Annotated in this window: 45 protein-coding genes; 23 read left to right on the forward strand and 22 right to left on the reverse strand. The window is 31.4% G+C overall.

Annotation, left to right across the window (positions count from 1 at the left end):
- The first annotated feature begins 396 nt into the window (after positions 1-396).
- Together DG508_RS10910 and DG508_RS10915 are read left to right on the forward strand one after the other, a co-directional pair.
- Positions 397-798, forward strand: a complete 402-nt coding sequence (locus DG508_RS10910) for a hypothetical protein (protein ID WP_108868171.1) — start codon at positions 397-399, stop codon at positions 796-798.
- Positions 799-803: 5 nt separating this feature from the next.
- Positions 804-4304 carry a T9SS type A sorting domain-containing protein gene (locus DG508_RS10915; RefSeq protein WP_108868172.1) on the forward strand — a complete coding sequence of 1167 codons (3501 nt, stop codon included), beginning with the start codon at positions 804-806 and terminating at the stop codon, positions 4302-4304.
- A 219-nt stretch (positions 4305-4523) separates the two neighbouring features.
- On the opposite strand, the gene DG508_RS10920 is transcribed toward DG508_RS10915, so the two are convergent.
- Positions 4524-5141: a TetR/AcrR family transcriptional regulator gene (locus tag DG508_RS10920; protein ID WP_108868173.1), complete on the reverse strand. Its 618-nt coding sequence runs from the start codon at positions 5139-5141 to the stop codon at positions 4524-4526.
- 197 nt (positions 5142-5338) lie between these two features.
- Positions 5339-6214, reverse strand: coding sequence for an AraC family transcriptional regulator (locus tag DG508_RS10925; protein ID WP_108868174.1), 876 nt, complete (start codon positions 6212-6214; stop codon positions 5339-5341).
- 246 nt (positions 6215-6460) lie between these two features.
- Between DG508_RS10925 and DG508_RS10930 the strand changes: the two genes are divergently transcribed.
- The 3 genes from DG508_RS10930 to DG508_RS10940 all read left to right on the forward strand — a co-directional run bounded on the left by DG508_RS10930 (position 6461) and on the right by DG508_RS10940 (position 8516).
- A complete protein-coding gene (locus tag DG508_RS10930; RefSeq protein ID WP_108868175.1) occupies positions 6461-6856 on the forward strand; it encodes a DUF983 domain-containing protein in 396 nt (131 codons plus the stop codon).
- Positions 6853-7695 carry a helix-turn-helix domain-containing protein gene (locus tag DG508_RS10935; protein ID WP_108868176.1) on the forward strand — a complete coding sequence of 281 codons (843 nt, stop codon included), beginning with the start codon at positions 6853-6855 and terminating at the stop codon, positions 7693-7695. The genes DG508_RS10930 and DG508_RS10935 overlap by 4 nt, the downstream gene beginning before the upstream one ends.
- Before the next feature lie 98 nt (positions 7696-7793).
- Complete coding sequence (locus tag DG508_RS10940) at positions 7794-8516, forward strand: cysteine hydrolase family protein (protein WP_108868177.1); 723 nt, start codon at positions 7794-7796, stop codon at positions 8514-8516.
- A 107-nt stretch (positions 8517-8623) separates the two neighbouring features.
- Here the strand turns inward: DG508_RS10940 and DG508_RS10945 are convergent, their stop codons facing one another.
- The 8 genes from DG508_RS10945 to DG508_RS10980 form a co-directional block, all read right to left on the reverse strand.
- Positions 8624-8812 carry a hypothetical protein gene (locus DG508_RS10945; RefSeq protein WP_103865188.1) on the reverse strand — a complete coding sequence of 63 codons (189 nt, stop codon included), beginning with the start codon at positions 8810-8812 and terminating at the stop codon, positions 8624-8626.
- A gap of 5 nt (positions 8813-8817) precedes the next feature.
- Positions 8818-9045 carry a putative signal transducing protein gene (locus DG508_RS10950; RefSeq protein WP_103865189.1) on the reverse strand — a complete coding sequence of 76 codons (228 nt, stop codon included), beginning with the start codon at positions 9043-9045 and terminating at the stop codon, positions 8818-8820.
- Positions 9046-9059: 14 nt separating this feature from the next.
- Positions 9060-9779 (reverse strand): hypothetical protein, encoded by a 720-nt coding sequence (locus tag DG508_RS10955; protein WP_108868178.1) that lies wholly within the window; start codon positions 9777-9779, stop codon positions 9060-9062.
- A 79-nt stretch (positions 9780-9858) separates the two neighbouring features.
- Entirely contained in the window at positions 9859-10707 is an 849-nt protein-coding gene (locus DG508_RS10960; protein ID WP_108868179.1) for an N-acetylmuramoyl-L-alanine amidase-like domain-containing protein, read from the reverse strand.
- A 238-nt stretch (positions 10708-10945) separates the two neighbouring features.
- Positions 10946-12061, reverse strand: coding sequence for a 3-isopropylmalate dehydrogenase (leuB, locus tag DG508_RS10965; protein ID WP_108868180.1), 1116 nt, complete (start codon positions 12059-12061; stop codon positions 10946-10948).
- 111 nt (positions 12062-12172) lie between these two features.
- Complete coding sequence (gene leuD, locus DG508_RS10970; protein ID WP_108868181.1) at positions 12173-12760, reverse strand: 3-isopropylmalate dehydratase small subunit; 588 nt, start codon at positions 12758-12760, stop codon at positions 12173-12175.
- 2 nt (positions 12761-12762) lie between these two features.
- Positions 12763-14145 carry a 3-isopropylmalate dehydratase large subunit gene (gene leuC / locus DG508_RS10975; protein ID WP_108868182.1) on the reverse strand — a complete coding sequence of 461 codons (1383 nt, stop codon included), beginning with the start codon at positions 14143-14145 and terminating at the stop codon, positions 12763-12765.
- Positions 14146-14233: 88 nt separating this feature from the next.
- Positions 14234-15406, reverse strand: a complete 1173-nt coding sequence (locus DG508_RS10980) for a 2-isopropylmalate synthase (RefSeq protein WP_108868183.1) — start codon at positions 15404-15406, stop codon at positions 14234-14236.
- Positions 15407-15614: 208 nt separating this feature from the next.
- On the opposite strand from DG508_RS10980, the gene DG508_RS10985 reads away from it, so the two are divergent.
- The 3 genes from DG508_RS10985 (at position 15615) to DG508_RS10995 (ending at position 18712) form a co-directional block, all read left to right on the forward strand.
- Positions 15615-17159: a hypothetical protein gene (locus tag DG508_RS10985; protein ID WP_108868184.1), complete on the forward strand. Its 1545-nt coding sequence runs from the start codon at positions 15615-15617 to the stop codon at positions 17157-17159.
- Between the two features lie 30 nt (positions 17160-17189).
- Positions 17190-18047 (forward strand): DMT family transporter, encoded by an 858-nt coding sequence (locus tag DG508_RS10990; RefSeq protein WP_199912780.1) that lies wholly within the window; start codon positions 17190-17192, stop codon positions 18045-18047.
- Between the two features lie 122 nt (positions 18048-18169).
- The gene (locus tag DG508_RS10995; RefSeq protein ID WP_108868185.1) at positions 18170-18712 is read left to right on the forward strand and encodes a hypothetical protein; all 543 of its coding nucleotides are present in this window, start codon (positions 18170-18172) and stop codon (positions 18710-18712) included.
- A gap of 108 nt (positions 18713-18820) precedes the next feature.
- Here the strand turns inward: DG508_RS10995 and DG508_RS11000 are convergent, their stop codons facing one another.
- Genes DG508_RS11000 through panB form a run of 3 tightly spaced genes read right to left on the reverse strand, consistent with a single transcriptional unit; the run spans position 18821 to position 22544 of the window.
- Positions 18821-19513, reverse strand: a complete 693-nt coding sequence (locus DG508_RS11000) for an RluA family pseudouridine synthase (protein ID WP_108868186.1) — start codon at positions 19511-19513, stop codon at positions 18821-18823.
- The gene (locus DG508_RS11005) at positions 19488-21722 is read right to left on the reverse strand and encodes a hypothetical protein (protein ID WP_108868187.1); all 2235 of its coding nucleotides are present in this window, start codon (positions 21720-21722) and stop codon (positions 19488-19490) included. The genes DG508_RS11000 and DG508_RS11005 overlap by 26 nt, the downstream gene beginning before the upstream one ends.
- Positions 21723-21725: 3 nt before the next feature.
- Positions 21726-22544, reverse strand: coding sequence for a 3-methyl-2-oxobutanoate hydroxymethyltransferase (panB, locus tag DG508_RS11010; protein WP_103865201.1), 819 nt, complete (start codon positions 22542-22544; stop codon positions 21726-21728).
- A gap of 162 nt (positions 22545-22706) precedes the next feature.
- On the opposite strand from panB, the gene DG508_RS11015 reads away from it, so the two are divergent.
- Positions 22707-23186 (forward strand): 3-methyl-2-oxobutanoate hydroxymethyltransferase, encoded by a 480-nt coding sequence (locus DG508_RS11015; RefSeq protein WP_108868188.1) that lies wholly within the window; start codon positions 22707-22709, stop codon positions 23184-23186.
- Positions 23187-23231: 45 nt separating this feature from the next.
- Here the strand turns inward: DG508_RS11015 and DG508_RS11020 are convergent, their stop codons facing one another.
- Positions 23232-24656: an L-serine ammonia-lyase gene (locus DG508_RS11020; protein WP_108868189.1), complete on the reverse strand. Its 1425-nt coding sequence runs from the start codon at positions 24654-24656 to the stop codon at positions 23232-23234.
- A 227-nt stretch (positions 24657-24883) separates the two neighbouring features.
- Between DG508_RS11020 and dnaK the strand changes: the two genes are divergently transcribed.
- A complete protein-coding gene (gene dnaK, locus DG508_RS11025) occupies positions 24884-26803 on the forward strand; it encodes a molecular chaperone DnaK (protein WP_108868190.1) in 1920 nt (639 codons plus the stop codon).
- A 163-nt stretch (positions 26804-26966) separates the two neighbouring features.
- Here dnaK and DG508_RS11030 read toward each other — a convergent pair whose 3' ends face one another.
- The 3 genes from DG508_RS11030 to DG508_RS11040 all read right to left on the reverse strand — a co-directional run bounded on the left by DG508_RS11030 (position 26967) and on the right by DG508_RS11040 (position 29944).
- Positions 26967-27491 carry a GNAT family N-acetyltransferase gene (locus DG508_RS11030; protein WP_108868191.1) on the reverse strand — a complete coding sequence of 175 codons (525 nt, stop codon included), beginning with the start codon at positions 27489-27491 and terminating at the stop codon, positions 26967-26969.
- A 159-nt stretch (positions 27492-27650) separates the two neighbouring features.
- A complete protein-coding gene (gene ggt, locus DG508_RS11035; RefSeq protein WP_108868192.1) occupies positions 27651-29363 on the reverse strand; it encodes a gamma-glutamyltransferase in 1713 nt (570 codons plus the stop codon).
- Positions 29360-29944, reverse strand: a complete 585-nt coding sequence (locus DG508_RS11040) for an acyl carrier protein phosphodiesterase (RefSeq protein WP_108868193.1) — start codon at positions 29942-29944, stop codon at positions 29360-29362. The genes ggt and DG508_RS11040 overlap by 4 nt, the downstream gene beginning before the upstream one ends.
- 144 nt (positions 29945-30088) lie before the next feature.
- On the opposite strand from DG508_RS11040, the gene DG508_RS11045 reads away from it, so the two are divergent.
- Both DG508_RS11045 and glmM read left to right on the forward strand, forming a co-directional pair.
- The gene (locus DG508_RS11045) at positions 30089-30949 is read left to right on the forward strand and encodes an SMP-30/gluconolactonase/LRE family protein (protein ID WP_234418220.1); all 861 of its coding nucleotides are present in this window, start codon (positions 30089-30091) and stop codon (positions 30947-30949) included.
- A 154-nt stretch (positions 30950-31103) separates the two neighbouring features.
- The gene (gene glmM, locus DG508_RS11050; RefSeq protein ID WP_108868195.1) at positions 31104-32492 is read left to right on the forward strand and encodes a phosphoglucosamine mutase; all 1389 of its coding nucleotides are present in this window, start codon (positions 31104-31106) and stop codon (positions 32490-32492) included.
- A gap of 437 nt (positions 32493-32929) precedes the next feature.
- Here glmM and DG508_RS11055 read toward each other — a convergent pair whose 3' ends face one another.
- The 4 genes from DG508_RS11055 to DG508_RS11070 form a co-directional block, all read right to left on the reverse strand.
- Positions 32930-33427: a hypothetical protein gene (locus DG508_RS11055; RefSeq protein ID WP_108868196.1), complete on the reverse strand. Its 498-nt coding sequence runs from the start codon at positions 33425-33427 to the stop codon at positions 32930-32932.
- Positions 33428-33492: 65 nt separating this feature from the next.
- On the reverse strand, positions 33493-34392 hold the full coding sequence (locus DG508_RS11060) for a lysophospholipid acyltransferase family protein (RefSeq protein ID WP_108868197.1): 900 nt from the start codon (positions 34390-34392) through the stop codon (positions 33493-33495).
- Between the two features lie 63 nt (positions 34393-34455).
- On the reverse strand, positions 34456-35358 hold the full coding sequence (locus DG508_RS11065) for a lysophospholipid acyltransferase family protein (RefSeq protein WP_108868198.1): 903 nt from the start codon (positions 35356-35358) through the stop codon (positions 34456-34458).
- Between the two features lie 111 nt (positions 35359-35469).
- Entirely contained in the window at positions 35470-36369 is a 900-nt protein-coding gene (locus tag DG508_RS11070) for a lysophospholipid acyltransferase family protein (protein ID WP_108868199.1), read from the reverse strand.
- Between the two features lie 141 nt (positions 36370-36510).
- Here DG508_RS11070 and DG508_RS11075 point away from each other — a divergent pair, with 141 nt between their 5' ends.
- Complete coding sequence (locus DG508_RS11075; protein ID WP_108868200.1) at positions 36511-37161, forward strand: rhomboid family intramembrane serine protease; 651 nt, start codon at positions 36511-36513, stop codon at positions 37159-37161.
- Positions 37162-37233: 72 nt separating this feature from the next.
- Here the strand turns inward: DG508_RS11075 and DG508_RS11080 are convergent, their stop codons facing one another.
- Positions 37234-38370, reverse strand: coding sequence for a TlpA disulfide reductase family protein (locus DG508_RS11080; RefSeq protein ID WP_108868201.1), 1137 nt, complete (start codon positions 38368-38370; stop codon positions 37234-37236).
- Positions 38371-38730: 360 nt separating this feature from the next.
- Here DG508_RS11080 and DG508_RS11085 point away from each other — a divergent pair, with 360 nt between their 5' ends.
- The 10 genes from DG508_RS11085 (at position 38731) to DG508_RS11125 (ending at position 48216) form a co-directional block, all read left to right on the forward strand.
- Complete coding sequence (locus DG508_RS11085; protein ID WP_108868202.1) at positions 38731-41088, forward strand: GAF domain-containing protein; 2358 nt, start codon at positions 38731-38733, stop codon at positions 41086-41088.
- Between the two features lie 106 nt (positions 41089-41194).
- On the forward strand, positions 41195-42202 hold the full coding sequence (locus DG508_RS11090) for a hypothetical protein (RefSeq protein ID WP_108868203.1): 1008 nt from the start codon (positions 41195-41197) through the stop codon (positions 42200-42202).
- A 60-nt stretch (positions 42203-42262) separates the two neighbouring features.
- Positions 42263-43027 (forward strand): serine hydrolase domain-containing protein, encoded by a 765-nt coding sequence (locus DG508_RS11095; RefSeq protein ID WP_159090794.1) that lies wholly within the window; start codon positions 42263-42265, stop codon positions 43025-43027.
- Positions 43028-43032: 5 nt separating this feature from the next.
- Positions 43033-43185: a hypothetical protein gene (locus tag DG508_RS21010; protein ID WP_159090795.1), complete on the forward strand. Its 153-nt coding sequence runs from the start codon at positions 43033-43035 to the stop codon at positions 43183-43185.
- A gap of 36 nt (positions 43186-43221) precedes the next feature.
- Positions 43222-44157: a WG repeat-containing protein gene (locus DG508_RS11100; protein WP_108868205.1), complete on the forward strand. Its 936-nt coding sequence runs from the start codon at positions 43222-43224 to the stop codon at positions 44155-44157.
- A 36-nt stretch (positions 44158-44193) separates the two neighbouring features.
- Entirely contained in the window at positions 44194-44760 is a 567-nt protein-coding gene (locus tag DG508_RS11105; protein WP_108868206.1) for a Crp/Fnr family transcriptional regulator, read from the forward strand.
- A gap of 75 nt (positions 44761-44835) precedes the next feature.
- Positions 44836-45738, forward strand: a complete 903-nt coding sequence (locus DG508_RS11110; protein WP_108868207.1) for a DUF6268 family outer membrane beta-barrel protein — start codon at positions 44836-44838, stop codon at positions 45736-45738.
- Between the two features lie 102 nt (positions 45739-45840).
- Complete coding sequence (locus DG508_RS11115; protein WP_108868208.1) at positions 45841-46095, forward strand: hypothetical protein; 255 nt, start codon at positions 45841-45843, stop codon at positions 46093-46095.
- A gap of 210 nt (positions 46096-46305) precedes the next feature.
- On the forward strand, positions 46306-47580 hold the full coding sequence (locus tag DG508_RS11120; protein WP_108868209.1) for an alpha/beta hydrolase-fold protein: 1275 nt from the start codon (positions 46306-46308) through the stop codon (positions 47578-47580).
- 3 nt (positions 47581-47583) lie between these two features.
- Complete coding sequence (locus DG508_RS11125) at positions 47584-48216, forward strand: LysE family translocator (RefSeq protein WP_108868210.1); 633 nt, start codon at positions 47584-47586, stop codon at positions 48214-48216.
- Positions 48217-48333: the final 117 nt, after the last annotated feature.

Consider the following 48333-nt stretch of genomic DNA (forward strand, 5'->3'; position numbering starts at 1 on the left):
AAATTCAACAATAGCTAAGGCTATTCTTTAATTTTATGCCTTAATCTAACACAAAATAATTCAAACTCTTTATACGAAATTCTTATCCATAACTCGTATAATACTATTCCAACTGGAAAATAGGGTAAAATGAAGTAGAGTGATTTGATCAAAAATAAATATATGAAATATTTATTTTATTAAAACAATTGGTAAGTTGTTGATTTTTAAAAAAATATAAACTACTTTAGTTGTGATTATAATGATAATATCCAGTTATTCGGTATTAATTATATCTATAGTCAAAAAATCTCTCCCCAGAATAAGCATTTGTAATCGCTATTGAGCGAGTAATTGTTAAAATTTTCAAACGTGATTTGTAAAATAACATTGCTGTTATCCAAAAGAATTACCTCTATGTTTTTTTTCAGCTTAACGGTACTTTCTTTTGCTCAGTGTAAAACCGCAGAAAATAAGGTTTCAGAAAAAGAAGCATTTATTAAGCCTGTATCAAATATGAACCAGAATAGTACCATTTCGAGTTTAAATAGAGATAGGACAATGGAGCTTCGAGTTGTAAAAGTATCCAAACTAGGTGATCCAGCAATACAGTTTACATATGCTGTATATAATACCGTAACCAAAAAGATCATAAAAAAAGGTAATTATAGAGGGAGTAATGTGGCGTGGCATGATAATACTTCAATAAAACTTGTTCCATATATAGGAATGGAACAAAAACCAACTTCAGAAAACCTTGATGATATTCTTCTTTCAAATACTCAACAACAAATAACAATAATTAATCTTAAAAACTAACTCTTATGACACACAAATTTAATCTAAGAAAATTATTTGTTCTTGCTCTTCTATTGATAGTCTATACAGCTTGCGATAAGAAGCATGAACAACAAATAGCAGTAGTAAAAGAAATAAAAACTCTAAAACAGCGTAAGGCAAAAAAAGATCACACCAAGAAGAAAGGAATAGAGATTATTGCTGAATATATGGCAGATCTTTTGAAACCTATTGGAACTGAAAAATCTACGTATAAAGATGGCTTTTTGATGACAGAGTATCAAAAAGCGATGAAAAATAGAAATACAGCTAAGAATGCTAGTATTATAAGATGGAAAGAAAGAGGACCTGTCAATGTACCTGGTAGAATACGAGGAATTGTGGTAGCACCCGATGATAATGATAAATGGTATGCAGGTACTGTTGGTGGAGGACTTTGGGTAACCAAAGATGCAGGGGTAACATGGGAGAACCTTACAGATTATAAAGTGCCAAGCCTCTCTACATCTACAGTAGCAGTTAGTCCTAGTGCTCCTCAAACATTATATGTAGGAACAGGAGAACCATTTAATAACCTAGATGGAATTGGAGGCATAGGAGTGCTTAAAACTACCAATGGTGGACGTAGTTGGGAATATCTAAATAATACCAAAACTTTTGGAGGAGTAGGTAGGCTAGCTTTAAACCCTGAAAATGAAAATAATTTGGTAGTAGCAAGCAGTAATGGTATTTATGTTACTACAGATGGTGGTACTACATGGGAGCATACCTATGATGGAGGAAATGTACAAGACCTTAATTTTGACCCTACAAATTTTGCTACATTATATGGGGGAGTAAATAGTGTAGGAGTTATAAAAAGTATTGATGGAGGATTAACATGGAATCTTGTATTAAATAAAGATGATTATAACCAAAATCACGAACGATTTGAATTAGATGTTTCTCCTGCAAACCCTAATAGAGTTTTTGTATCAGTATATACTGGTCAAGGTAATGCAACTACTGCGGTGAATACTGATTTTTACCTTACCAGTGATGCTGGAGAAACATTCAGACTAATTGGATATGAAGGAGAGCCAGCAACAGGAAACCTGATTACAGGACAAGGTTGGTATGATAATATTATCATGGCGCACCCTTTTAATGAAAACGTTTTTTATGCAGGAGGTGTTGTGATGCATAAAGTGCAAATAGGTAAAAGAGGAGGTAAAAGTAAAGATGGTCCTGTAAACTATACCTTTGAACCTATTGCGGCTGGTTATAATGGTGAATTAAATGATTATGTACATGTCGATCAACAAGGGTTAACATGGGTAAAGAAAGGAAAAGAAAAAAAGTTTAAATTAATTCTTACCAATGACGGAGGGGTTTATCATACAGATTACCTATATGATCCAGGGACAACTGAAAATGATTGGTCTACCTCTGCAGTAGGACTTAATTGTACACAATTTTATGGAGCAGATAAGCGTAATGGGGTAGAAGATTATATGGCAGGAGCACAGGATAATGGTACGTGGATATCAACAACAGGAAGCGGAGCAAACGATGCGACTCAATATCAGTTTATTATAGGTGGAGATGGCTTTGAAGTGTTATGGAATTATGAAGACCCTAATAAGTTTATAGGAGGCTCTCAATTTAATAATTTTGTAAGATATGTAAACGGGCAAGGTTTCTTTGCTGGACATGGTGAATCTGGGGCGGGATCGCCTTTTTATTCTAAGATTACAAACTCAAATAACAATCCAAATGTACTCTTCAGTCCTTCTACAAGTGGAGTATGGAGAACTACTAATTTTGCTGAATCATGGGAGCTTACGGCAATTCCAAATAATTTTTCTCTAGGAAGCTCTAGTTCTTTAGATGTTTCTGTATCTACAGCCAACCCAGATGTTGTATGGGCAGGAAATGCCATGTCAGAATCAGGAGCATATGTAATGCATGTATCTGTTGATAATGGAATTTCGTACGAGCCAACCGCAGTATTTACAGATCCAAGAGAAGGAATAGATCATAATTATCGTATTTCTGGACTAGAAACTTCAAGTGTCAATGAGAATAGAGCGTATGCATTATTTTCTGTGCAAGGAGCTGCCAAGATTTTAAAAACCGAGGATTTAGGACAAACATGGGAAGATATTTCTGGATTTTCTACAGGAGAAAATAGAGGGTTTCCTGATGTTGCTATTCATTGTCTTGTAGAAATGCCCTTTGATGAAAACCGAATTTGGGTAGGTACAGATATAGGAGTATTCCAAACACTTGATGGAGGAGCGCATTGGTCATTATTAGGAGGTTTACCAGCTTTTTCTGTTTGGCAAATGAAAATAGTGAATAACGAAGTGGTTATGGCAACACATGGTAGAGGAGTGTGGACTGCTACTCTAGATGAATTAGAAGGGTATGAGCCTCCTACTTATTATGCACCTCCTACCATTGCTAGTGTATCTCAGGAATCTGTAGAAAATCAAAATGCAGCAATTACCTATGTTCAGGAAAATGAAGATATTCAAAAGATAATTGTATATATCGATAATGAAGAAATAGCAGAGATAACTGATAATATTGAGCAAGGAACTACATTTGCATATAGTGTAGAAAACTTGGCAGAAGGTAGGCATACATTAGGTATGCAAGCAATAGACAATGCTGATGAATCTTCTGTTATAACATCTGTATCATTTGATATTATTGATTATAAAGAACCAGAAGATATTGTGACAATCGAAACATTTGAAGCATCAGATGTATATACTTTTGGAGGAGAATTTGTAATAGATTCTATTAATGCAACTGTTAGTCAAGCAGTGCTCAATAATTCAGACCATCCATATTTGGATAACTCAGAATATAGTACAGTTTTAAAACATCCAATCATTGTAACAGCTGCGAATGGAAGTTTTGTTTATGAAGATGTTGCAATTACAGAGTTTGACCCTACTCCAGGACAATACTATGATTATGTAACTATTGAAGCTTCAAAAAATCTAAAAGATTGGATACAATTAGATATATATGATGCACAGAGGTTCCCTGAGTGGACAGATGCTTTTAATTCTGGCCCTTCACCATCAATAAATGATCAGTTATTTAAAAAACAAACCATTAATTTATTAGACTCTTTTCAAGAAGGAGATGTAGTTGCAATACGTTTCAGGTTGATATCAGATCCATTATTTAATTCTTTTGGATGGGCAATCCGTTCTATTAATCCACAAGAACAACTTCTGGTAGAGGAAGAAGAAATAGAAGAGATTGTAACTCCGATTGTTGCAGAAGGACTAGTAGTTTATCCAACAGTTTCTGATGGAAAAGTACAGATATCGTCTGCTACAACAATAAAAAATAGTGTGGTGCAAATATATGGTTTGAGTGGTAGGCTTGTATACTCCAAAGAAATGGGAGCATTAGATAGCTCACAAAAAACACTTTCTTTAGATAACCTTAATTCAGGAATGTATTTGGTTAAGATTCTTGGAGATGGCGGTATTGCAAATACTACTAGGGTTATTATTAAATAGAATGGTCCCCCTGTATTTTGTTAATCCCACATTATGTAGTAGGATTTTGATATATGATTTCTTATTATATGATGTGGGTTTATACTTTATATAAATTTTTGTATAAATAGAAAAAAGAGGTATTGCAAAAAAGCTTTTGTATATGTAGTGTGTTTAAATTTTTTATACCGAAACAGAAGCTTATATAAAATGTATTTATTAAGGTAAAAGATGAAAATACTATAAATCTATAGTGTTTTTATTTTTTATCCCTTCAAATTTTAGAAACATATAATCTCTAACAGCAGATTGCAAGGTTTCTTCGGGTTGGTTAAAGAAATTTTTATCCATTATTAATTGCATTATAAAGTATCGATCGAGTTTAATAAGGAATTCAGAGGAGACTGGTTTGAATATTTTGTTTGTTATTCCCAGATCATAGAGTTGTTGTAAATCTTCGAGCAAATCAGAAAAAAAAGCATCAATGAGTTCCCATGAAGATGGGTAGTGTTTTCGTAATTGTCTTAAAAAAAAAGAAGAAACATCTTTTGACCCTTCAATAAGAATACGACCCAAAGTTTCACAACGATAATCAAAATCTAAAATACCCTCAGTGATTTCGTTTTTATAAGAATATAATTGATTTATTCGTACTTGAGTGATATATTCAAAAAACTCTTCTTTTGTAGTAAAGTATTGGTAGATAGTAGACTTACTTTTCTTTAGTAGTGATGCAAGGTCATCCATTGTTAGTTCTCCTAAATCTTTATGTTTTAATTTAGGGAGTATAGCAAGAGCCCATTTTTCTACTTTTTTATTTTTGTTTTTTCTGTCTTTGAGTATAGGTTTTCTTCCCACATCTTATAATTTATCCAAATTAAACAATACTATAGTTTGCTTAATTTTTAAGATTTTATTCTTCAAACTTAATCATTTATCACTTGAATCAATACAGTAGATGAATAAAAATAATGATTAGAAAATAGATAATTTGATTTGATGACACCTAAGGCCCAGTCTATAAAAGCTTGCAAGTATTTGTTGTATAATTTAGATTATTGATATTTTTTTCTAAACTCTAGCGGTGTAATTTTCGTTTTTGATTTAAAAAGCTTAGAGAAATAAGCATAATCATCATATCCTAAAATTTCGGCAATGTTGGTCAAAGAATTTTTAGAATGTACTATCAGTCGTTTGGCTTCTAGTAGAATACGCTCAATGATTATCTCAGTAGTTGTTTTGTTTAAAGTTGCTTTAGCAATTCTATTCAGATGTTTAGAAGAAATATTTAATTTCTGAGCATAAAATTTTGCTGATTTTTCTGTTTTATAAAAATCTTCAATAATGCTTTCTAATGTTTGTAATGTTTGTAAATAAGAGGGAGATAGAATTGATTTTTGAGACTCAAAAGAAGCATAAAGGCGAGTCAAATCAATATATGTAAGATTTATTAAGCTAGCTAGTTTTTGTTTTTTATAACTTAGATTTTGATAATACTCAGTATTTATTTCTTTGAAACGAGTTTCTATATGTAACAATTCGTGAGCTGATAATGTGAGGTATGGAGGGTTTTTTAGAGAGTAATAAAAAGGAAATTGAGTTAATTTTTTGTTTAAAAAATAAAACTCATAAAAATCAGGAGTATGAAAAAATATATATCCTTTAGGAGGTTGATCAAATTGCCATGAATGTGTTTGTCCTGGTTTTAAAAAAAACACACTTCCTGGTTGGATATTATAGACATCAAAATCTATTTCATGAGTACCCGAGCCTTCAGAAAACAAAACACATAAATAGAAATCATGTTTATGAGCTTTATGTACAATTTTTTTGTTCCTTTCTATATGATTACTAAAATCATTGCTATAAAAATCAGTTAATGATTCTTCTTTTTCAAATTGCGTTATATTTAAAATAGGTATGTTTTTCATAGAATGAAAATATGTCTCAAAAGTACAAAAAATGGAGATAATAGTATGAGTGTATAATTATTATGTATTCTTAATTTTGCTGTAATGATATCATTAAAAGTATTGATTTTACTGTAAGTTTATAAATAAAAAAATAGGCTCTCCATTATTTTTTTTATTTAGCTTACAGTAAGTCGATTATTCTGAGATTTAAAATGAGGTGTAATATATACAACCTTAAATATATAAGGTTTAATACAACAGAATATGAAGTTTTTAAAAGGTACAAGAATATATAGTATTATAAGTGGTAGTTGCCCCGTTTGTCATAAAGAAAGTATGTATGTAGAACGTAACCCTTATAAATTATCCAATACATTAATGATGAAGGAACGTTGCAGTCACTGCAATACAAAGTATAAGATAGAACCTTCGTTTTTTTATGGTGCAATGTATGTAAGTTATCCTGTTGGGATCGCATTTGCAACAGCAGCTTTTGTATTATCATACCTTGTTTTTAATTTAAACCTAATCATTACCTATGGGATAATTGTAGTGGTTATGATTTTTGCATTGCCTTTAATTTTAAGGCTATCTAGAAATATTTGGATTAACTTTTTTATGAGCTATGGCAAGCCTAGGCCAGAAGAGCAAAAATTATGAAATTTATTGGGCGTACTCAGGAATTTATCTACCTCAATACAATAGACAAGAAAAGTTGTAATGTATTAAAAGAAAGTGTAGAGAGTAGTCTGACCATCTTGTGGTTTCAATCTGATAATACCCGCATACTTATAGACGGGCAAGAACTAGTATTTCATAAAAACGATATTGTTTTCCTAACAGAGTTTCATACTGTAGTTCCGATTGAGATAGGAGAGATTAGAATTTTAAGATTTAATAGACCATTTTATTGTGTACTAGATCATGATAGCGAGGTTGGTTGCAAGGGTATATTGTTTTTTGGTGCAGCACAGCTTCCTATAGTGGCAATTCCTGATGAAGATATTGGTAAGTTTAATACGCTATGGGAAATGTTTATTATAGAAATTCAATCCAATGATCAGTTACAGATAGATATGTTGCAAATAATGCTAAAACGTTACTTGATACTCTGTGCCAGGTTATATAAATTACAAAAGAACTACCCTGTAGAAAATCAAGAAGTTGATATCATACGACAATATAATTTTTTGGTAGAGCAACATTTTAGAAATAAACATAGTGTTGCAGAATATGCTGACTTATTACATAAATCACCAAAAACACTATCCAATGTTTTCTCCAAATTTAATTCAAAAACACCACTGCAATATATACAAGAGCGAATAATTCTTGAAGCTAGAAGGCTATTGCATTACACAGAAAAACCTGTTAAAGAAATCGCTTATGAATTAGGATACGATGATATCCATTCTTTTAGCAGATTTTTTAAAAAGAAAGAAGGTATTTCGCCCTCACAGTATAAAAAACAAAATCAGTTGTTAAAAGTAGTTAGGTGATAAGAAAAATTGCCAAATCAGAAGGAATAGTTGCCTAATAAATACAAGGCAATCCACCCGACCTTTGTATTAATATTAATTCATAAACTTAATGAACTATGAAAAAAATAATAATAACATTTGTCGTATTGATAGTAACCATAAATACATATGGTCAATTACCAGACCCTGGGTTTACGGTAGATTCTAGAACAGCTATTGTAATAACAGACCCTCAAAATGATTTCTTAAGTCCTGATGGAGTTGCATGGGGAGTGGTTGGAGAAAGTGTAACAGCAAATAATACTGTAGAGAATCTTGAAAAGCTATTTAAAGTAGCAAAGAAAAAAGGGATTACCGTTTTTATATCTCCACACTATTATTACAAACATGACCACGATTGGAAGATTGAAGGTGCACTAGAAGCTTTGATGCATAAGATTAATATGTTTGATAGAACGCATACCTTAAAAACAGATGGGTTTGAAGGCTCTGGAGCAGACTGGTTAAAAAGATATAAGAAATATATTAATCAGGATAATGTAATTGTGACCAACCCTCATAAAGTATATGGGCCAGAATCTAATGATTTGGCATTGCAATTGAGAAAACATGGATTTGATAATGTGATTTTGGCAGGAATGTCTGCCAACTTATGTACAGAATCACACATGCGTGATCTTGTAGAATCAGGGTTCAAGGTTGCTGTAGTAAAAGATGCAACCGCAGGAGCAATATTACCAGATATGAATTCTTATGAAGCTGCTGTTATTAATTATAGAATGATTGCTAGTCATGTGTATACAACAAAAGAAGTAGTAAAAGAAATTGAACAATTCTAGAAGATAAAGATTTATTTAAATAGTGGTGATTAATTTAATAGGGGTTGTCTTTTAGATAGCCTCTATTGCTATTTATGATAGTATTATAATTAGGGTTATTTTTTTGATTAGTTTTGAAAATACCTATAGATTAGAAAGCCACCATATCCAATAAATAATAAGGTAAGCATAGATCTAAAATCCCATTCTGTTTGCTCTTGCAATCTATTATAGATTCGAAAACTACCAAGTAAAATAAGGGCAATACCTATCATTAAATCCCATTTTTTTCTAGACGGTTTGTTATCGTTTTCCATAATTTTTAAGGTATATTATTTTTAATGATAGAAGTAGCATTTTCTTTATCCACCTTTTTTACAAAAAGTTGAATATGATTAGGTAATCCGCCACCAAAACCAGCGATCATTCCTGATTTCATATCATCTCTGGTAATAGAATTAATATGGTGGTCTTGTAATAAAGACTGTAAGAACTGTACATTAATTAAACTACCAGTATAAACTCGTTCATATTCACTTTCAGGAAACATAGTAGTATAGATTGTTAAGCATTAAAATATTTGCTATTCCATATAGCAGAGTTAAAGTTTTTTCCCATTGCAAAACCATAAAATAAAATTACAGCAGCTACAGATTTAAACATAAAAAATAGAATCATAATGGTCTCTTGAGAGTTATTATGTTTACTAAACATACCATTAGGAACCATAAGAGTAAGAGTTAGGCTTATCAAAAAGGTAAGAATCAGTAAATTCTCAAAACTCTTAAAGAACCACATAAGATATTTACGTAAAGGGTTAAGATCATTACCCCATTTATGTACAAGGTAGAAATAATCATTTCCCATAGGAGCAAATAATAATGGGTCATCAGCATTTTCTAGCTTAAATAATTTTGATGGAGCAACTATTTTAAACCCTTCTAACGCTGTCTCATGTTTTTTTTCGAGGTTTTTGATAGCAGAAATTGCAGATGGAGGAAGCTTGCCTTTAAAATATTTAGAATCTAAAAACCGTAACCTATAATTAACACATATTTTTTTTATCTGATCCAGATGATATATTTTATTGGTTTCTAATTGATCAAAATCAAAAATATTGTGAGTTACTTGAGAAGAAGTTTCTATATTTTGAAGAATTTGCTGTTCATGTGTTGTCTCTTGCCTAAAAACATTAAAAACTTGTTTTCTCCAGGTAGATGAATCAAACTCTTTATTCCGCAATGTAGATAACTCTCGCTCAATGTTGGTTCTTGGAAGTAGCATTTTTTTCTTCTTTAGCTCTCTAAATTAACGATTTGAGACAAGTATTACAAAATTTAAGGATAAGTTTATCATTTTATAATTAAAGCGGTCTATTGATAATAATACCAGTGTTATTTTTTATTTTCTTTAGATATTCAACGAGAGGTAGTTTTGAAACCTCTACTTGACCTCTTGAAGAAGCGTGTAATAGATGAATATGCCCATCTTTTTCTCTAGTTGCAATCCCTGTATGTGTAATATCCAACCCTTTGATAGAAGTGGTAAGCGCAATAATATCTCCAGATTCTATAGAAGCTTCATGTTGAGCGATTTGATCTTGTGGTAAATAACATATAGTGGATTGATCGATATTTATTTCTGATTGTTGTATGCCTTTGTAATTCTGATCATCTTTAAGAAAAGGGTAGAGTGCACGATGTGTACTCATAAAATTTATTTGTTTTTGATGCTCGATACCTCCCATGTCTCCAGTAACATTTTTAATAATATTTTTTTTCTCATTATTGGTAATCCACTCAGAGAAATAATGTAATCGAGAAGTGTAACCGTCTAGTTTTCCATCTCTATACCTGATTTTCTCAAGATATGCTGTATACGTATCAAAATCATCCTTGTTGTTTTTAAGCATCAGGCTTAAGACCAAAATATTTTCTACATAGGTGGTGCAATCTAATCCTTGTAAATTAACAACAAGAGATTCTTTGGGGCCAATCTCAAGAGTTTTGGCAACATAGGGGGTGCCTAAAAAAGTTTTTCCTACTGCTACAATGGTTTCTCCAAAAGTAGATTTTGGAGTATATTCCTTTTTAAGATTTGCTATTCTGGAGATAAAGATCTCTTTGTCTTTTGCAGAACAGGTAACCCCTTGTGCAATTGTAGTGTAATTGATTGCGAGTGAGATAAAAAGAAATAAAATTTTACAATTCATAATTTGTATGCATTGAATGGTTATATCAAATTAACCATCAAATTGATATTACTGTTTTACTTTATAGAGTTGTAAAGTACAAAAAACAGATAAAATCTTCTTTGTTTAGATACACTGTTTTTCCATATTCAAGAAGAGTAGGTTGTTTCAAAGTTACAAGAATATAAAGAGAAGGCATAAAAAAAGCAATCAACGCCCATAGGCGTTGATTGCTTAAAAATAAATTGTGATTGAAAAATTATATTATTGTAGACTGTCCTACATGTATATTTTCAAAATTAAGATTAGAATCTTCAGGATTCAATATATAATCTGCGATAAAGTCACCTACTTTTTCTGTTGTAAGTGGATTATCAGTATTAAGATCTGGAGTGGTAATATTAAGCTCTAACGCTTTTTCTACGGCATCTCTTATTGCATGAGCTTCTCCTAATAAGTCAAAATGCTCAAGTAGCATAGCTGCAGATAATATAGCAGCAATAGGATTAGCGATTCCTTTTCCTGTTGCTTGCGGAAAAGATCCATGAATAGGTTCAAACATGCAACATGTATCTCCAACAGAAGCAGAAGCCAATAGACCAATAGAGCCACCAATAACACTTGCTTCATCAGAAATAATATCACCAAACATATTTTCTGTAAGGATTACATCAAATTGACTAGGGTTTAGGATCATTTGCATTGCGGCATTGTCTACAAATAAGAAATCCAATGTTACATCACTGTATTCTTTGGCAATTTCTGTTACTACTTTTCTCCATAAACGAGAGGATTCTAATACATTGGCTTTATCAACTAGTGTGACTTTTTTTCTTCGTTTTTGAGCAGTTTTAAAAGCTAGATGTGTAATACGCTCGATTTCTGGTTTAGAATATTCACAAAGATCAGAAGCTACTGTACCGTCTGCACTTAATTCTTTTTTTCCAAAATAGATACCTCCTGTCAATTCACGATATATAGAAATATCAGTACCTTCTATAATCTCTCGTTTTAGCGGAGATTTATCAATTAAGGTTGGATATGCTTTTACAGGTCTTATGTTGGCATATAAGCCTAATTCTTTTCTTAGTTTTAATAATCCTTGCTCTGGACGAACAGGGGCAGAAGGATCATTGTCGTATTTTGGAGCGCCAATGGCACCAAACAAAACAGCATCTGTATTCACACAAAGCTCTAATGTTTCATCAGGTAGTGGGTTTCCTGTTTTATCAATAGCAATCGCACCTACTAATCCTTCTTTAAAGATAAAAGAGTGATCAAATGCATGTGCAATGGCTTCTAGTGCTTTGATGGCTTGTGCGGTGACTTCGGGACCAATTCCATCTCCTGACAATACTGCGATATCTAGTTTCATATATTTATTTTTTGGTCATACTGAGTATTATTTAAGCTTTTTGATAAGGAGTACATCTTTATCTTGCTTCATGATTATGTAAACAAGCTCAGTGAGACATTATTGTATTAGTTATATTTTGGCATTTTCAAATTCTTCAATTTCTTTTTTATTACTGATTAAAAAATCAATATCATCATACCCATTTGTCAAACAGGTTTTTTTGTACGCATTAATCTCGAATGTAGCAGAGGATTTAGTAGATAGAATTGTTATTGTTTGCGCATCAAGGTCTACTTCAAATTTTGCATTGGCATCATTTTCGATTTCAGTAAATAATTCCTTTAGATATTCAGGAGTTACTTGTATGGGTAATACCCCATTATTAAGAGCATTTCCTTTAAAAATATCAGCAAAAAAACTTGATACAACTACTTTAAAGCCAAAATCATTGATTGCCCATGCAGCATGTTCTCTACTAGATCCACACCCAAAATTATCTCCTGCAATCAATATTGTACCACTGTACTTAGAATTATTGAGAATAAAATCATTATTTACGGTTCCATCTTTATGAAATCGCCAGTCTCTAAATAGGTTTTCTCCAAAACCATCACGGCTAGTTGCTTTCAAGAAACGAGCAGGAATAATCTGATCTGTATCTACATTCTCTATGGATAAAGGTATGGCAGAAGATGTTAATTTGGTAAACTTATCCATAATTAATTTAATTGTTTTGTGATATCAATAATTTTTCCTTCTATTGCTGTTGCTGCGGCAACTAATGGGCTTGCTAGAATTGTTCTTGCACCTTGTCCTTGTCTACCTTCAAAATTTCTATTGGATGTAGAGACACAATATTCTCCTTCAGGTATTTTATCATCATTCATAGCAAGACAGGCAGAACAACCAGGTTGGCGTAATTTAAACCCAGCTTCTTCAAAAACTTCTTTTAATCCTTCTTTAACAATTTGCTGAGCTACTTGTTGTGACCCAGGGACAAACCATGCAGTTACATTGGTGGCTTTTTTCTTGCCTTTGATATAATCTGCAGCAATTCTAAAATCTTCGATTCTACTATTTGTACAACTACCAATAAATACGTAGTTTATTTTTTGATTTACAAGAGACTGTCCTTTTTCAAAATTCATATAGGCTAATGATTTTTCAAAAGAAGCATTATCCTCTACGGGTATATTCTCAGAGATTTTTATTCCCATTCCTGGATTAGTACCATAAGTGATCATTGGTTCAATGTCTTCGGCATCAAAATGATATTCTTTGTCAAAGACAGCACCCTCATCTGTAGGTAGTGTTTTCCAGTAAGCTACTTTTTTATCAAATTCTGCTCCTTTAGGGGCAAATTCTCTTCCTTTTACATATTCAAATGTAGTTTCGTCAGGAGCAATCATTCCTCCACGAGCTCCCATTTCAATACTCATATTACAAACCGTCATACGACCTTCCATAGACATGTCTGAGAATACATTTCCTGCATATTCACAGAAATATCCAGTGCCAGCATTCGTTCCTAGTTTTGCGATAACATAAAGAATAACATCTTTTGGCAAAACACCAGGCTTTAACTGTCCATTGACGCTTACTCTAAGACTTTTTGGTTTTTGAAGTAATAGACATTGACTGGCAAATACTTGTGCTACTTGGCTAGTTCCTATACCAAATGCAATGGTACCAAATGCACCATGAGTAGAGGTGTGGCTATCACCACAAACCATCGTCATTCCAGGTTGAGTAATCCCTAATTCTGGAGCCATTACGTGAACAATACCATTATATTTATGACCTAGACCATAAAGGGTGATCTCATTTTTTTTACAGTTTTTGGTAAGCTGTTCTAGTTGGTTTCTGGATAAATCATCTCTTACAGGTAGGTGTTGATTTTCTGTAGGAGTATTGTGATCTGCTGTAGCTACAATTTGATTAGGTCTGAAAACAGGGATTTCACGCTGTTCTAATTCCCCAAAAGCTTGCGGGCTGGTAACTTCATGTATCAGGTGCTTATCGATATATAATATCTGTGGGCCGTTCTGTATCTCTTTGACGACATGCGCATCCCAAACTTTATCAAATAAGGTTTTCTTCATTAATTAACTATTTAGACCTGTCATACTTTTATTACTCATATTGAGATATCTGTTTAACAGGTCTTGTAAGGTATTTTTCTATATTATATTAGGCAACAACCGCGGCTGCTACATTAGTGTTTTTCATAATTTGATGAATATCTTCATCTAGAATTTCTTTTTTACGATCTGCAAATTTCAGAAATTCTAAGTAAACATCATCTAATTGAAGTTTAGTTAATTCATAACCAACTTTTTTTGATCTATATGCCAAAGCTGCTCTACCACTTCTTGCGGTAAGTACAATTGCAGATTCTGTTACACCAACCTCTGCAGGGTCAATGATTTCATATGTTTCACGATTTTTGATAACTCCATCTTGGTGAATTCCAGAACTATGAGCAAATGCATTTGCACCTACTATAGCTTTGTTTGGTTGTACCATCATACCCATATGATCAGATACCATTTGGCTGGTAGCATATAGTAATCTAGAATCAATATCTGTATTTATATTCAAATAGGGATGTTGCTTCATAATCATCACCACTTCTTCAAGGGCAGTATTACCCGCACGTTCACCAATACCATTAATAGTACATTCTATTTGTCGTGCTCCATTAATTGCTCCAGCAATAGAATTAGCTGTTGCCAACCCTAAATCATTATGACAATGGCAAGAGATAATAACATTATCAATTCCAGTTACATTTTCTTTAAGGTACTTTATTTTGGCACCATATTCTTCTGGGAGGCAATATCCTGTTGTATCAGGAATATTAAGTACAGTAGCTCCAGCTTTGATCATAGCTTCACATACACGAGCCAAAAACTCATTATCAGTTCGCCCAGCATCTTCAGCATAAAACTCTACATCTTCTACAAAAGATTTTGCATATTTTACAGCAGCAATTCCTCTTTCTATAACTTTATCTCTAGTCGTGTTGAATTTATATTTAATATGAGAATCAGAAGTACCTATTCCTGTATGGATTCTTGGTTTCTTAGCATATTTTAATGCTTCTGCAGCAACTTTGATATCATTTTCTACAGCTCTGGTAAGCCCACAAACAGTTGCATTTTTGACAACTTTAGCAATCTCATTTACCGAGGCAAAATCTCCAGGACTAGATACAGGAAATCCTGCTTCTATAATATCTACACCCAAAAGATCCAGTTGTTCTGCGATGACTAATTTTTGTTGTGTGTTTAGTTTACATCCAGGGACTTGTTCTCCGTCTCTTAAGGTTGTGTCGAATATTTGAACTTTATTATTACTCATATAAATACAGTGAATTTTGCTTTTAACTAATATTTTAAAAACACCATCTTTTTAAAATATTTTCAAAAGATGTTTCATTAATCTATTACGAATTTATATTTTGGGAATTCAAAAGATAGATGTTTGATTATTGATTTTACAATGCTAAAATCTTTCGATAAAAACATAACTTTCTTTTAATCAGTTAATTATATGATATTTTCTTACAATGACTAATGAGCAAAAAGATCCTTTGTTTGTTTTGGTTAAATCATTATCCAAATCAGAAAAGAGGCAATTTAAAGTATACGTGGGGCGATTAGGAGTAAATACTGATTCTAAATTCTTGGCACTGTTTAATCATTTGGATAAAAGTGATACGATGGATGAAGATGTTATTGTCGCTAAAGGAATCGTAAAGAAACAACAGTTTTCTAATCTCAAAGCACATTTGTATAAACAAATACTGATTAGTTTACGATTAAGCCCACTTCATCAAAATATACGCTCACAGATACGAGAACAATTGGATTTTGCATCTATATTATATCATAAGGGCTTGTACAAACAAAGCTTGAAAATATTGGATAAAGCAAAAATTCTTGCAAAGGAAAATGAGGAACATAATATTGCATATGAGGTTGTAGAATTAGAGAAAATTATTGAAACACAATATATAACCAGAAGTATCAATAATAGGGCAGATGAATTGACAGTTGAGGCCAAGGTGTTGAGTATAAAGAATGTATTGACAAGTAAACTCTCTAATTTATCATTGCAACTGTATGGTTTGATGCTAAAAAGTGGGTATGTAAGAAATGATAAGGAGCATAATGAAGTAACTAATTATTTTTATAGTAAACTTCCCAAATATGAGTGGAATATGTTGGGGTTTAGAGAGAAATTATGGTTGTATAAAGCACATCTGTGGTATAGCTTTATTGTTCAAGATTTTTTGTCATGCTATAAATATTCAAAAAAATGGCTCGACCTTTTTTATGAACATCCTAAAATGGTTATTCAAAATCCAGTATTTTTTCTAAGAGGAAATCATTATTTATTAGAATCCTTATATCTGATAAAGGATAGGACACAACTAAAATCTACTTTGCAAGAGTTTGAAAAAATGATTACCAATTCGTCGTTTCCTAACGATGATAATATAGAGGTATTATCTTTTCAATTTATATATAACAATAAGCTTAATGTACACTTTTTGGAAGGTAGTTTTGCAGAAGGAGAGTATCTGGTAGAAGAAATTCTAAAAGGAATGTCTGAGTTCAAAAATAGATTAGATGATCATCACATTATGGTGTTTTATTATAAAATAGGATGTCTTTATTTTGGAATGGCTAATCATAAGAAGTGTATAGAATATTTGAGCAAGATTATTAATAATAAGTCGTTAAAGATGAGGGAAGACCTGATGTGTTTTTCTAGAGTGTTAAGCTTGGTTGCTCATTATGAGTCAGGAATGGATTATCATCTGGAAAGCCAATTGAAAGAGACATATCGATTTCTGATTAAAATGGATGATTTGCATGAAGTACAAAAAGAAATGATAAAATTCCTTAAAAATCTAGGGGATATTTTTCCTCATCAGATTAAGGATGAATTCAAGAAATTACACAAAAGGCTGAAACAGTATGAAAATCACCCTTATGAAAAAAGGGCATTTTTATACCTAGATATCCTATCTTGGTTAGAAAGTAATATCGAAGGAAGACCTGTTGCAGATATCATTAAAGAAAAAGCAAAGACACAAGTACGATAATTGATCATTTATAAAGATAGATAAGCTGTTATGCAAAAAAAACTACATGTAAGAAACCTTCTAGAACTCAATTTGGCAATGCTATTTATTGCTACCTCAGGAGCACTAGGAAGGTATATTGATATGCCTGTACCTGTAATTATAGGTTTTAGAGCATTAATGGCTGGAGTATTATTATTTATTTTCTGTAAATGGAAAAGAGTTTCGTTTAGAACCAGTAGTAAAGATCGCCCAACAATTATTCTAAGTGGAGTATTAATGGGGTTGCACTGGATTACTTATTTCTATGCCTTAAAACTATCTAATGTTGCAATAGGAATGCTTTCTATATTTACATATCCCGTTATAACAGCTTTATTAGAACCTATATTATTAAAAACAAAGTTTCAAAAAGTACACTTATTATTAGCATTATTAGTGTTAATAGGAATCTATTTTCTTGTTCCCGATCTAGATTTTAGTAATTCATATACAAAAGCAGTGTTGTTGGGAATACTCTCTGCGATATGTTATTCATTGAGAAATCTTATTATGAAAACCAAGGTTGGTAATTATGATGGCTCGGTATTGATGTGGTATCAGTTGGTGGTGATAAGTATATGCCTTTTACCATTCTTATTTTTAATGAACAGTTCTGGTATAAAAGAACAGTGGTTTCCTACTTTGATCCTTGCTTTACTTACAACAGCTATAGGTCATACCTTGTTTTTAGCAAGTTTTAAGCGGTTTTCAATTACAACAGCTAGTATTATAAGTAGTGTACAACCCGTATATGGTATTATTATAGGTATGATTTTCTTAGGGGAGATCCCAGTATTCTCTACGATAATTGGAGGGGTGTTGATCCTTACTTCTGTGGTGATAGAGAGTATACGTACCTATCGCTAATCGATACTGTAGTCTAAGAAACAGGACTTATTTTTTTGAAATAAACAAGCGTAGTTTCAAAAAACGGGACTTCTGTAGTTTACTTTTGTGGTACAAACTAAAATATAAACAGATTTATTATTATGAAAATTAAATTTTTAAGTACCGTATTTCTTCTCACAGTATTGTTTACTTCATGTTCTAAAGATGATGATGCAGGAACACCTAACACTGGTAGTGAAACAGAAACTACTATTCTTTCATACGCTAATGTTGAATTTACTTTTGATGATTCTGCACGTTTTTTTGCAACGAGTACTGGTACAATGTATAGAGCGTCTAAAATTGATGCAGACGCAGCAAAAATTATTGACTTAGTAGGAGATAGTGGTACGGATTTTATTGCTTTTATAAGCCCATCGGCAGAAGGCGCTACTATTCCTAATGGAACAAAAACAAAAATACAACATACAGGTGTCTCTATGACAGTAGCCCAGTTTGATGAGATAAAAGATGATAGTATACTCAAAAAACTTACTGTAGTTGATGATAATGACTCAGTAAGTATTTCTTCTTATAAGGAAAAAATAATTCTTTTTGAAAATGCTGCTGGTAAAAAGGGAGCAATCAAAATGACGGCTATCAACTCAGAAAGATTAAAAGTTGATATTAAAGTTATGAAATAGTATTTATTCTATAGGATTATATAAATAAGGCTGCCTGAAATGGCAGTCTTTTTATATATGTGTCATCCTGAAATAGATTGATGATTTTTTGTTGTGTATAAAGTTTTATTAGCAAATATCCCAGATGCTATCTGATGGAGGAGGGGCAATGATAGATAATGGCTCTTTTTTTACAGGGTGAATAAAAGTGAGTTTTCTGGCATGTAAATGTATGCTACCATCTTTATTACTTCTATCAGCTCCATATTTGAGATCCCCTTTGATAATACAGCCTATAGCAGATAATTGAGAACGTATCTGGTGATGACGACCTGTATGCAAAGTAACCTCAAGTAAGTTGTAATTAGTAAGTTTTTTTATGAGTTGATAATCTAAAATAGCTTTCTTGCTATCTGGCACTTCATTTTTATTAGCATATGATTTATTTTGTTTAGGATTACGTTTTAGCCAATGTATAAGTGTATCATTTTCTTTAGGCGGAAGATTCTTTACCACCGCCCAATATGTTTTTTGTGCTTCTTTATTTGCAAATAATGCATTGAGTCTGGGTAGTGCTTTACTTGTTCTGGCAAAAACTACAATGCCACTTGTAGGGCGATCTAGTCTGTGTACTACACCAAGATAAACCGCACCAGGTTTATTGTACTTTTTAGCAATATAAGATTTTACAATTTCGCTGAGAGGAGTATCTCCAGTTTTATCACCTTGTACAATATCTCCTGAACGTTTATTTACGATGATAATATGATTATCCTCATAAAGAACCTGAAGGTTATTATCGTTTGTTATCACCTTTCTCATTAGTTGAAACCTTTACTTCTTTCCATTTTTTGAATATCGGAATTGAAATTTTAGTAGCAATACCTTTAAATTTTAGTAAAAAATCTTCATTCTCTTTTTTGACCTCATATTCTAACTCTAAATCAAATTGATCTTTACCACAAAAAAAGCCTTTTTTTTGTAAGTGCTTGTTAGAAGATAATGATGATAGAATTTTAAACGTTGATGCATCAACTTTCTGTAAATAGTCTGAATTGTTTTGTATTTCTATTTTATTTACTTCTGTTGGGTAAATGATTTTTATCTCATTTTCTGATTTACTGTCATAGTCAGTATATTGATTTATAGTAATATAATCAGGATAGATGTCAAAATTGGCATCATCATAGATTTTATTATTTATACTTAATTTAGCAAATAGACTATTTCTAAAAGGAGGTAGTTTATTTCTAAACCTATGAAAATCACTAGTAGTGTCGATAAATACCTCGGCATCAGTTTTAAATTTTAGATTATTATTCCTAGAATATTTGGTAGTTTCTTTTTGGTTTCTAGATATAATTTTTTCATCAGAGATCTTTTGATATTGATCTATGTATTCTACGGTTAATGTTTTGACTTTATCCTTAAAATAGTAATGATAAACATAACTTCCTTCATTTTCACCGGTTTGTTGGTAGAGAAAAAGATCAATATTGGAGATGCTGTCAATTGATTTGCCAGATAAATATTCTGCATTATGAAAATCACTACTTTTTCGTCCTAATACTGAAGGTCGAATTTCTATATCTTGGCTATTATAAAAGCTTAGTGAACGGTGCTTTCCTCTAATAGAGATAATAGTATCATCAAATTTTAGAATTTTAAAAGGTAATGTATTAGAAAGATTTTTTTTCAAAAAATTCTTTTTGGTAATCGTTGTTTTATTTATACTTACAGGAAAGTGTATGCTATAAAAAAGTTTTAGACTATCATTGTAACTTAATGTTTCATCACGTAAATAAGTAAAACGACCATTAGAAAAATATGTATTCCCGTCATGGTAATTGGATTTGTAAGCCTTGTTTAGTATAGGGATTTTATGTTGAGTACTAAGATTAATTAGGCTGTCTGACGATAGGGTAACTATATGTTCTTTAAAAGGTAAACAACTGTATGATATTAATGTTAAATCTTTTTCTCCTATAAGGTCATCTAGAATGTTATCATCTAGAATATATGTTTTTTTTAGCCCTTTGTTTAATTGGATAAGGTCATCTTTTTTTAAAAATAAAGGTGTTTTACACTTATACCATGAAAAGGGAGAAGTAAGAAATTCTTGTGAAAAAGGCATTTCTTTATTGTGATGTTTTTTTTGTATTTCTGATCCGTTGCTCAAAATCCTATTATAATAAGCATTTTTGACATAATTGGTGTTATCACTGTTACTAGTATCAACCTTTTCTACATTAGATGAAATAGTTGTATTGTCTTTTAGTATAGTGTATGTTCTTATACGCAGTGGTAATCCTGTAGCGAGGTCAATTGTAGTGGTTCCTTGAGTTTTAATAGTATCATTTGTTTTTGGAACAATTGCCGTGCCTTTGTGATAAAGCAGCGCTTCTTCTTTAGTAATATTCTTAACGTAATATGTAGCTTTAAAAATAAGACTATCATTGGTAAGTAACTTTAATTTTTTATCCACTATCCAAGAAGACCCTAACTTTATTTTTTTATCTAAATAAGAGAGGTCTAGATTGGCATTAGTACTTTTTAAAAGCTCTTTGATTTTTTGTAGTTCTTTTATAGGTTTTTTTGAATCATTATTTGGAAAAATAAATGAACTATTATAGACTTTTCCCTTTTTATCTATATGAAAAAAATGTTTGAAAGATTTTATATTTTTTGTTATTTCATCTACTATGTCTGGGTAATCTTTGTAATAATTTCGAGACAATGAAAATTGTACCTTTTCATTAAACTTTAAACTCAAATCTAGAATTTGTTCAGTAACCTTAAATGTATTGTTAAGATTCTTTTCAAAAGTAAGAGATTCTGTTCCCAAAAAATTAGCTGTAAAATCTTTTGAGCTAGAACTTTTATGATTCTTATTGGTAACTAAAAATTCCCAGTTGTAGTAGTAAGCTGAATTTGTTTTTGGGTTAAGTTTAATTCTTTCTTTTGTTTGTGCTCCTCCCAGAATAGAACTTCCTCCCAGAATAAATAGTAAAATTTTTTTAAGAACTCTCATAAATTAATACTGTTCGGTATCATTTGGAAAATCTACTGCCTTTACATCTGTAACATATTGTTTAAATGCATTTGTCATTTCAGAATATAAATCGAGGTAGCGTCTTAAAAAACGAGGGTTAAATTCATGTGTCATTCCTAACATATCATGAGTAACCAATACTTGACCATCAACTCCATTTCCTGCTCCTATACCAATAATTGGTATCGTAAGACTTTCTGCAACTTCTTTGGCTAATTTGGCAGGAACTTTCTCTAATACAATAGCAAAACATCCTGATTTTTGTAGCATGAGTGCATCTTCCTTTAATTTCTTAGCTTCTTCTTCTTCTTTAGCACGTACCGTATACGTCCCGAATTTATATATAGATTGAGGAGTAAGACCAAGATGCCCCATAACAGGTATACCTGCATTAAGAATTCGACGTATCGATTCTTTTACTTCTTTTCCTCCTTCTAATTTTACAGCATGTCCACCTGATTCTTTCATGATACGGATTGCAGAACGCAACGCCTCTTTTGGGTCACTTTGATAACTCCCAAAAGGTAGATCAACAACAATCAATGCACGATGAATTGCTCTGATAACAGAAGATGCATGATAGATCATTTGATCCAATGTAATAGGTAGTGTAGTTTCATGACCCGCCATCACGTTGGATGCAGAGTCACCTACAAGAATTACATCTACACCTGCACCGTCTACAATTTTGGCCATTGTATAATCATAAGCCGTTAGCATAGATATTTTTTCTTTATTAGCTTTCATCTCTATCAGAGATTTTACAGTAACACGCTTATAATCTTTTTTTGCTGTGGACATTTTAAATTATTTTTGGATTGTAAAAGTAATGAATTACCTATAATATGGTAATAAGTGTTTTGATTTTTTGATGTCTCTTTTATAAGAATAGTGTAAAAATTACAAACTTTAAAAATAATTAAAACCTTATTTTTATATTCAATTCAGAAAACCATCATTATTATGTATAAAGTATCATTGATAGTTATGTTATTATTTTGGGGAAGTGTCTTTTCTCAAAAAAGTGTTGCTACAGAAGATGTCAGTCGTTATAAAAAAGAAGTAAAGCATACGATCTTAGGGTTTTTTGAAGGTTTTCATTCTGGGGATACTGCCAAGATAAAAATGACTATAGATGCAAACATTGCTTTGCAAACGATTGTAAAAACAAAAGAAGGGAAGGTAAAGGCAATTCAAGTTGATATAGCAAAAGTATTGACCACAATTCATAACAGACCCAAAGAACAAAAGTGGGATGAACGATTATTAGGTTTCAAAATCGAGGCAGACGCATCGATTGCAAATGCTTGGACTCCGTATGAGTTTTATATTAATGATACATTTAGTCACTGCGGAGTTAATATGTTTCAGTTATTTAATGATGGTACTACTTGGCGAATACTAGCAATTACAGATACCAGACATAAAAATAAGTGTAAGTAATCTCAATTGAGGATTAGTATAAAACATAAAAACTACTATAAAAACTTAGCAATCACTTAAGCTCACCTTTATAGCCAAGCCACCTTCACTGGTCTCTTTATATTTTGTATGCATATCCTGAGCTGTTTCCCACATTGTTTCAATAACTTTATCTAAAGGTACTTTGGCATTTGCAGCATCAGTATCCAGTGCCATTTCACAAGCATTAATAGCTTTTATAGCCCCCATTGCATTTCTTTCTATACAAGGAATTTGTACAAGTCCTCCAATAGGGTCACATGTTAACCCCAGATGGTGCTCCATAGCAATTTCACTCGCCATTAGTACTTGTTCTGGAGTTCCTCCCATAAGTTCTGTTAATGCTCCTGCTGCCATTGCAGAAGAAACACCAATCTCTGCTTGGCAACCTCCCATTGCGGCAGAAATAGTAGCTCCTTTTTTGAAAAGACTTCCGATTTCTCCAGCAACCAGCATAAATTGTTTTACATCATCAAAATTGGCATCATGATTTTCTATAACCATATAATACATCATCACCGCAGGAATAACTCCTGCACTTCCGTTGGTAGGAGCAGTAACTACACGTCCTAATGAAGCATTTACCTCATTTACTGCCAAAGCAAAACAAGATACCCATTTAAGTATTTGACGAAACTTTACTTCTGTATTACGGATGGCTTCAATCCATTCTTGAGGAGATGTGTATGTTTGATTACCGATTAGTTTTTTATGAGTGTCATATGCCCTACGTCTTACATTTAACCCACCAGGTAGAGTACCTTCTGTATGACAACCAGTATACATAGATTCTAGCATTACTTGCCAAACTTGTGCAATTCCTGTATCTATCTGCGATGCATCTTTTAGAGAAAGCTCGTTCTCTAATACAATTTGAGATATTTTTTTGTTCTTAGCACTACAATATGCCAAAAGATCAGTCGCCTTTTGGATAGGCATAGGGAATTTATGAAACTCTTCTAGTTTTTTCTCTTTTCTTTTTCGCTCCTCTTTTACTACGAAACCACCACCAATAGAATAAAAAGAAGAAGAAATGACTTCTCCATTTTTTAGTGTACCATGAAAAGTCATACCATTGGGATGAAATTCCTTAAAGTTCTTATTAAAAACAATATGTGTTTGAGGGTCAAAAGTTATCTGTAGTTCATTATTAAATAATAGCACTTTAGAAGCTGTAATCGTATCAATAATAGAATCTATAGTAGATACATTGATAGTGGTGGGGTCATATCCACATAACCCTAGTATTACTGCGATATCTGTAGCATGTCCTTTTCCTGTTAATGAGAGAGAACCAAAAAGATCAACGGTAATAGAAGTTACAGATTCAAAAATAGTAGCTTCTTTTAATTCTTCGATCCATCTTCCTCCTGCACGCCAAGGACCTAATGTGTGTGAGCTTGAAGGCCCTACACCTATTTTGAGCATATCAAAAACACTGATACATTCCATAATATGTAATTATTGATAAAAATTTGCGGGTAAATATAGTTTTTTGGTAACAAAGAAACCTGTTTTTTAAAGAATAGTTAATACACTCTATTATTTTACTTGTAATTATTTCTAGAAAAGGGTTAAATACCTATAATGACATCCTGTCATATAGATGGTAATGGCATAATCATTGACTTAACAGGAATAAATTATCATGAACATAAAGTATAACAATTAGTATAAAGATGAGTAAAATAATAGGAATAGATTTAGGGACAACTAACTCATGTGTTTCTGTAATGGAAGGTAATGAGCCTGTAGTAATCCCTAATGCCGAAGGTAAAAGAACTACTCCTTCTGTCATTGCTTTTGTAGAAGGAGGAGAAATTAAAGTAGGAGACCCTGCAAAACGTCAGGCAGTTACCAACCCAACTAAGACGATCTCTTCTATCAAGAGATTTATGGGAAATAAGTTTTCTGAATCTTCAAAAGAAGCAGAAAGAGCAGCGTATAAAGTTGTAAAAGGAGACAATGATACACCACGAGTAGATATCGATGGTCGTCTATATACACCACAAGAATTATCTGCAATGACACTTCAGAAAATGAAGAAGACGGCAGAGGATTACCTTGGTCAAGATGTAACAAGAGCAGTAATTACTGTACCAGCATATTTTAATGATTCACAGCGTCAAGCTACCAAAGAAGCAGGAGAGATTGCAGGACTTACAGTAGAGCGAATTATTAATGAGCCTACAGCAGCAGCATTGGCATATGGACTTGATAAAAAAGGTTCGGATCAAAAGATTGTTGTTTTTGATTTTGGTGGAGGTACACATGATGTATCTATCCTTGAATTAGGAGATGGTATCTTTGAGGTATTAGCTACAGATGGAGATACTCACCTTGGAGGAGATGATGTAGATCAAAAAATCATTGATTGGTTAGCAGAAGAATTTAAGGCAGAAGAAAATATGGATCTAAGACAAGATCCGATGGCATTACAACGTCTTAAAGAAGCAGCAGAAAAGGCAAAGATAGAGTTGTCATCTTCTGCACAAACAGAAATAAACTTACCATATGTTACAGCTACTGCAAGTGGACCAAAACACTTGGTAAGATCATTGACTAAATCAAAATTTGATCAATTAATTGATGATTTGGTAAAGCGTACAATAGAGCCTTGTCGTACTGCATTAAAAAATGCAGGAATCTCAACTAGTGATATCGACGAAATTATATTAGTAGGTGGATCTACTCGTATTCCAGCAGTACAGGAAGCAGTAGAAAGCTTTTTTGGAAAATCACCAAGTAAAGGTGTAAATCCTGATGAGGTTGTTGCAGTTGGAGCGGCGATTCAAGGAGGAGTATTAACAGGAGATGTAAAAGATGTATTGTTATTAGATGTAACTCCGCTTTCTCTTGGTATCGAGACGATGAACAATGTAATGACTAAGCTTATTGAAGCCAATACAACGATACCTACCAAAAAATCACAAGTTTTTTCTACAGCCGCAGATAATCAGCCATCAGTAGAGATTCATGTATTGCAAGGAGATCGTCCTATGGCAGCACATAATAAGACAATTGGTCGTTTCCATTTAGATGGTATTCCACCAGCACAAAGAGGAGTGCCTCAAATTGAAGTTACTTTTGATATCGATGCCAATGGTATTATCAAAGTTTCTGCTACAGATAAGGCTACCAACAAAACTCAAGATATCAGAATCGAAGCTTCTTCAGGTTTGACCGACGAGGAGATCGAGAAAATGAAAAAAGAAGCTGAGGCAAATGCAGATGCTGATAAAGCAGCAAAAGAAACTGCAGATAAGCTTAATGAAGCTGATGGAATGATTTTTCAGACAGAAAAGCAACTTAAAGAATTTGGTGATAAATTATCAGATGATAAGAAAAAACCTATCGAAGAAGCTTTAGAAGAATTGAAAAAAGCGTATGAATCTCAGGATGCTACAGTAATACAGCCTGCTCTAGATAAAATCAATGAAGCATGGAAAGTAGCGAGTGAAGAAATGTACAAAGCTCAAGAAAATGCACAGCAAGGTGGGCAACCAGGTCCTGATGCAGCTGCAGGAGGTCAATCTTCTGATGGAGGAGGTTCTGAAGGAAGTGATGTAGAAGATGTAGATTTTGAAGAAGTAAAATAAGTATAGATTACTTTTATAAATACAAAAAATGCGTAGCTTTTGGCTACGCATTTTTTATTGCTGTAATTTGTCAATAATTCGTTTTTGATATCTCATTAGAAAGTTAATTTCAATACTACTATTTTTAACTTTGAAATACTATAGTTATATAAAAATTGTTTCATTATTCTTTAGTGTTATAATTAGGGTTGAACCAAGCCATATGCAAAGGGGTTTCAAATTCTGATGCTGAAATGTATATTTTATCTTTTTGTCTTCCTTCATTTATAAAACCAAGACTTTTGTAAAATGATACATTCCTTTTGTTATGCTCTCTTGTATATAATTCTATTCTTTTGATATGATCTAGGTTCGTCTTTACAATATTTAAGAAACTTTCAAATAAAGATCGTCCAATTCCTTTTCCTTGGTGATCAGGATCAACAATGATAGTTAAATCTGTAAGAATATGCTGAAAAGCATAGATGGTAGGGGTATAAGCATGAATTTCACCAACAAGATGCCCATTTATAACCGCAATTAGTATCAATCCATTCTCGATGGAGTGTTTTAAGAAATTATTTACATATCCCTGATTAATTTCTTCCTTATTTCTAATTATTCCATCAGAAATTCCAGCTACTTTTATATAAAGTTGTAGTAATTCAGATGCATGTTTTAGTTCAGCTTTTTGTATTTCAAATTTCATTAGTATATAAATTATAAATAAAACTTGGAGTAAACGATACTTTATATTGGTTTACAGTTTGTTGAATATACAAAAAAATAGATGCTATCAAAAGAATCTAAAATACATGATGAACATAGAAAGAATAAGTAGGATAGATCAAAACTATCATAAACACGATCAAAACCCTACAGCAGTATCATCGCCTCTATGATCAGCACCCCCTTCTAGAGTACCATCAGGTAGCGCAAGAATACCATCAACTTTTCCAATAATTTTAGAATCCTTTTCATTGATTTGATACCCCTTTTGCTGTAAACTATCTATAAGTTTTGTAGAAAAAGCATTGGGTTCTAGTACTATTACATCGGGTAACCATTGATGATGAAAACGTGGTGCATTTACTGCATCTTGCATAGTCATATCAAATTCTTTTACATTGAGTATTGTCTGTAAAACAGATGTAATAATTGTAGAACCTCCTGGAGTACCAACAGACATCCAGAATTTACCATCTTTTTCTACAATTGTAGGAGTCATAGAACTCAGCATTCTTTTTTGAGGAACAATAGCATTGGCTTTAGATCCTGTTAACCCAAACATATTAGGAGTACCAGGTTTTGCGCTAAAATCATCCATTTCATTATTCAAAAAGAAACCTAACTCAGGAACATAAAGTTTTGAGCCATAACCACCATTAAGGGTTGTGGTTACAGAAATAGCATTACCAAATTCATCAACAATAGAATAATGTGTAGTTTCATCACTTTCATACCCTGGGATACTCCCATGATTGATATCAGAAGATGAGGTAGCCTTATCAAAGCTAAAACTTTGCATACGATCAGAAAGATACGCATCACTGATAAGCGTATCTATAGGGATCTTTACAAAATCAGGATCACCAAGATAAAAACTACGATCGGCATAAGCCCTTCGTTCTGCTTCAGTAATAACCTGAATAGTTTTGAGGGTGTTATGCCCATATTTATGGAGATCATATGGTGTTATCATTTTCATGATTTGAGCAAGGCAGATACCTCCACTAGAAGGAGGAGACATAGAAATGATAGAAAGGTCTTTGTAATCAAAACGTATAGGTTGTCGCCATTTTGCCTCGTATTTAGACAAATCTTCTAAAGTGATAATACCACCTTTTGCTTGTATACGAGCGACTAGTTTTTCTGCTGTTTTTCCAGTATAAAATTCAGATCTACCATTTTTTATGAGTCGCTGAATAGTATTTGCAAGTTGTATGTTTTTTAAAGTATCACCTTCTTTATAACCTTTGGCAAAAAGAATAGTGTCTTGATTTACCTCTAGGATTAGTTTTTTATGTTTTTCAAAGCGTTGTTGCTGTTGTTTGGTGACAACAAAACCTCGATTCGCTAATGCTACAACAGGCAAAAGAATTTCTTCTATAGGGAGTGTTCCAAATTTTTTGTGTACTGCAAAAATTCCAGCGATTGTTCCAGGTACGCCAATAGCCATAGCTCCTTGTCGGCTTTTTTCTGGGATAGGAGCTCCATTCTCGTCTAGATACATATCTCTTGATGCAGTCAAGGGGGCTTTCTCTCTATAATCCAAAGCACCAATAGTGCCATTTGCACTACGATATACCATAAAACCACCACCGCCTAGATTTCCAGCATAAGGATATGCAACTGCAAGAGCCATTTCTGTTGCGATCATAGCATCAAAAGCATTACCACCTTTTTTCATGATATCGCTACCTATTTTTGAAGCCTCTTCTCTGGCAGAAACTACCATAGCTTTTTGAGAAATTAGACCAATAACAGCTTCTTTTTGTATGGGTATACTTGTTTTTTTACAAGAGAAAAGTAAAGCGAGAAAAGAAAAAGAGAGAAGGTATAGGGTAAAGTTTATCTTCATAATAACCGTATTTCATTTTTGGTATAGAGTTCTAGTTCCTCAAAAAAAGAGCGAAATTCGTTCTCAAAATCAGTATAATATTGTTCCAATTCGATAATAGCAAGATTCATCCCAGATTTATTTTTAGTTCTTTTATTCATTCTGTATAATACAGAACCTATTCCTTGAACAGTAGCATAGCTTAATAACCAATTTTCTTCAACCATATAAGGCAGAAAACGCTGAATTGGTTTTGGTAAAAGCTCATAATTTTTATGAAGTAAATCATAAAAATCAGTAACATATTCGTCTAAAGGAATATTGGAATATTCACTCCAATTAGCCGCCAAAAAGTGATCGTAAAGAATATCTACAATAACAGTACTATAATGTCTGTATTTAGGAAATAAACGAGAGACACTTTTTTTTACAATAGAATGTGTATCCGTATAAAAATCAATTTTGCGATGTAGTAGTATACCTTGTTGCATACGAGTAGGGTACTCCAAATACTTTTTTCCTTTTACAGAATCAGCTATAAAATTACCTATTTTGAGTTGAGAATCTTCACCAGAAAGATATATGTGTGCTAAAAAATTCATTGGGTTAAAATACAATTTTATAAACCAATATCGACTAAATACCGTTGTTTATATGGTAAATAGAAGTACTTGTAAAAAAAGAAAAGATATTAAGTAAAAAAAAATTATTTTAGTAAACTCACTCTTAAGTTTAAATAATAAATAATGAAGTATACTAGGTGTTTTTATTTTTTGATGTTGGTAATTTTATGTATTTCTTGTGGTAAAGAAATTAATAGTATAGATTTTACAAAGCCTAATACATTTACTGCAGGAATAGAAGGACCTGCTACAGATAATAAAGGGAATATATATGCTGTAAACTATCAAAAAGAAGGAACTATAGGTAAGGTGACCCCAGAAGGAGTAGTATCAATGTTTGTAGAACTCCCCAATGGTAGTATAGGAAACGGAATCAGATTTGGAAAAGAACAAACAATGTATGTTGCCGATTATACGAATCATAATGTCCTTGAAGTAAATTTGAGTACTAAAAAAGTTGCGATATATGCGCATCAACCAAAAGCAAATCAGCCTAATGATATTGCTATTTCTCCATCGGGTATAATTTATGCTAGTGATCCTAACTGGAAAAAAGGAACAGGAAATGTCTGGAAAGTAACCAAAGAAAAAGGGTTTGAAATATTAGAAAGTGATATGGGAACTACTAACGGAATAGAAGTGAGTCCTGATGGTAAAAAGTTATATGTAAATGAGTCTGTACAACGTAAAATATGGGAATATGATATTCTTGAAGACGGTACAGTAGCAAATAAAAAAGAACTGTACTCTTTTGATGATTTTGGTCTTGATGGAATGCGTTGTGATAGTAACGGTAATCTGTATGTATGTAGATATGATAAAGGAACGGTAGTTATATTATCTCCAGAAGGAGCATTGTTGAAAGAAATTAAGCTTCAAGGTAAGAAGCCTACCAATATTACTTTTAGTAATGATTTTACAACATTTTATATTACTCTAGCAGATAGAGGTTGTATAGAAAAGGTGCAAAATGAATTGTACTAGCTTGTAGATAATTACAGATACATACTTTTGGGTATTATTCTTTGTAAGAAGAAACAATTTATATAGTTGTTTATAAAATTCTAACCTACTAAACTATTGCTGTTTATTATAATCTTGTACATTTGTTTGAAATAGAAAAAATCAATCAACACAAATGACATTAATCAAATCAATTTCAGGAATTAGGGGAACTATTGGAGGAACAGTGGGAGAGAATCTTACCCCAATAGATGCAGTAAAGTTTGCTTCTGCTTATGGAAGCTGGTTAAAAAACGAAACCAAAGTAGAGCATCCTACAGTAGTAGTAGGACGTGATGCTCGAATTTCTGGTTCAATGATTCAGCAATTAGTAATGAATAGTTTGGTAGGGTTAGGAATTCATGTAATAGACGTAGGGCTTTCTACAACACCAACAGTAGAAATAGCAGTACCATTAGAAAAAGCTGATGGAGGTATCATTTTGACTGCCAGTCATAACCCAAAACAGTGGAATGCACTAAAACTTTTGAATAACAAAGGAGAGTTTTTGAATGCAGCACACGGTGAAAAAATTCTTGAAATAGCAGAAAATGATGCCTATATTTTTGCAGAAGTTGATGACCTAGGAAGTATTACAGTAAATGATACTTACATAGATAAACATATAGAAGAGGTATTAAAATTACCTTTGGTAGATGCCGAGCTGGTAAGAAAATCAGGGTTTAAAGTTGTAGTAGATGCTGTTAACTCTACTGGAGGAATTGCAATCCCTGGATTACTTAAAAAAATGGGAGTTGAGGTCGTAGAGCTATATTGTGAACCAAATGGGCATTTTCCTCATAATCCAGAGCCACTAAAAGAACATCTTACTGAATTGTCAAAATTGGTGGTTAAAGAAAAAGCACATTTTGGAATAGTAGTAGACCCAGATGTAGATCGTTTGGCATTTATGAGTGAAGATGGAGAAATGTTTGGAGAAGAATATACGCTAGTTGCCTGTGCTGATTTTGTATTAGGAAAAACACCTGGTAGTACTGTCTCTAATCTGTCATCTAGTAGAGCGCTTAGAGATGTAACCCAAAAACATAATGGAACATATGAAGCCAGTGCAGTAGGAGAGGTGAATGTAGTTGAGCTGATGAAAGCTAACAAGGCTATAATAGGAGGAGAAGGTAACGGAGGGATTATTTATCCAGAATCACACTACGGAAGAGATTCATTGGTTGGAGTAGCATTATTTTTGACCCATTTGGCTGAGAAAAAATGTAGCGTGAGTGAGTTACGTAATAGTTATCCTTCTTACTTTATGAGTAAAAACAAAATTCAGTTAACTCCTGAGTTGAATGTAGATAGTATTTTAAAAGGTTTTCATAAAAAACACGCTTCAGAAGAAGTTTCTACTGTAGATGGTGTAAAGGTTGATTTTGAAGATTGCTGGACACATTTACGCAAAAGTAATACAGAACCAATTATTCGTATTTATACAGAAGCTTTGAGTCAAGAAAAAGCAGATAAATTAGCAGAGGACACTATTGTTACATTAAAAGAGATTGCTGGGATATAGCTTTTAAACAGAAGTAACAGGTATAAGAAGTAAATTCAGATTGAAAATATATTTTATATCAAAGAGTGTTGTTTAAAATAATATAGATATCGGGAATTCCTATAAGGATGCCGAGTACAGCACACAAAATGATTACAATAAGAGAATTGGCTATAATAGTTAGTGGAGTTAATCGAAGTCTCTTTTTAATATTATAGTATAAAGTAAGAGGAGCAACCACGATAAATACAAGTAGTATCGGAATTTTGAATGCATAGGAATATGCATCTGGATTATGAGCTAATAAAGAGGTCGTGTTAAAGAAGAGTAATTATAAAAAAGGGTAATTCTCATCTTATTTATGTTTTTAAATACAGAATTATTTGTTGTATGATATAGTAAAGAAGAGAGGGACGAAAACCTCTCTTCTTTACGTTTGTTTTATAAAACGTAGGAATTTAATAACATCGCTTATCAGCCATATGTTTACCATTAACACTATACTCAAGAGTATAGATGGGAAATTTATTTTTCCAGTTTTTTATGGTAAAAAATGGTTGATCATTTGTTATTAAGCCTATATAATCGCAAAATACGTGATACTTGTTTTCTGTCTGGCAACATTGTTCTATTGAAGTAATAAAATTTAATCTAATATTTGGGTATTCGCTATTGAAATATTTTTTTATAATTTCTTCATTGCCAGCTGTATAACTTCTAATTTCTAAAAAGAGATGTTCACAATGATTACCCGCTCCAGAAGAATTTCCAAAAAAATCAGTATAATATAATTGTTCTGTTTTTATAGGATGCACTATATTTTCAAAATAAGAAAGCTGTTTGCTATGATTAGTGTCATTTTTGAACTTATGAACAAACGGTTTTGCAAATAGCAACCAAAAAATGGCTAGAAAAATACAAACTATAAAAAATAAAGAAATTACTTTTTTAGACATTTTATTAATTTATTAGTTCTTTTAACCAAAAGAACATTTATACCAACTTGATGATTAATTTGGCATTAGTCTACAATAGCACCTTCTGGTATTTGAGCATTTCTATGTTTCCAACGTTTGTGAGTCCATAGATAATATTGGGGCTCTTGGTGTATTTGTTTTTCGAGTAATTCTAAATATTTCTTTATGATGTAATATTTTTCTTCTTCTTTGCTATTTTCAGAAATAGGTATAAACCTTACCTCATAATGCCCTCTTTTTACTTTTTCGACATGAAGGTATAGTACAATAACATCAAGGCGTTGTGCCAAAAACTCCCCTCCTAAAAATATAGGTACTTTTACCCCCATAAAATCAGTCCAATATTTTGCATTACCTATTTTTGGAGATTGATCAGAGATCATGCCGTATCCACAAACGGTACCTTCTTGTTTATCTTTAATAATTTGTCTGGCTACTTTATGACTGGGTATAAGCCTAGAGTTAAACCGACCTCTGATACGATGTGCTAATCGATCAAAATATTTGTTTTCTATTTGTTTATAGATCCCTACGCAAGGGTTTAAGGATACTAGGTCAACTGCATTAGACCATTCAAAACTACCATAATGCCCCATGAGTGTGATAATACTTTTATTCTTTTTTTCGAATTCATGAAATTCATCAAGGTTTACTACTTTATAGCGCTTTATCAATTCTTCTCTTGAAATGGAAAGTGATTTTGTCATTTCTAAAAACATATCACACATATGTTTATAAAATGATTTACTGATATGTTGAATTTCTTTTTTAGACTTTTCTGGAAAAACTAAAGTTAGATTTTCTATTACAGTTTTTCTTCTATACCTGATAATATAATATACCAATGCATAAATGCAAGTAGAGAATAGATAAAATAATCGCCAAGGTAATTTAGAAATTAGTAAGATTATAGGGTAAACTAAACAGTATATTATTAATTGCATGTATAAGTAGTTAAAAAACGTTTAAAGATAAGTTTATTTAAGAATAAAAGATATAAAGTAGTTTTAAACTACTGTAGCTCCTTCTGGAATGGTGGCATTACGATGCTTCCATCGTTTGTGCGACCATAAATAATATTGAGGATTATTATAAATTTGACTTTCTAGTGCTCTCAAATAACTTTGAACAATAGAATAGTCATCACAATTCTTAGAATCTTCTGTAAGAGTAACCAGTGAAGCTTCATAATATCCTCGTTTTACTTTTTCTACTTTTAAGTAATAAACATTTAGGTCCAATCGTTTTGATAATACTTCTCCTCCTAAAAAAACAGGTACCTTGATTCCCATAAAATCAGCCCAGAAAGTGGCATTATAAATTTTTGGAGATTGATCAGAGATAAGTGCATACATGCGTAACCCTTTTTTAGATTGATTTTCCATACTAATTGTTTTCATAGCTTCTTTGCTACTCACTAATCGCGAACCAAAACGACCTCGAATGCGATGTACTAATCGATCAAAATATTTGTTTCCTATTTGTTTGTATACAGCTACAGCCTGAAATTCAGTTTGAATATCTACTACATTTGACCATTCATAACTTGCATAATGAGCCATAAAGACCATAATATTTTCTCCGTTGGCTTCTAGTTCATACAACTTATCCATATTAGTAACCTTGAACCGTTCTTTCATTTCTTTGTCAGAAATAGAAATCGACTTAATCATTTCAAGAAACATATCACACATATGTTGGTAGAAACCTTTTCTTATTTCTTTGATCTCTAAAGGAGTTTTGTCTGTAAAAACTAATTGAAGGTTTTGTGTAACTGTTTTTCTACGATAGCGTATGATATAGTATAGGATAAAAAAAATACAACTAGAAAAAGCATAAAAAATTTTCCAAGGTAACTTAGATATCACCCATAAAATGGGATATACTAAGAAGTAGGTTATAAATTGCATAGGTTGGGGTTTGGTTTACTAAAGTATAGGTGCTTTGGCAATATACCCCAACCAATTATTATTAAAGCATAAAAAGTAAAAAATGTTTTATAGATAGAGATGTATCCTCTTTTAATCTACAATAGCTCCTTTAGGTATTTTTGCGTCCATATGTTTCCAACGTTTATGAGTCCAGAGGTAAAATTCAGGATTTTCTTTAATTTGATTCTCTAGTAGGGTAAGATATTTTTTTGTTATATAATGTTCTTCACAGTTTTTTGGGGCATCACTTATCTTTATAAATTTTGCCTGATAATAACCACGTCTTATTTTTTCAACATGTAGATACATCACTGGTAGGTCTAGTCTTTTGGCTAATACCTCTCCACCAGTAATAACAGGAATTTTGATTCCCATAAAATCAGTCCAATACAAAGAGTTTTTTAGTTTAGGAGATTGGTCAGATAATAAACCATAAGCACATAATTTGCCATGTACTTTATCTCTAGTAATCTCTTTGATGACACTTTGGTGTCTTACCAATCTGGTATTAAATCGACCTCGAATACGGTGTGCCAGTTGGTCAAAATATTTATTCTTAATTTTTTTATAAACCCCAACAATAGGAAAATCCATAACAAATTGCGCTGCAATAGCCCATTCGTAGCTAGCATAATGTCCCATTAATACAATAATACTTTTATTGAGGGATTGTACCTCCTTGAAAGTATGAGGATCAATTATTGTAAATCTTTTAGTCATTTCTTCTTTAGAAATAGATAAGCTTTTTATCATTTCCATAAACATATCACACATATGTTTGTAGAATTTTTTGCGAATAATGTGAATTTCAGAAATAGATTTCTCAGGAAAAGTAAGCATTAAGTTTTTTGTAACCACCTTTTTTCTATATCCAATGATATAATATACAATGATATAAATTGTGTTAGATAAAAAATAAAGTAGTTTCCAAGGAAGTTTAGAAACAATCCAAAATATAGGGTACACCAAGCGATATACAAGTAATTGCATCAAAATAAAATTAAGGCAACAAATATAAAATTATTAGTTCTTTTTTTTTCATAAACTTTTGCTAATAGAAGGAAGAGGCTGTCAGGTTGTGTTTTTATAGGGTGAAATATGTAGTATATTTGAAAAAAAATATATACATATATGATGGGACTTGATATAGTTTTGATGGTAATTATTGGAGCTAATGTATTGATGTCATTGAAGGGATTTAATGACTTTTCGTTTTTTGAAAAATTCAAATTTAATATTGGAGGAATACGCAGAGGAGAGCAAGTCAGAATGTTGACATCAGGGTTTTTACATGCAGATACGTCGCATTTATTTTTTAATATGCTTACGCTTTATTTTTTTGCACCTGTTGTTATTGGTTTTCTGGGAAATGTCAAGTTTTTGATCGTATATATTGGGAGTTTAATTGTTGGTAATTTATTCTCTCTATTTTTTCATAAAGATGAGTATCATTATAGCGCAGTAGGAGCTAGTGGTGCAGTTTCTGGGGTAATATATTCAGGGATATTATTTCAACCAGACATGAGTCTTTATTTGATGTTTATTCCAATTCCTATACCAGCATACATATTTGGAATGGGGTATTTGTTGTTTTCTATTTTTGGAATGAAAAAAAGGTTAGGCAATATTGGACATGATGCCCATTTTGGTGGAGCAGTAGGAGGCTATGTAATTACTTTGATTCTGGCTCCTTGGGTGTTTCAAGAAAACCTATTGATGACGGGATTATTAGCTATTCCTATTCTTATTCTTTTTGTTCTACAACGATTAGGAAAGTTGTAAAGTAAAGAAAGATTACTATTGATATAAAAAAGGTTGCTACTAAAGCAACCTTTTTTTATATCAAAATCAAGATTATAAAGATTTTTCCTCTAATAATTCTGATATTTTATTTTCTAATGCAGGACCTCTTAAGTTTTTAGCAATAATATTTCCTTTTTCATCAAGGATAAAAGTTGCAGGAATAGATCTTACTCCATATGCTTTTGCAATAGGTTCTTGCCAGAATTGTAAATTAGAAACATGATACCAGTCTAATTTGTCATCTACAATAGCTTTGGTCCAGGCTTGTTGTTTTTTATCCAATGATACTCCTATGATATTAAGCCCTTTATCATGATATTTTTTGTATAATTTTACCACATTAGGGTTTTCCATTCTACAAGGTCTACACCAGGAAGCCCAAAAATCTATGATAGTAATTTTACCCATAGATTCTTTAAGAGAAAGTAGCTTGCCATCAGGAGTAGGAGCAGAAAAATCTTGAGCTTCATAACCAATATCTGTTTTCTTTTGCATTGAAGCAGTCATCGTATTATTGATAATCAGGTTCAGATTTTTCCCTAACCTAGATGATTTAATAGTATCATTGATAGCGGTAAATTTTTGTCTTGCTTCTTCTGCCGATAAGGCTTTAAGTTTTAACAGATCTGTTATTGCCATAACAGAAACCAGAGAGTTAACATTTTTATTTACCAGATCTTTTCTGAACTGTTTTTCTTGCTCAATCAATTCTTGTTTTTGGGCGGCAATTGTTGAAGTCTTTTCAGTTTCTCCTAATTTTGAAGCAATATGTAGTTGTGTATCTAACTCGGTTTTTTCTTTATTATATTTTTTGAGCGCACTCAGGTAAGTGAAAAATAGTTGATTTTCTGCCCCCCCTTTAATAATAGAAGAACGCATACTATCTTTAAAGATTGTCATCTCAATAGGGTTGTTTTCTGCTAGAAATAACACGTTTCCTTGTAAGTTTTTGAAAGTAAGGTAATTGAAATCATTACTTTCTGGGGCAGGAAGTGTAATTTGAAATTTTCCTTCTTGTATAACCGTAGAGTCAATGATTATTGGTCTGTTTGATTGACTAATAGCATTAACATATACAGCGGTTCCGTTTTCAAAACCTGATGCATCAGCAGTAATAGTATATCCTTTTTGATCTTTTTGACAAGCTACAAGCAAGAGAGTTGTAACAAGCAATGCAATTCTTTTCATAGTATTTGGATTTATTAGACGTAAAAATAAAAAATACAAGATAAATACTATAATAATTAACGTTGTATAAAGGAAGAATTATCAACGTGTATCTTATTGGTTTTTATGTTTATAGTGAAATAGTGAAGTTTTTTTGTAACAAACACATGGTTTTTTAGTCTAATCAAGTATTAAATAAATATGAATGTTTAGTTAAGATTGCGAGTAAAAAACAATTTTAACTTACTTTTGCTCCCCATTTTTTCTATTAGTATTTATTAAAAGTAGTTTTTTGATAGAGTTTTTATTAACTTAGTTAATAAAAACTAGGGATAGAATTTGGTTTGTGTTATTTTTATATACTACCATAAATAATAAGGTATGAGGGTTTTAGGGCAAGATTTTCCAATGGACATATGGATTAGCTTTTCTAAGTTTATTGAACAATATAGGGAATTGCTGAAAAGCGATAATGAACTTCTTAGAAATAGAGCTTCGCAGATTTTAAAAATCGTAGAAGAATATCCAGAATTGGAAGAAGGAATAAGAGAAGAAAAGAGAGTGCAGGAATTAATACCACAGATTCACTTGGTGTTAGAGGATTCTTTTGCTCAAATATTACAGAATAATGAAATTAAGATTGCTACAATCCCGTTTCATAATAGCGTACTCAAATCATCTCAGCGTTATAAAAATATTATAGAAGCTGCAGGAGAAGGTTTTGAACCTCAAATCAAAAATATGAATGAGGATCATTATTATATTATGGGGTGCAGTATTATTTTAGGGAGTTACTACAATTATAACATTGATTTTAAGAGGCCTTTTTTCTATGATATTCCTGATGCTATGGGAATAATGAGGCATTATAGAATTATGTATAACGGAGATTTTATTGATGTTATCAAAACCGATAAAGCCAAAGATATAACAAAAGAAGATGTAGCAGAATTATTGGATAATTTTGATAATATTGATATTTGGAAAGAGAAATTCCCACCTCATAGTTGGATTTTTAAAGGAGTTGTTCTTGCTAATATGTTTGATGTTACTGCAGATGTATCACTATCTGATTTTAAGACAAGTCTGATAAAATATGATAAAACACAAGGTGATTTTGTTGGAAGTTTTCAGCAAATTTTTAGAGCCATATTTAATTTGTATGAGATAAAAGTTGGTTTCTCAAATTATAATCATGAAACTGGGGCATTAGAAAGAGTTCCTTTTAAAAATATAGATAGCTATATTCTACATGATAGATATTCTGAATGTTGTAATACAGCATTGTGTAAAGGAACCTACCATTATCTTTTTGAAGAATCTACCTACTTTGCAATTTCTGATGTAAAAAAGCATCAAAAGCTTGGAGTGCATGAGCAGATGTATAAAAATCTGATTGCACAAAATATAAATAGCGCAATACTAGCTCCTATAAAAAGTGACGGTAAATTATTAGGTATTTTAGAAATAGTCTCGCCAAATATTCATGAATTAAATAGTATAAATGCCAATAAGTTACAAGATGTAATGCCTTATTTGGTAGATTCTGTGTTGCGTTCTAAAGCCAAAACGGAAAATGAATTAGAACTGATAATTCAACAAGAATGTACCTCAATACATCCAAGTGTACACTGGAAATTTAAACAAGAAGCCAGACGTTTTATGCGTGCTATGGTAGATGAAAACCCAGTTTCATTTAGAGAAATTGTTTTCGAAAATGTATACCCATTATATGGGCAGATTGATATAAAAGGTTCTTCTGATGCACGTAATCATGCCGTGCAAAAAGATTTAGTACTACAACTTAGAGGGATTTATAAAATCATTGATAAATTGATGGAATCAGATCCATTACCAATTTATGAGCAACTCAAATACAGAACGAGTCGCTATATTGATTCTATCACAGAACAGTTACAAGTAGATAGTGAACAAAAGATTCTAGATTTTATAAAAAAAGAAATAACCCCTTTATTTAAGCATCTTCAACAAAAAAATGTTGAATTAGATTCACTCATCAATGAATATAATGAAACACTAGATACCGTTATACAAACAGTATATAAGCATCGTAAGGCATATGATGAATCTGTTATGCTAATCAATAAAAAGATGGCAGCTTTATTAGACCAAAAGCAAGATGAAGCACAAGGTATGTATCCACATTATTTTGAGCGTTTTAAGTCTGATGGAGTAGAACATAATATGTATATAGGTGAATCTATAACAAAGCAAGATAGTTTTAATAAAGTGTATTTATATAACCTAAGGTTGTGGCAATTGCAAGTAATGTGTGAGATGGAGAATGCCTACTACCAGATGAAGAAAGAGTTGCCAGTAGCACTAGATGTAGCATCTATGGTATTGGTATTTAGTTCTTCATTATCTGTAAGGTTTAGAATGGATGAAAAAAGATTTGATGTAGACGGAACTTATAATGCAAGATATGAAGTTGTAAAAAAGAGAGTAGATAAATCAAAAATAAAAGGTACTGATAGACGTATTACAGAAAAAGGAAAATTGGTTATTGTATACTCACAACGATCTGATGAAACAGAATATATCAAATACATTAATTTCTTACAATCTAAAAAGTTCTTAGAAGAAGAAATTGAAATAGTAGAGCTAGATGATCTTCAGGGAGTAACAGGATTAAAAGCGTTACGAGTAAATATTTTATATCATACAAATGAAAAAGAATACTATACTTATGAAGATTTGATGAAAGAATTAAACTGAGTAGCTGTTTAAAAATCATACTGTAGAATATACATATTTTGCTTACCAATAATAAGATTCTTGTTGTATCCAATGATAAAAAATAAAATAAGTTTTGTTTATTGATATGAAGAAATTTGTGATTTTTAGTATACTGTTATCAGGGACTTCAATTTACTCTCAAGCATATAATTCATTTTATTTACTTAAAAATGAAATTCTTCAGCTAGATAAAATTGAAAATGTTTACAAAATAGCTCCTTTAGAAATTTATGTAGAATTCAATAAAAGCAAACCTTATTTATCTGAGAAGTATAAAGGTAAAGTTGATGCAGACAAGCGATTTATTGTGACGAATGATAAATCAATTTATACTTTTTCAGAAACAGGTAGATTAATATATTCTAGAATAGGGAGCAAAAAAAGTATTCCTGCAAAATCTGGAAGAGATTCTATTGTAATAAAAGAAAACAGCTATTCAAAAGAACCTACTGTAACAACATATTCTTATAAAAAGGGTAAACTATCAAAGATAGATGAATATTGTGAGTTGAATGATTCTACCTCTTATCAAGCCCGTTATACATATTCATATCCTGATAAAAATACCAAAATAGAAAAAAAAACGATTGAAACAAAAACTGATAATTTATCAAGTTTACACACCCAATTCTTACTAAAAGAATGGGAAGTTTTTACCAAGTTTTCTAAAAATGATTCTTATAAATCGATAAGGAAACAGAATGGGATAAATGATGGTTGGTTTGAAGAAAAAGAATATGATAGAAAAGGAAACCTAATCTGGGAGAACGGATCTTTATATGATGGTATAGGTTATAAATATGATAATAATAATTGTTTAATAGAAAAAACAGTTAATAAAACAGATGAAATATATAAGTATGGATATGATAAGAGAGGAAATCGAACTAGTTTAATTATAGAGTATAACAAATATAAAAATATACCTAAAAGTAAAATAGTAATTTTTGTAGACTATAAATATAATACCGTTTCTGGTGAATGGATTGAGGGGCATTTTGATATGGATTTTATTAAGATACAAGAAGAAAAAGAAAGTATTGAAGATGAAATCAAATTTCATTTTTATAGAGATACAATTACTCATAAGTAAATACTCTATTTGTGTAATAATGATAAATTAAAACTTATAATGATTTGTAAAATGAGAAGTGTGTTACTATTATTATTATTATTATCCTTTTTTATAGGTTATTCAATTATAGGTCAAGAAAAAGAAATAGATTCATTTATAGAATCTTATGCAAAAAAGAATCAGTTTAATGGTACTGTTTTGGTACAAAAAGATTCTACCATTTTATGTCATAAAAGCTTCGGTATTGCAGATAGAAGATTTAATGTGCCAATTACAAACGAAACGGTTTATAAAGTTGCTTCAATAACAAAAGCATTTACATCAGTTTTAATTCTTCAATTATATGATGAAGGAAAATTAGATCTTTCTGAAACAATTAATACTTATTTGCCAGATTATAAAGGAGAGGCAGGAGATAAAGTAACGATTCATCAACTTTTGAATCACACTTCTGGAATGCGACAAATCGATACAATTTCGAGCTTAGAGAATGCTTTTAAATATGGGTTAGGATACCTTCAGAAACCAAATGCATCAGATGACTTACTTCGTCTTTTTGAACAAGATTCTCTTGTAAATGAACCTGGAGAAAAATGGAGTTATAATAATTTTGAATATATGGTCTTGGGTAAGATTATAGAAAAACTTCGTAATAAAACTTATGAAGAGGTGTTACATGAGAAAATATTAGTACCTATAAAAATGATGAACACAGGTGTATTACATACAGAAAATATAGTAGATAAACTTGCTAGCACCTATTTAAGTAGTAATAAATCGAGCAACTTGATGCCAGATTTACCTGTGTATATGGAGTTTGGATTAGAGGAAAGGAAGATTTAAAAGTAATGGAACGTTTTGGGAGTATCATGGGAGCAAACTCGATTTGGACATATTTTCTGAACAAACGAATTACAGTTGTTATTTTAAGCAATACAAACCTTACTGATTTAGGAAAATATGCAATGGGAATCGGGAAAAAAATATTAAAAAAAGAATAAAGAGAATATTTAAAGATCTTTTGTAAATCATATAAAATGATAAAATTCAAAATAGTAATATTAACACTTTTACTCTTTAACCTTTTAAAAGCTCAAGAACTTAAAAGTTTCAAGGTTGAGGTACTGGTTGCACAATTACCATATGCTAATAAGAAGATCAAAACCAAGTATGAAAACGGAAAAATATATTATGTAAATACATCTGATAACACAAAAATATTTCTAAAAGGATTCGAAGAAGCATATCCTTTTTTTGAAAAAAGTGCAATTGTAAAAGAAAATGGAAAATATGGGGTGATTGATAGAAATGGTAAGTTTTTAGTAGCACCAATACACAACACATTCAAACTAGCACCATATGCACATGAATCATACATAGTTATTTTTGACGATACTAATGTGTTCAATCTTGATAGGGCAGAGCAAAGCTCATATACATCGTGTGAAGAACCAGCACCACCAGAATTATATGCATTTAAAGGAAAGAATAGTAAATATGGGATCAAAAAAAATGAAGATATTATAATAAAGCCTGTCTATGATTCGATTTTTGTGGTTGAAGACAAATTTATAATAGCCTCTAAAAACAAAAAAATAGGGGTCACCAATATCAAAAAAGAAGAATTAGTAAGTTTTGATTATAACAACCTGCAAACCTCTGAAGATTCAGAATTTGACTATACCTATCCAGTATTTGGATTGTTGAAAAATAACACATGGAGCTACTATAAAAATGGTGTAAAACTAATAGACAGTAAATTTAAATGTACTAGTTTTTTAACTCTTCTAGATAAATCAATAGGAGTTTTAGAAGATAATGACAAAAAAAATATCCTTTTTGAAGATGGAGGAACACTAGATCAAAATTTTGATTTTATTTCTACAAATGGATTAGTAGCTATAAAGAAAAACATTGTTTATTTGCTAAATAGCGATAGGAGTTATGAAGTCTATTGTAAACCAAAAAGCTAAATAGAAAATGATAATATGTTTAAAGAGATATAAAAAATGATCGATAAGCTATCTAATTATATTAAAAGTTATGTTGATATTCAAGAGGAAGAATTAGCTATTATTCTTTCTTGTTTTGAAAAACGTGAGATATCAAAAGATAAATTTGCATTAAAAAGAGGTCAGGTAGTAACAGATTATTATTTTATCTACTCAGGTGGATTTATAATTTATGATGTAGATGATGATATCCAATCAACCAGATATTTTGCTTTTGAGAATGAATTTATAACCGATATCTCAAAGATAAAATCAAGGCAAAGAACAGCATCTTATATTAGAGCTATAGAAGATACAGTAGTATATACGATTACACATCAAAAAATGGAAACCTTATATAATCGTTTTCATATATGGGAAAAGTTTGGTAGGCTCATATGGGAAAATTCTTTTATGAGTGTATTACGAGCAATTCATGATTTTCAATCCCTTAATGCAAAAGAAAGATATTTGGCTCTGTTAAAACGTTCAGACCTTATACAAAGAGTTCCTCTTAAAGATTTATCCTTGTTTTTAGGGATTACACCTTCATCTTTGAGTCGAATCAGAAAAGAAATAATATAAAAGCTTATTGCCATTTGGCAATTTTAAGAGCCTATTTTGACTCTAATTTTGTGTTCAGTAAAAAAACATGAAATTATGATAAAAAAGAGTTTGATATGGGTTAGTATACTTTTTCTTTCCAAAATGTATTGTCAGGTAAACGGAGAGGTATTTGCGATAAATAGAAATATGTTCTATTTAAATTATACTCCCTCGATTACAGAAGATGATACATACAAATATCAGTTTAGTAATATTAGATTAGGGCTTCCCCCAGTAAAAGCGCATAAAGTTACGTTCTATACCACAGTTGGAGCAGATTACCATCATTTTAATTATGATAACCCTCAATTTAATGATACTATAGATGAATTTTATAACCTAAATCTAAGTGTTTTGATACGGTATAGGCTTTCAGAAAAATGGTCTATAAACGCTTTGGCTATGCCACATATTATATCTAACCTCAAAAATAATCTTAAAGCAGATGACCTACATATAAATGGAATACTTTTTATGGAAAAGATGTTTAAAAAAGAACAATCAAGTAACTTCTTTTCAGTATCCTTGGGAGTAGGTTACCTTACATTGGCAGGTAAAACAACTGTAAATCCAGTAGTTAATGTAATGGCAAAAATAAATGATAAATTATCATTTGTTGCAGGTATTCCCAATACATATATACAATATGATATCAATTCTAAACATTCATTGAAGGTTTTAGGAGACCTAAACGATTTTTCAGCTACTATAAATACACCTTTTTATACTACAGATAACAAAACAACGCAGATAAAAACAGCAGTATCAACAAAAGTTTCTGCTGGAATAGAATATAATTATTGGTTTTATAAAAATTGGGGAATACTAGCACGAGGTGTATACTCTGTGTATGATGAGTATAAATTATGGGATAATGATGACAATACAATTTATGATTTTGATTCTAATTCAAAACCCTATATAACATTTGGGATTAGACATAGATTAAAAAAATAAAATAAATTACCTCAAGACAAGCCTAGAAAGTATTCGTTTGAAAAGAACCTTTAACTTCGAAGCAAGTTTTGAAACATTAAAATCTCACTTAGTGAGTAAAACATGGCAAAAAGTAGAGATAAATTATATTTTTTATATAAAACATCTGTTCAAAATAAGAATATCGCTCATCAGCTAACAGAACATTTAAATTCTATTATAAAAAATGGCTGCTGGAATTTTGATCTAGAAGATAAAGATAAGGTACTTAGAATAATAAGTGATAATGACGTTCGGCCACTTGTAGAAAACTTATTGATTAATAGGATGAATCTTATGTGTATAGAACTTCATTATCTTCCAAATGAGGTTATTTAAGTTTTGGTAGAAAAAAATCATAATAAACCATTTGAGGTATTGTGTTGTTTCAAGTGGTTTATTAATAGTTGGTTACATGTGAAACTTGAAATACATCCTTGAGATTTTTAAAAATGAGAGATATCTAAATTAGTATAAATTTAACAGAAAATAAGAATAATTTTAAAGTACTTCGTTCAAGCATATTTAGTGTTTGATATAAGTATTCATATGAGAAAAATTATAAAACAAAGTATTTTTATTGGGTTGATTTTATTTTTTACCATCATACAAACATTAGTTTCGCAAGAATTATTAAGTGAAATTAAGAGTAAACCAATCGCCAATATTCAACAATTTAATTTTGAATCTAACATTCTTGAACAAAATATTGAAGTGAATGTTTATTTACCTGAATCTTATAATGAAACTAGTGAAAAACATAAATACCCCATTATTCTTCTTCTAGAAAATGAATTTTTTTATCAAATGACAGGTATTGTCAAGCATTTGAGTTCTGTAGATAGAATGCCAGAGAGTATTGTAATTAGTTTTCCTAAAGGATTTGATAAATTTTATGCTCCAAAAGTATATACCAATGGAAGTAATTTTTGGCCAGAAAGTTGGAAACAAATGCCTTTTGATGGAAATCCAGATGATTTTACAAGTTTTTTAAAAAATGAGTTATTCAAAATATTGAATGAAAATTATAGAATAGCAAATTATAAGATGGTTATAGGAACATCGGTTACCGCAACATATCCACTTCATGCCTTTTGTAATGAGCCTGATTTGTTTCAAGCACATATAGCTATATCGGCGGGAGATATTTTAGGTATGGGGTATACATCTAATTCTACTTTTGTTGATTCTGTTATAGAACGTATTAAACAAGAGAAAAAACAACGAGGTCATTTATACATTTGTTCATCAAGGTCTGATGTGGTAGATACAGAAGAAATTGGTGAAAATCTAGTAGAATTGCATAATAGAATACCTTCTGATCTACCTGATGTTTATAAAATAAAATCAGAAGTATACGAGGAGGAAACGCATTATGGAGTTGTCATCCCTGCTTTTATATCGGCAATGAATACATTTTTTGATCAAGAAAAATGGGATTTGGATTTTAGAGAATTTGAGAAAGAAAGTACTAATACTTTAACAAATATTGATGCATATTATAAAAAGTTATCTACAGAATATGGATTTCAAATTTTTCCGAAAACAAATAGATGGAATAGTGGAAGTAGTTTGAAAGGAAGTGGAAAAAGATTACTCAGAAAAGAAAAAAATAAAGAAGCATTAGAAATTTTTGAACGTATTGTAGAATACACCCCAAACACACCAGAAGCTTATTATGACCTGGCAATTGCCTATGAAACAGTTAACCAGATAGAAGACGCTAAAAATACAATTATAAAAGCTATTGATATTGCAGAAAAACATTCTTCAGAATCTGTAGATAAATACAAGAAGTTTTTAATAAATTTGAAAACAAAATAAACGATGATACCAATTAACGATTTATTAGTATTCGGGTTAGCAGCAATGATTATGGTACTTTCTCCTGGCCCCAATATGATTTACTTGATTTCAAGATCATTATCGCAAGGAAAAAATGCGGGAATTATATCTCTTCTAGGAGTAATGTGTGGGTTTTTGTTTCACATATTAATGGTTTCTTTTGGGCTTACTGCTATATTTTTTGCTATTCCTTATGCTTTTATAGTTGTAAAATTCTTAGGGGTGGGGTATTTATTGTATTTAGCCTATAATACAGTTAAATCAAAAAATAAGATTTTTGATGCAGACCAAAATTTAAAATCAGATAAACCTCTTAAACTGTTTAATATTGGGTTAATGACCAATGTTCTAAATCCTAAAATGGCAGTATTTTATCTTTCTTTTTTTCCACAATTTATAAAACCTGAATATGGCTCTATTTTAAGCCAAAGTTTTCAACTTGGTATTTTACAAGTAGTAATAAGTTTTACTATTAACTTATTGATTGTTCTATCTGCAGCTAAGATGGCAAGCTGGTTTTCAAAAAATCCCATTTGGTTAAGAGTTCAAAAATGGTTTATGGCTTCTGTATTAACTGGGCTTGCTGTAAAAATGGCACTGACTAAGGCAAAATAATACGAGTTATGGATAAGAATTTTGTATAAAGAGTTTGAATTATTTTGTGTTAGATTAAGGCATAAAATTAAAGAATAGCCTTAGCTATTGTTGAATTTTATAACACAGATATAGTGC

The sequence above is a fragment of the Aquimarina aquimarini genome, assembly GCF_900299535.1.
Lineage (GTDB): Bacteria > Bacteroidota > Bacteroidia > Flavobacteriales > Flavobacteriaceae > Aquimarina > Aquimarina aquimarini.

Coding starts and splice junctions, on each gene's coding strand:
- DG508_RS10910 (WP_108868171.1), top strand. CDS start 397: ATGTTTTTTTTCAGCTTAACGGTACTTTCTTTTGCTCAGTGTAAAACC.
- DG508_RS10915 (WP_108868172.1), top strand. CDS start 804: ATGACACACAAATTTAATCTAAGAAAATTATTTGTTCTTGCTCTTCTA.
- DG508_RS10925 (WP_108868174.1), bottom strand. CDS start 6,214: ATGAAAAACATACCTATTTTAAATATAACGCAATTTGAAAAAGAAGAA.
- DG508_RS10930 (WP_108868175.1), top strand. CDS start 6,461: ATGAAGTTTTTAAAAGGTACAAGAATATATAGTATTATAAGTGGTAGT.
- DG508_RS10935 (WP_108868176.1), top strand. CDS start 6,853: ATGAAATTTATTGGGCGTACTCAGGAATTTATCTACCTCAATACAATA.
- DG508_RS10940 (WP_108868177.1), top strand. CDS start 7,794: ATGAAAAAAATAATAATAACATTTGTCGTATTGATAGTAACCATAAAT.
- DG508_RS10945 (WP_103865188.1), bottom strand. CDS start 8,812: ATGGAAAACGATAACAAACCGTCTAGAAAAAAATGGGATTTAATGATA.
- DG508_RS10950 (WP_103865189.1), bottom strand. CDS start 9,045: ATGTTTCCTGAAAGTGAATATGAACGAGTTTATACTGGTAGTTTAATT.
- DG508_RS10955 (WP_108868178.1), bottom strand. CDS start 9,779: ATGCTACTTCCAAGAACCAACATTGAGCGAGAGTTATCTACATTGCGG.
- DG508_RS10960 (WP_108868179.1), bottom strand. CDS start 10,707: ATGAATTGTAAAATTTTATTTCTTTTTATCTCACTCGCAATCAATTAC.
- leuB (WP_108868180.1), bottom strand. CDS start 12,061: ATGAAACTAGATATCGCAGTATTGTCAGGAGATGGAATTGGTCCCGAA.
- leuD (WP_108868181.1), bottom strand. CDS start 12,760: ATGGATAAGTTTACCAAATTAACATCTTCTGCCATACCTTTATCCATA.
- leuC (WP_108868182.1), bottom strand. CDS start 14,145: ATGAAGAAAACCTTATTTGATAAAGTTTGGGATGCGCATGTCGTCAAA.
- DG508_RS10980 (WP_108868183.1), bottom strand. CDS start 15,406: ATGAGTAATAATAAAGTTCAAATATTCGACACAACCTTAAGAGACGGA.
- DG508_RS10985 (WP_108868184.1), top strand. CDS start 15,615: ATGACTAATGAGCAAAAAGATCCTTTGTTTGTTTTGGTTAAATCATTA.
- DG508_RS10990 (WP_199912780.1), top strand. CDS start 17,190: ATGCAAAAAAAACTACATGTAAGAAACCTTCTAGAACTCAATTTGGCA.
- DG508_RS10995 (WP_108868185.1), top strand. CDS start 18,170: ATGAAAATTAAATTTTTAAGTACCGTATTTCTTCTCACAGTATTGTTT.
- DG508_RS11000 (WP_108868186.1), bottom strand. CDS start 19,513: ATGAGAAAGGTGATAACAAACGATAATAACCTTCAGGTTCTTTATGAG.
- DG508_RS11005 (WP_108868187.1), bottom strand. CDS start 21,722: ATGAGAGTTCTTAAAAAAATTTTACTATTTATTCTGGGAGGAAGTTCT.
- panB (WP_103865201.1), bottom strand. CDS start 22,544: ATGTCCACAGCAAAAAAAGATTATAAGCGTGTTACTGTAAAATCTCTG.
- DG508_RS11015 (WP_108868188.1), top strand. CDS start 22,707: ATGTATAAAGTATCATTGATAGTTATGTTATTATTTTGGGGAAGTGTC.
- DG508_RS11020 (WP_108868189.1), bottom strand. CDS start 24,656: ATGGAATGTATCAGTGTTTTTGATATGCTCAAAATAGGTGTAGGGCCT.
- dnaK (WP_108868190.1), top strand. CDS start 24,884: ATGAGTAAAATAATAGGAATAGATTTAGGGACAACTAACTCATGTGTT.
- DG508_RS11030 (WP_108868191.1), bottom strand. CDS start 27,491: ATGAAATTTGAAATACAAAAAGCTGAACTAAAACATGCATCTGAATTA.
- ggt (WP_108868192.1), bottom strand. CDS start 29,363: ATGAAGATAAACTTTACCCTATACCTTCTCTCTTTTTCTTTTCTCGCT.
- DG508_RS11040 (WP_108868193.1), bottom strand. CDS start 29,944: ATGAATTTTTTAGCACACATATATCTTTCTGGTGAAGATTCTCAACTC.
- DG508_RS11045 (WP_234418220.1), top strand. CDS start 30,089: ATGAAGTATACTAGGTGTTTTTATTTTTTGATGTTGGTAATTTTATGT.
- glmM (WP_108868195.1), top strand. CDS start 31,104: ATGACATTAATCAAATCAATTTCAGGAATTAGGGGAACTATTGGAGGA.
- DG508_RS11055 (WP_108868196.1), bottom strand. CDS start 33,427: ATGTCTAAAAAAGTAATTTCTTTATTTTTTATAGTTTGTATTTTTCTA.
- DG508_RS11060 (WP_108868197.1), bottom strand. CDS start 34,392: ATGCAATTAATAATATACTGTTTAGTTTACCCTATAATCTTACTAATT.
- DG508_RS11065 (WP_108868198.1), bottom strand. CDS start 35,358: ATGCAATTTATAACCTACTTCTTAGTATATCCCATTTTATGGGTGATA.
- DG508_RS11070 (WP_108868199.1), bottom strand. CDS start 36,369: ATGCAATTACTTGTATATCGCTTGGTGTACCCTATATTTTGGATTGTT.
- DG508_RS11075 (WP_108868200.1), top strand. CDS start 36,511: ATGATGGGACTTGATATAGTTTTGATGGTAATTATTGGAGCTAATGTA.
- DG508_RS11080 (WP_108868201.1), bottom strand. CDS start 38,370: ATGAAAAGAATTGCATTGCTTGTTACAACTCTCTTGCTTGTAGCTTGT.
- DG508_RS11085 (WP_108868202.1), top strand. CDS start 38,731: ATGAGGGTTTTAGGGCAAGATTTTCCAATGGACATATGGATTAGCTTT.
- DG508_RS11090 (WP_108868203.1), top strand. CDS start 41,195: ATGAAGAAATTTGTGATTTTTAGTATACTGTTATCAGGGACTTCAATT.
- DG508_RS21010 (WP_159090795.1), top strand. CDS start 43,033: ATGGAACGTTTTGGGAGTATCATGGGAGCAAACTCGATTTGGACATAT.
- DG508_RS11100 (WP_108868205.1), top strand. CDS start 43,222: ATGATAAAATTCAAAATAGTAATATTAACACTTTTACTCTTTAACCTT.
- DG508_RS11105 (WP_108868206.1), top strand. CDS start 44,194: ATGATCGATAAGCTATCTAATTATATTAAAAGTTATGTTGATATTCAA.
- DG508_RS11110 (WP_108868207.1), top strand. CDS start 44,836: ATGATAAAAAAGAGTTTGATATGGGTTAGTATACTTTTTCTTTCCAAA.
- DG508_RS11115 (WP_108868208.1), top strand. CDS start 45,841: ATGGCAAAAAGTAGAGATAAATTATATTTTTTATATAAAACATCTGTT.
- DG508_RS11120 (WP_108868209.1), top strand. CDS start 46,306: ATGAGAAAAATTATAAAACAAAGTATTTTTATTGGGTTGATTTTATTT.
- DG508_RS11125 (WP_108868210.1), top strand. CDS start 47,584: ATGATACCAATTAACGATTTATTAGTATTCGGGTTAGCAGCAATGATT.